42 protein-coding genes, 11 pseudogenes and 1 riboswitch are annotated in these 51,191 nt (G+C 68.6%); of the genes and pseudogenes, 42 read left to right on the top strand and 11 right to left on the bottom strand.

Going from position 1 to position 51,191, the window contains the following annotated elements; all coding sequences use genetic code 11:
- Window positions 1–617: carboxylesterase family protein (locus ACZ4MF_RS41225; protein WP_467498468.1), on the bottom strand; the 617-nt coding region annotated here is incomplete at its 3' end.
- 339 nt (window positions 618–956) lie between these two features.
- Between ACZ4MF_RS41225 and ACZ4MF_RS41220 the strand changes: the two genes are divergently transcribed.
- Window positions 957–2,387, top strand: coding sequence for an FAD-binding oxidoreductase (locus tag ACZ4MF_RS41220; RefSeq protein ID WP_467498466.1), 1,431 nt, complete (start codon window positions 957–959; stop codon window positions 2,385–2,387).
- A gap of 62 nt (window positions 2,388–2,449) precedes the next feature.
- On the opposite strand, the gene ACZ4MF_RS41215 is transcribed toward ACZ4MF_RS41220, so the two are convergent.
- The 3 genes from ACZ4MF_RS41215 to ACZ4MF_RS41205 all read right to left on the bottom strand — a co-directional run bounded on the left by ACZ4MF_RS41215 (window position 2,450) and on the right by ACZ4MF_RS41205 (window position 4,496).
- Entirely contained in the window at window positions 2,450–2,749 is a 300-nt protein-coding gene (locus ACZ4MF_RS41215; protein WP_467498464.1) for a hypothetical protein, read from the bottom strand.
- Window positions 2,746–3,558, bottom strand: coding sequence for a transposase (locus ACZ4MF_RS41210; protein ID WP_467498470.1), 813 nt, complete (start codon window positions 3,556–3,558; stop codon window positions 2,746–2,748). The genes ACZ4MF_RS41215 and ACZ4MF_RS41210 overlap by 4 nt, the downstream gene beginning before the upstream one ends.
- A gap of 428 nt (window positions 3,559–3,986) precedes the next feature.
- Window positions 3,987–4,496, bottom strand: a complete 510-nt coding sequence (locus tag ACZ4MF_RS41205) for a MarR family winged helix-turn-helix transcriptional regulator (protein WP_467498462.1) — start codon at window positions 4,494–4,496, stop codon at window positions 3,987–3,989.
- 117 nt (window positions 4,497–4,613) lie between these two features.
- On the opposite strand from ACZ4MF_RS41205, the gene ACZ4MF_RS41200 reads away from it, so the two are divergent.
- A complete protein-coding gene (locus ACZ4MF_RS41200) occupies window positions 4,614–5,978 on the top strand; it encodes a pyridoxal phosphate-dependent decarboxylase family protein (protein WP_467498460.1) in 1,365 nt (454 codons plus the stop codon).
- A 90-nt stretch (window positions 5,979–6,068) separates the two neighbouring features.
- On the opposite strand, the pseudogene ACZ4MF_RS41195 reads toward ACZ4MF_RS41200, so the two are convergent.
- The 3 genes and pseudogenes from ACZ4MF_RS41195 to ACZ4MF_RS41185 form a co-directional block, all read right to left on the bottom strand.
- Window positions 6,069–6,873: pseudogene (locus tag ACZ4MF_RS41195) on the bottom strand (transposase family protein).
- A 389-nt stretch (window positions 6,874–7,262) separates the two neighbouring features.
- The gene (locus ACZ4MF_RS41190) at window positions 7,263–9,788 is read right to left on the bottom strand and encodes a SpoIIE family protein phosphatase (RefSeq protein WP_467498458.1); all 2,526 of its coding nucleotides are present in this window, start codon (window positions 9,786–9,788) and stop codon (window positions 7,263–7,265) included.
- A gap of 86 nt (window positions 9,789–9,874) precedes the next feature.
- The gene (locus ACZ4MF_RS41185) at window positions 9,875–10,660 is read right to left on the bottom strand and encodes an IclR family transcriptional regulator domain-containing protein (RefSeq protein WP_467498456.1); all 786 of its coding nucleotides are present in this window, start codon (window positions 10,658–10,660) and stop codon (window positions 9,875–9,877) included.
- A gap of 104 nt (window positions 10,661–10,764) precedes the next feature.
- On the opposite strand from ACZ4MF_RS41185, the gene ACZ4MF_RS41180 reads away from it, so the two are divergent.
- The 9 genes and pseudogenes from ACZ4MF_RS41180 to ACZ4MF_RS41140 form a co-directional block, all read left to right on the top strand.
- On the top strand, window positions 10,765–12,159 hold the full coding sequence (locus ACZ4MF_RS41180) for a Rieske 2Fe-2S domain-containing protein (RefSeq protein WP_467498454.1): 1,395 nt from the start codon (window positions 10,765–10,767) through the stop codon (window positions 12,157–12,159).
- Between the two features lie 7 nt (window positions 12,160–12,166).
- Entirely contained in the window at window positions 12,167–13,594 is a 1,428-nt protein-coding gene (locus ACZ4MF_RS41175) for a glutamine synthetase family protein (RefSeq protein WP_467498452.1), read from the top strand.
- 44 nt (window positions 13,595–13,638) lie between these two features.
- Window positions 13,639–14,616 carry a PDR/VanB family oxidoreductase gene (locus ACZ4MF_RS41170; RefSeq protein ID WP_467498450.1) on the top strand — a complete coding sequence of 326 codons (978 nt, stop codon included), beginning with the start codon at window positions 13,639–13,641 and terminating at the stop codon, window positions 14,614–14,616.
- A gap of 837 nt (window positions 14,617–15,453) precedes the next feature.
- Entirely contained in the window at window positions 15,454–16,131 is a 678-nt protein-coding gene (locus ACZ4MF_RS41165) for an ISL3 family transposase (RefSeq protein WP_467498448.1), read from the top strand.
- Window positions 16,132–16,435: 304 nt separating this feature from the next.
- Window positions 16,436–17,486 (top strand): annotated as a pseudogene (locus ACZ4MF_RS41160) (isopenicillin N synthase family dioxygenase).
- Window positions 17,483–17,824: a PLP-dependent transferase gene (locus ACZ4MF_RS41155; RefSeq protein WP_467498446.1), complete on the top strand. Its 342-nt coding sequence runs from the start codon at window positions 17,483–17,485 to the stop codon at window positions 17,822–17,824. Before ACZ4MF_RS41160 ends, ACZ4MF_RS41155 begins: the two are co-directional and overlap by 4 nt.
- A 47-nt stretch (window positions 17,825–17,871) precedes the next feature.
- Complete coding sequence (locus ACZ4MF_RS41150) at window positions 17,872–19,293, top strand: MFS transporter (RefSeq protein WP_467498444.1); 1,422 nt, start codon at window positions 17,872–17,874, stop codon at window positions 19,291–19,293.
- 65 nt (window positions 19,294–19,358) lie between these two features.
- Window positions 19,359–20,600, top strand: coding sequence for a vanadium-dependent haloperoxidase (locus tag ACZ4MF_RS41145; protein ID WP_467498442.1), 1,242 nt, complete (start codon window positions 19,359–19,361; stop codon window positions 20,598–20,600).
- A 339-nt stretch (window positions 20,601–20,939) separates the two neighbouring features.
- A pseudogene (locus ACZ4MF_RS41140) lies at window positions 20,940–21,134 on the top strand (ribonuclease FAU-1 family protein); the annotation flags it as partial.
- A gap of 504 nt (window positions 21,135–21,638) precedes the next feature.
- Here the strand turns inward: ACZ4MF_RS41140 and ACZ4MF_RS41135 are convergent.
- From ACZ4MF_RS41135 to ACZ4MF_RS41125, 3 genes and pseudogenes are all read right to left on the bottom strand, one after another.
- Window positions 21,639–21,782 (bottom strand): annotated as a pseudogene (locus ACZ4MF_RS41135) (MerR family transcriptional regulator); the annotation flags it as partial.
- Between the two features lie 22 nt (window positions 21,783–21,804).
- Window positions 21,805–22,518 carry a zinc-binding dehydrogenase gene (locus tag ACZ4MF_RS41130; RefSeq protein ID WP_467498440.1) on the bottom strand — a complete coding sequence of 238 codons (714 nt, stop codon included), beginning with the start codon at window positions 22,516–22,518 and terminating at the stop codon, window positions 21,805–21,807.
- A gap of 23 nt (window positions 22,519–22,541) precedes the next feature.
- Window positions 22,542–22,832 (bottom strand): annotated as a pseudogene (locus tag ACZ4MF_RS41125) (NADP-dependent oxidoreductase); the annotation flags it as partial.
- A 625-nt stretch (window positions 22,833–23,457) separates the two neighbouring features.
- Here ACZ4MF_RS41125 and ACZ4MF_RS41120 point away from each other — a divergent pair.
- From ACZ4MF_RS41120 to dmpG, 31 genes and pseudogenes are all read left to right on the top strand, one after another.
- Entirely contained in the window at window positions 23,458–24,354 is an 897-nt protein-coding gene (locus ACZ4MF_RS41120; protein ID WP_467498438.1) for a TauD/TfdA dioxygenase family protein, read from the top strand.
- A complete protein-coding gene (locus ACZ4MF_RS41115; protein WP_467498436.1) occupies window positions 24,351–25,247 on the top strand; it encodes an ABC transporter permease in 897 nt (298 codons plus the stop codon). The genes ACZ4MF_RS41120 and ACZ4MF_RS41115 overlap by 4 nt, the downstream gene beginning before the upstream one ends.
- On the top strand, window positions 25,244–25,975 hold the full coding sequence (locus ACZ4MF_RS41110; RefSeq protein WP_467498434.1) for an ABC transporter ATP-binding protein: 732 nt from the start codon (window positions 25,244–25,246) through the stop codon (window positions 25,973–25,975). Before ACZ4MF_RS41115 ends, ACZ4MF_RS41110 begins: the two co-directional genes overlap by 4 nt.
- A gap of 42 nt (window positions 25,976–26,017) precedes the next feature.
- Window positions 26,018–27,076 carry an aliphatic sulfonate ABC transporter substrate-binding protein gene (locus ACZ4MF_RS41105; protein WP_467498432.1) on the top strand — a complete coding sequence of 353 codons (1,059 nt, stop codon included), beginning with the start codon at window positions 26,018–26,020 and terminating at the stop codon, window positions 27,074–27,076.
- Window positions 27,073–28,401 (top strand): LLM class flavin-dependent oxidoreductase, encoded by a 1,329-nt coding sequence (locus ACZ4MF_RS41100; protein ID WP_467498430.1) that lies wholly within the window; start codon window positions 27,073–27,075, stop codon window positions 28,399–28,401. The genes ACZ4MF_RS41105 and ACZ4MF_RS41100 overlap by 4 nt, the downstream gene beginning before the upstream one ends.
- A complete protein-coding gene (locus ACZ4MF_RS41095) occupies window positions 28,394–29,176 on the top strand; it encodes an ABC transporter ATP-binding protein (RefSeq protein WP_467498428.1) in 783 nt (260 codons plus the stop codon). Before ACZ4MF_RS41100 ends, ACZ4MF_RS41095 begins: the two co-directional genes overlap by 8 nt.
- Complete coding sequence (locus tag ACZ4MF_RS41090; RefSeq protein ID WP_467498426.1) at window positions 29,173–29,985, top strand: ABC transporter permease; 813 nt, start codon at window positions 29,173–29,175, stop codon at window positions 29,983–29,985. Before ACZ4MF_RS41095 ends, ACZ4MF_RS41090 begins: the two co-directional genes overlap by 4 nt.
- Window positions 29,986–30,012: 27 nt before the next feature.
- A complete protein-coding gene (locus ACZ4MF_RS41085; RefSeq protein ID WP_467498424.1) occupies window positions 30,013–31,617 on the top strand; it encodes an FAD-dependent oxidoreductase in 1,605 nt (534 codons plus the stop codon).
- A complete protein-coding gene (locus ACZ4MF_RS41080; protein WP_467498422.1) occupies window positions 31,614–31,946 on the top strand; it encodes a 4Fe-4S binding protein in 333 nt (110 codons plus the stop codon). The genes ACZ4MF_RS41085 and ACZ4MF_RS41080 overlap by 4 nt, the downstream gene beginning before the upstream one ends.
- Before the next feature lie 381 nt (window positions 31,947–32,327).
- Window positions 32,328–32,618 (top strand): annotated as a pseudogene (locus tag ACZ4MF_RS41075) (glutathione S-transferase family protein); the annotation flags it as partial.
- A gap of 38 nt (window positions 32,619–32,656) precedes the next feature.
- Window positions 32,657–32,766: riboswitch (SAM riboswitch) on the top strand.
- A gap of 30 nt (window positions 32,767–32,796) precedes the next feature.
- Window positions 32,797–32,946 carry a hypothetical protein gene (locus ACZ4MF_RS41070; protein ID WP_319675008.1) on the top strand — a complete coding sequence of 50 codons (150 nt, stop codon included), beginning with the start codon at window positions 32,797–32,799 and terminating at the stop codon, window positions 32,944–32,946.
- 144 nt (window positions 32,947–33,090) lie between these two features.
- Complete coding sequence (locus tag ACZ4MF_RS41065) at window positions 33,091–34,071, top strand: amino acid ABC transporter permease (RefSeq protein WP_467498419.1); 981 nt, start codon at window positions 33,091–33,093, stop codon at window positions 34,069–34,071.
- Entirely contained in the window at window positions 34,068–34,865 is a 798-nt protein-coding gene (locus ACZ4MF_RS41060) for an amino acid ABC transporter ATP-binding protein (RefSeq protein WP_467498418.1), read from the top strand. The genes ACZ4MF_RS41065 and ACZ4MF_RS41060 overlap by 4 nt, the downstream gene beginning before the upstream one ends.
- 64 nt (window positions 34,866–34,929) lie before the next feature.
- Window positions 34,930–35,955 carry an ABC transporter substrate-binding protein gene (locus ACZ4MF_RS41055; RefSeq protein ID WP_467498416.1) on the top strand — a complete coding sequence of 342 codons (1,026 nt, stop codon included), beginning with the start codon at window positions 34,930–34,932 and terminating at the stop codon, window positions 35,953–35,955.
- 89 nt (window positions 35,956–36,044) lie between these two features.
- Entirely contained in the window at window positions 36,045–36,770 is a 726-nt protein-coding gene (locus ACZ4MF_RS41050) for a GNAT family N-acetyltransferase (RefSeq protein ID WP_467498414.1), read from the top strand.
- Window positions 36,771–36,790: 20 nt separating this feature from the next.
- Window positions 36,791–36,916 carry a putative leader peptide gene (locus ACZ4MF_RS41045; RefSeq protein ID WP_467498412.1) on the top strand — a complete coding sequence of 42 codons (126 nt, stop codon included), beginning with the start codon at window positions 36,791–36,793 and terminating at the stop codon, window positions 36,914–36,916.
- Window positions 36,917–36,992: 76 nt separating this feature from the next.
- Window positions 36,993–38,204: an LLM class flavin-dependent oxidoreductase gene (locus ACZ4MF_RS41040; RefSeq protein WP_467498410.1), complete on the top strand. Its 1,212-nt coding sequence runs from the start codon at window positions 36,993–36,995 to the stop codon at window positions 38,202–38,204.
- Window positions 38,205–38,225: 21 nt separating this feature from the next.
- Window positions 38,226–39,605: an NtaA/DmoA family FMN-dependent monooxygenase gene (locus ACZ4MF_RS41035; protein WP_467498408.1), complete on the top strand. Its 1,380-nt coding sequence runs from the start codon at window positions 38,226–38,228 to the stop codon at window positions 39,603–39,605.
- On the top strand, window positions 39,602–40,693 hold the full coding sequence (locus tag ACZ4MF_RS41030; protein WP_467498406.1) for an LLM class flavin-dependent oxidoreductase: 1,092 nt from the start codon (window positions 39,602–39,604) through the stop codon (window positions 40,691–40,693). Before ACZ4MF_RS41035 ends, ACZ4MF_RS41030 begins: the two co-directional genes overlap by 4 nt.
- Window positions 40,686–41,834, top strand: a complete 1,149-nt coding sequence (locus ACZ4MF_RS41025; protein ID WP_467498404.1) for an LLM class flavin-dependent oxidoreductase — start codon at window positions 40,686–40,688, stop codon at window positions 41,832–41,834. Before ACZ4MF_RS41030 ends, ACZ4MF_RS41025 begins: the two co-directional genes overlap by 8 nt.
- Window positions 41,835–41,866: 32 nt before the next feature.
- Window positions 41,867–42,066: pseudogene (locus ACZ4MF_RS41020) on the top strand (dimethylsulfone monooxygenase SfnG); the annotation flags it as partial.
- Window positions 42,067–42,108: 42 nt separating this feature from the next.
- Window positions 42,109–42,666 (top strand): NADPH-dependent FMN reductase, encoded by a 558-nt coding sequence (gene ssuE / locus ACZ4MF_RS41015; protein ID WP_467498402.1) that lies wholly within the window; start codon window positions 42,109–42,111, stop codon window positions 42,664–42,666.
- 17 nt (window positions 42,667–42,683) lie between these two features.
- Window positions 42,684–42,965 (top strand): annotated as a pseudogene (locus tag ACZ4MF_RS41010) (acyl-CoA dehydrogenase family protein); the annotation flags it as partial.
- 33 nt (window positions 42,966–42,998) lie between these two features.
- Window positions 42,999–43,542 (top strand): annotated as a pseudogene (locus ACZ4MF_RS41005) (LLM class flavin-dependent oxidoreductase); the annotation flags it as partial.
- Window positions 43,543–43,571: 29 nt separating this feature from the next.
- The gene (locus tag ACZ4MF_RS41000) at window positions 43,572–44,462 is read left to right on the top strand and encodes an ImmA/IrrE family metallo-endopeptidase (protein ID WP_467498401.1); all 891 of its coding nucleotides are present in this window, start codon (window positions 43,572–43,574) and stop codon (window positions 44,460–44,462) included.
- Between the two features lie 308 nt (window positions 44,463–44,770).
- Window positions 44,771–44,863: pseudogene (locus ACZ4MF_RS40995) on the top strand (hypothetical protein); the annotation flags it as partial.
- A 51-nt stretch (window positions 44,864–44,914) separates the two neighbouring features.
- Window positions 44,915–45,394, top strand: a complete 480-nt coding sequence (locus ACZ4MF_RS40990; protein ID WP_467498399.1) for an IS3 family transposase — start codon at window positions 44,915–44,917, stop codon at window positions 45,392–45,394.
- A gap of 154 nt (window positions 45,395–45,548) precedes the next feature.
- Entirely contained in the window at window positions 45,549–46,313 is a 765-nt protein-coding gene (locus ACZ4MF_RS40985) for an IclR family transcriptional regulator (protein WP_467498397.1), read from the top strand.
- An 86-nt stretch (window positions 46,314–46,399) separates the two neighbouring features.
- On the top strand, window positions 46,400–47,242 hold the full coding sequence (locus ACZ4MF_RS40980; protein WP_467498395.1) for a 2-keto-4-pentenoate hydratase: 843 nt from the start codon (window positions 46,400–46,402) through the stop codon (window positions 47,240–47,242).
- The gene (locus tag ACZ4MF_RS40975; RefSeq protein ID WP_467498393.1) at window positions 47,239–48,186 is read left to right on the top strand and encodes an acetaldehyde dehydrogenase (acetylating); all 948 of its coding nucleotides are present in this window, start codon (window positions 47,239–47,241) and stop codon (window positions 48,184–48,186) included. Before ACZ4MF_RS40980 ends, ACZ4MF_RS40975 begins: the two co-directional genes overlap by 4 nt.
- The gene (dmpG, locus tag ACZ4MF_RS40970) at window positions 48,183–49,196 is read left to right on the top strand and encodes a 4-hydroxy-2-oxovalerate aldolase (protein WP_467498391.1); all 1,014 of its coding nucleotides are present in this window, start codon (window positions 48,183–48,185) and stop codon (window positions 49,194–49,196) included. Before ACZ4MF_RS40975 ends, dmpG begins: the two co-directional genes overlap by 4 nt.
- Before the next feature lie 195 nt (window positions 49,197–49,391).
- Here dmpG and ACZ4MF_RS40965 read toward each other — a convergent pair.
- Window positions 49,392–50,798 (bottom strand): annotated as a pseudogene (locus tag ACZ4MF_RS40965) (IS701 family transposase).
- Window positions 50,799–51,191 lie beyond the last annotated feature (393 nt).

The raw sequence follows: 51,191 nt of genomic DNA, 5'->3' as shown, positions 1-51,191 counted from the left end.
GCGTGGAGGCGGTAGTTGATTGACACGAAGACGACACCGTGTTCGGCGTAGACCGTCCCGTCATAGTCGCTGCCCGCTCCAGAGACGAACCCGCCACCGTGAATCCATACGATGACGGGGCGGCTGCCTTGCGTGCAGGCCGACCAGACATTGAGGAACAAGCAGTCCTCGCTTTGGTTGGACGGATTCGGCTGCCCAGGAAGGACCAACTGCATCGCGATCGGGCCGAATTCGGTGGCTTCGCGCACGCCCGTCCACGGCAGTGCGGGCCGCGGGGCGGTAAACCGCCAGATCCCCGTCGGCGGTTCGGCGTACCGGATGCCTCGCCAGACGACACTCTGGCCCTGGTCCACTCCACGCAGCGCGCCAGACGGCGTCACAGCGATCAGCGGGTCGGTGGCCCCGGAGGGGCTGTCGGCCAGGCGGTCGGGCGCGCCGACCGCCGAGGCTGCCTCGGCGATACCGCCCGTCAGCGCGGTCGCACCGGCTGCAGCGAGTAAGCCTCGGCGAGTGAGGTTGTTCATCGTGTGCATTCCCTCCGGAAGGTCCGCCGCGTCAAGTCCAGGCGGGCTCAAGGCGTCAGCGTGCAGTGACTCCACGCCCGGCTTGTCCTGCATCGCAATCGCCTTGGTCTGTCGCAGGTCAGCCGGCCGATCACACGCTGTTCTTAGGGGCGTGAGCAACGACACGGTTCGAGGACACCTCGCTCATGCCGCGCGAATCGTCCCACCGACGTGAAAAATCCTCCGTGTGCGCCGCGCTTTCATCGTGAAACCACACAAGATCTCGCCCTTGGTCTCGTCGTGCGCGACATGTTCCGCTACCTCGGCCCCCGTGCAAGCTCATGGGAGAGTGGGCGAGTGCCGGGCGATCGCCACAGGTCTGCACAATCGCCGAGTGAAGCATTGCGTCGAACGATCCCCTGCAATCACCTCTGAGCGTCAGGAGCTCACCAAATGCATCTGCGTGCGGCAGCAGTCCCGCCGGACTCCGCCACGGCCGGGGACCGCCGAGAGCACACCGTGGAGGGCGAGCTGATCGGCCTGCTGCTTGAAGGTCTCCCGGCCGGTGCAGTAGCCATCGACCCCGATATCCTCGCCGCCTACCGGAACGACATGGCAGGGTTCTGCGAAGCAGGCACTGCACGGGCGGTAGTGCACCCAACGACGATCGAGCACGTACAGCACGTGATGCGTGTGGCCACCCGCCTGCGAGTGCCCGTCGTCGCGCAGGGTGCACGCACCGGCCTCGCTGGCGCTGCCAACGCCGTGGATGGCTGCATTGTGTTGTCGCTGACGAAGATGGACCGCATTCTCGAAATCGACCCGGTCAATCGGACGGCCACCGTCGAGCCTGGTGTCGTGAATGCCGCGCTGTCTCGGGCCAGCGCCGAGCACGGGCTTTTCTACCCGCCGGACCCGTCAAGCTGGGAGTCCTGCACCATTGGGGGCAACATCGCGACCGGGGCGGGAGGCCTTTGCTGCGTGAAATACGGCGTCACGGCTGAGTATGTCCTGGGGCTCGACGTGGTCCTCGCGGACGGCCGACTTCTGCACACAGGGCGGCGCACAGCCAAAGGCGTCGCAGGCTACGACCTCACACACCTGTTCGTCGGGTCCGAGGGCACGCTCGGTGTCGTCGTCGGTGCGACGCTCGCCCTCCGTCCGGCGCCTTCCACGCAACTGATACTCGCTGCGGAGTTCCCGTCCGTTGCGGTGGCCTGCGAAGCCGTCTGCGCGGTGGCAGATGGCTGGACACCGTCGCTCATGGAACTCATGGACCGGACATCCGTCCAGGCAGTCAACTCACTTACGCACATGGGCCTGCCGGAGTCGACCGAAGCGCTGCTGCTAATCGGCTTCGACTCCCCAGACCCCGCCGCCGACCTCGCCTCGGTTGGCGCGGTGTGTTACGCGCATGGTGCATCCGAGGTTGTCCCGGCCGCAGATGCGGCCGAATCCGCGCAGTTGCTCGCGGCGCGGCGTATGGCTCTGCCGGCTCTCGAGCGCCTCGGCGCGATCTTGATCGACGACGTGGCGGTACCTAGATCGATGCTTGCCACCATGGTCGAGGGCGTCGCGGCCATCGCTGACCGCTTCGAGGTCACCATCGGCGTGTGCGCACACGCTGGAGACGGCAACACGCATCCTGTGGTTGCGTTCGATGCAGCAGACCCGTTGGCGACCGCCCGCGCGCGCGACGCCTTCGACGCGATCATGACGCTCGGTCTGGCGTTGGGCGGCACCATCACGGGCGAGCACGGCGTCGGCCTACTCAAGAAGGCATGGCTCGCCCGCGAGCTCGGACCCGTAGGCCTTGAGCTGCAACAAAACATCCGCGCGGTGTTCGATCCGCTCGGCATTCTCAACCCCGGCAAGGTCTTGTGAGCTGGTCGGGGACATGACCTACCTGAAGTTCCCCTAGGCCGGGTAGTTAGCGTTCTTGCAGCTCACGCAAAGGGCGTCGTTTCCTGCGTGATGGCCGCGTAGCGTCCCGTGCGGACCCTCTTGATCATTCCTTTCTCGGTCCAGCGGGCGAGTTGTCGGTAGGTGGCGACGAGGGTGACGTCGCCGAGGAACTCGGCGATCTCCCGTGAGCGCCATAGCCGTTCGGGTTCTGCCTGCAGGATGGCCAGGACGCGGGCCGTGCGGCTGCTGGTCTGGCCGGGGCCGACATACCGGGGGACGGTGGTCGCGGGTAGCGCGGGCTCCGGCACCGGCGGCAGGAGCGTGATCGTCGTCGAGGTCACGGCCTTGCTGGTGTCCGGGCGGCCGTCCATCTTCCGTTCCGCGTGACGGGAGGTGGGGACTTCACCTTGCGGGTGCTGACACGGGCCCGCCGTGCGGGCGACAGCGCCGACAGGACGCGTCGGCCGATCTCTCCGATGCCCTGCTCGACGACTCCTTCCGCGCAGACCAGCAGTTCGCGGGCGGTTTGAAGGGCAACGGTGAAGCCGCAGCGGTCGGGATCGGTGCCCGGTCGGGGCTCAGCTGCCTGGACCATGGTGCGGCGCAGGAGCTGGTAGAGGGTGAGCAGGGCCCACATCTCCTGCTCGACGCCGACGGGATCGTGCGAGCGCAGGACGCGTCCACGCAGGATGGTGTGGCGCAGGGCGTAGTAGGCGCTCTCGTGCTCCCGGCGCTCGTGATACAGGTGTACGAGGCGTTCGGCGGGGTAACGGTGGGCGTCCAGGAGTGTGGTCACCAGACGGTAGGAGCCCTCGAATGCGCTGCCGTCGGTGCAGGTGATGCTCACCTGGGCCTCGATGATGCGCACCGGGACGCCGCCGATGGCCGAGAGGCAGGGGGAGTCGGCGAGGGTTTGCAGGGCCGGTGGGCGGCGACGCCGGCGGATGCGGCCCAGGACCTGTGCGCCGGTGGCGTGCACGGCGGTGAGGAAGTCGTTGCTGTCGAAGCCCCGGTCCCACAGCATCGGCATCCCCGGGTTCAGATGGTGCAACATCCGGGTGGCATAGGAGGTTTCGCCCTCTCGGGTTGGGCCGAAGACCGCCGCGATCACGGACCGGGTGCCGGTCTCGACCAGCGTCATCAGCTCGATTGGGGGATACCCGCCGTGCGGGCTGCGCCCCAGCCAGCCTCGGTTGCGCTCGCCGGCGCAGTACGGTCCGGGTCTCCGACAAGACCGTATCGACCAGCTCGAACGGCATGAACGGCATGAACGGCGTCAGCTCTCCCAGATGGCCGGGCGCGAACCGCCCCGCGGCCGCAGTCACCGTATGGGTGACGGTCGCCAGCGACGGTGGCAGGACACAATGACCGGGCAACGGAGCTCCTTCGGGACAAGCTGTCTTGGTCGACTGCCTGTGCCGACGAGTTCCGTTGCTCTGCGTCGTGGTTTCGTCAACTGCCTTGCGTGACCTGCAAAAGCGCTAACTACCCGGCCTTGGGGAAGCTACACCCGAGAAGACCGCCTGGCACCCTGGACGCTACGGCTGCAGACCGAGAGCCTGCGGTCGACTCAACAAGTCAGACACTCCCGCTCTCTCGCCGGGTGCCTTCGCGAAGTGCCTTGTCGATCTCGCTCAGGGCGCCGGTCAGCTGCGCGTAGTCGTCGGCTGCCAGAGGTTTGACGAAGTACTTCTCCACCACCTGGGCGTGGACGACCGCCGCACGCAGGAACGCTGTACGTCCTTCGGGGGTCGGTTCCACCAGGGCCACCCTCCGATCCTCGGTGGACGGTGCGCGGTGGACCAGACCAGCTTCCTCCATGCGGTCGATCAGGCGGGTGGTGCCGCTGCTGGTGAGGGTGAGGTCGTCGGCCAGCTGCCGCTGGGAAACCTCCTCGCCGGGCTCGCGGCAGAGCCGTATCAGCACCTCCAGCATGGTGTGGCTGATCCCGCACTCCTTCCGCAGAGCGCCGTCGATGTGCTGCTCCAGCCGGGTGGCGGACTTGATCAGCAGTCCGAAATCCCGGACGAGCCGACTGTTGGCGGCACGGGCGGCGGCTTGTTCGTTGTGCTGGGGTGAGGCGTTCATTGTCGCCGAGTTTAGTGCCTCCTCACCTACCATCGTCTCAATTGCTGACTACTCAATTGCTGATCAGTCAACGAAACTCTAGAGTGAGAGCACAGCCGCGAGCGAGAGGGAGATGCAGTGGATCTGCAGCACTGGCTCGGCCGAGCCGCCGACGCGATACAGGATTGGGCCGAGACCTTCGGCCCCTACCAACCCCACCCGTCTCTCCAGGTGGACGACGACCGCATCGCGGCAGTCTTTGAAAAGTTCACCGGGAGGCTGAAGGACAACTACCCCTTCTTTCACCCGCACTACGCGGGCCAGATGCTCAAGCCCCCGCACCCCGCCGCCGTGGTCGGCTACCTCACCGCTATGTTGATCAACCCCAACAACCACGCCCTGGACGGCGGCCCCGCCACCGCCGCGATGGAACGCGAGGCCGTCGCGCGGCTTGCTGCCATGTTCGGCTACCACACCCACCTCGGCCACCTCACCACCAGCGGCACAATCGCCAATCTCGAAGCCCTCTTCGTCGCCCGTGAACTCCACCCCGGCCGGGGCATCGCCCACAGTGCCGACGCCCACTACACTCACGGCCGCATGTGCCATGTCCTGGGCATAAGGAGTCACCCGGTCCGCACCGACAGCATGGGCCGCATGGACCTCGACGCGCTGGAGGAGGTATTGCGCACCGGGGAGGTGGGCACCGTCGTCCTCACCGCCGGCACCACCGGACTGGGTGCCGTCGACCCCGTCCACGAGGCCCTGCCCCTCGCCGAGCGCTATGGCGTCCGAATCCACGTCGACGCCGCCTACGGTGGCTTCTTCACCCTCCTCGCGGGCGCCGACGGCCCCGAGGCCCTGCCGCCTGAGCCCTGGCAGGCCATCGCACAGGCAGACTCGATCGTCGTGGACCCGCACAAGCACGGCCTCCAGCCCTACGGCTGCGGAGCCGTCCTCTTCCGCGATCCCGAAGTCGGCCGCTTCTACCTTCACGACTCGCCCTACACCTACTTCACCTCCACCGAACTCCACCTCGGCGAGATCAGCCTGGAATGCTCCCGCGCCGGAGCTTCTGCGGCCGCTCTGTGGTTCACCCTCCAGCTCCTGCCGCCCACCCCCGACGGCCTGGGCGAGGTCTTGGCAGCCGGCCGGCGAGCGGCGCTCAAATGGGCGGACCTGATCGAGGCATCCGACGCCCTGGAGCTCTACCAGCGACCCCAACTGGACATCGTCACCTACTTCCCTGCTGTCGCCCCCTCGACCCTCACAGGCATCGACGCAGCCTCCGCCCGCATCCTCGCCGACGGCATGACCAGCTCCGACCCCATCTACCTCAGCACCTTTAAAGCTGACCACGAGGCTTTTGCCGCCCGCCACCCAAAGATCACAGCAGACGCCGACGGCGCCCGGATTCTCCGCAGCGTCCTGATGAAGCCGGAGTCAGAGTTCCACGTCCAATACGTGCACGACCGGGTCGAGCAGCTGGCCCAAGCCCGCTGAACGGGAAATCAATCTTCGGGAGGGCAGGCGGTCCGGGCGGTCTGTCCAATCAACGACTGATCTTGGTTGTTGAGGGTCAGTGAACCGTTTTCATCCTGAATACGTGCAGGTCATCAGGGTGCGGGCGGCCTTGACCGCGGTTGCGATACGGCGGGTGGAACAGCGGGCTCGCCGCAGTAGCCGCCAGGTCTTCAGCTGCGCGAAGGCGCGTTCGCCGGGGGCGCGGAGTCGGGCGTGGTCGCGGTTGAACTGCTGGTGGTGCTCGGGTTGTTCGCGGTGGTGGTGGTACGGGGTGTGGACGGTGGCGCCGGCCTCCTGGTAGGCGCGGTCCGCGAGGACGAGGATGTGCCGGGTGAGGCAGGCCTGGATGATGCCGTGGGCGCGGGCCGCGGTCAGGTCGTGTGTGCGGCCGGGCATCGCGCGGGAGAACCACAGGGGTGTGGCCGTCCGATCGGGCGATGACCTGCACGTTCATGCCGTGCTGCTTGTGTTTCTGCGAGGAGTACGGCTCGTCCGCGGCGACCCGGTCGATCGGGATGAGCGTGCCGTCGACGATGGCGAAGTCACCCTCGCCCAGGCCGACGAGGGACTCGTGCAGGCCAGGCGGCCAGGAGGCCAGCACCTGGAGGGTCTCGTCGACATACCGCCGCGCGGTCGTGGTTGAGACGCCGAGCCCAGCCGGGAGAGCGGGCAGCGTCTCGCTCTTGCGCAGGTGCACCAGCGCCGGCAGGGCCTGTGGGAAACAGCCCAACTTGCGCCACCACGTGCCGCGTTCACACCTTCGGGCATGGATGAGCCACGAGACGTGCTCGACCAGCTCATACGGGACGTCGACCGTGGCACGATACGGGACCAAGCGAGGCTCCTCGGGCGATGCGTGGTGCGTAGAGAACACCGGCGCAACGACCAGGAGCCTCGCCTTGCCACTCCACCCCGCTGACCTGCCCCGCGTTGATCGCCTCCCTGCACCGCTGCCCCTCATGCCACCGCGAGCCCGACGACCTCACCAGTCTCGACCGAGGACCATGACCAAGGCCTGGTGCGAGGGGATTGACACTCTGGGGGACGCCTCAGTAGCAGGGTGTCGAGCAACAGGACTCGCCGCATCAACAAGCGTCCCTTTTCATTCGTACGTGACTGGCCGCGTTCACGCGTAGGGCGACAATCAGTGTGTGCCGTGCGCTTCGGTGCTTCTGCGGTAGCCGTGACAGGGTCAGCTTCGCGGCCACGCTGTGGTCGGTGGCGGTGTCGGAGCCGGCATTCCTGGGCCGCAGCACGTCGTTGCTACAGGTCGGCTCGGTGGGACCCTCCGACATCAGAGTTTGACCCGAGGAAGTCGCTTTCCAAGAGTGCCGCTCCCGCGGCAGTGTCGGTGCTCTGCTCTGCCCAGATGGTTTTACCGCCCGTCGTGTAGCGCGTGCCCCACCGACGAGAGAGGCGTGCGACGAGGAACAGGCCGCGCCCTCCTTCATCATAGGTACGTGCGTGACGTAGCCGGGGAGAGGTACTGCTGGCGTCTGAGACCTCACAGATCAGGACGTTCTGCCGGATCAATCTCAGGCGGATGGGGCCGGAACCGTAACGGATGGCGTTGGTGACCAGTTCGCTTACGATGAGTTCTGTGGTGAACGCCAGCTCGTCCAGCCCCCACTCGCTGAGCTGATGGGTCACGAGATCGCGGGTGGTGGAGACGAAAGCGGGGACGGTGGGCACGTCCCATGAGGCGACCTGGTCATCGCCCAGGGCTCTTGTCCGGGCGACGATCAGCGCGATGTCGTCGTTCTGCGGTCCATCCAGTAGTCTCCCGATCGCGTCTTCGCAGATGCCCTCCAAAGTCGCGTCGGGCCCGGCCACCACCTCGCCGAGGCAGGTGAGCGCCGCTTCGACATCCTGGTTCCTGTTCTGGATGAGGCCGTCGGTGTAGAGGGCCAGGAGACTGCCTTCGGGGAGTTCCAGCTCAGCGGACTCGAAAGGCAGGGCCCCGAGGCCGAGCGGGGGCCCCGCAGGGAGATCAGGGATGACTGCCGAGTCACCGGGCCGCACGATGACGGGTGGAGGATGGGCGGCGCGGGCCACCGTGCATCGCTGGGTGACCGGATCGTAGACGGCATAAAGGCAGGTGGAGCCCAGGACCGCGGTGGCAGCATCCGACTCCTCTTCGTCTGTTCCCGAATTCTCCTCCTGCTCCACAAGGCTGATCACCAGGTCATCCAGATGAGCCAGCACCTCTTCCGGAGGCAGGTCCAGGTCGGCGAGTGTACGCACAGCCGTGCGGAGGCGTCCCATCGTGGCGGCCGCGGTCGTCCCGTGCCCGACGACGTCCCCCACGACCATGGCGACACGGGCGCCAGAGAGCGGGATCACGTCAAACCAGTCGCCCCCCACCCCGCTCGTGGCGCACGCGGGCAGATAGCGCCACGACACGTCGAGTGCTGTCCCTCCGGCCAATGCGCGTGGCAGAAGGCTGCGCTGCAGAGTCAGGGCCGCCGTCCGCTCGCGCGTGAAGCGGCGGGCGTTGTCCACGCACACGGCTGCCCGGGTGACAAGATCCTCAGCCAGAGTCACATCCTCTTCATCGAACGGTTCCGGGCGCTTAGACCGGGCGAAGTGTGCCACACCTAGCGTAACCCCCCGCGCGCAAACGGGTACGAAGAGTGATGAATGCGGAGTGGAACCTGCGTTGCTTCCTACGGTCGAGTCGTTGGATGTCTCGGGGGCGGAGCGGTTCGCGACGGATTCCGTGGTACTTCGACCATTCATCAGGCAGAGGACGGCGGATGGCGACGGGTCGGCGACGGTTTCCCCAGTCCGCACGGCGGCTGCCTGAACTACGTCAGGGATCGATTGCTCCCCTGTTCGCCGAAGGGCAACGCTGCCGTTGGGCGGTCCGGGGAACAGTTCCTTGCCGAGCAATACCGACTCCAGCAGGTCCACCGCGACCAGATCGGCGAAACGGGGTACGGCGATATCGGCCAGCTCCTGCGTGGTCACAGCAATGTCCAGGGTGCTGCCGATCCGTGCACTGGCCTCGTTGAGCAGGGTCATTCGTTCCCGGGCACGCCATTGTTCGGTGATGTCCATGACCATGTACCACACGCCCAGCACATGGCCTGCCGCGTCCTGCAGCCGGAAGAAGCACATCCACCATGCGTGCCTTCTTTCTGGATCCACGGGGCTTCGGCCGAGGTACTCGAAGTTCAGCACTGGCTCTCCAGTGTCCAGTACCTTGCGCATCGTTCCTTCGAGAACGTCGATCTCCATGTGAGGGAACAACTCTCCGAGCCGCCGGCCCAGCCGCCGTTCGAGCGGGACGGCACCGCCGTACGTCAATGCTTCGTTTGCCCAGATGCAGCGTAGATCCGGCCCCAGCACGGCTACGCCGATTGGTGAGTGGGAGAGAAGCGGAGCGAACATCGGCCCGCCCAGGTCGGAGTACGGCGTCAGCCGCTCGTCCTGAGCCAAAACCACCCAGTGCCTGGTCCCGTCGTCACCGACGACCGGTGAGATGTGCACGGTCAAGTGCAGCTCTCGGCCGTCACTGTGCCGCACCTCCAACACGCCCCGCCAGGCCTTGCCCGCGCAGAACTGCCCGAACACCTCGGCCGCCGACCCATTCCCTTCGGGGGTCGCGAGCAAGTAGGCCGCGGAGCGGTTCAATATTTCCTTGGTTGTATAGCCGAGGAGCCGATGTGCGCCCTCCGTCCAGCCGATGACCGTACCGCTTGCGTCGAGCAACGCCAGCGCCATATGCGCAGCGCCGTCGAGCAGCCTCGCAGTCGCGTTGGCGTCAATGCTTCGGGAGATTGCCATGACGGCGCCACCTCGCCGGGTGTCTACTTGATAGTTCTCATGGTAGGTCGGCCCCCGGTTCCCGCAGACAGCTACGGATTAGCAGGTCAAAGGAGTTGCTGTCGGAGGCCTTCGGCGCTCTGGCGAAGTGTCTCGAGGACCTTTCCGAACATCTCTTCGGGGGGGAGCTGCTCTATGGTTGCACCTACATTCAGTGCGGCTACGACGCGGCCGTCCCAGCGCTTGATCGGTACAGCTATCGAGTGGAACCCTGCCTGGACGTCGTTTGCGACGTAACAGTATCCGGCCTGTCGCGTCTCTTCCAGAGTCTTGTCTTCCAGAGTCTTGGTGTCCGCGACCCCACTCTGTGAGGCGACTGGGAAGGGGGTGAGGTGGGCCAGTAGGACCTTGCCCAACGCCGAGCTGTGCGCGGGCACGCGGTAACCGACTCCGCTTCCGAGGCTAAGCAGCGACTGGCGTACAGCGCGGGCAACCATGACGGCGTCGGCTCCATCGAGGACGGCCACACCGGACGAGGCCTTGAAGTCTTCGCAGATGCGCTCGCAAACTGGCTGGACGATAGTACTGATCATGTTCGATGTCAGATAACCCTCTGCGAGTCGTAGGACCTGCGGTGTCAGCTCGTAGGCGCGTCCGTCGGCCGACAAGTATCCGAGATGTTCCAAGGTGAGCACCGCGCGGCGGACCGTTGCCCGGGATAGGCCGAGTTCGCGTGCCAGGTCCGCCTGTGTCAGGCGTTTCCGTTCCACTCCGAAGGCCGCGACGATGGCGAGGCCGCGCGCGAGAGCTTCGGAGAAGTCCGCCGGGTTGGCAGCGCTCGCCAGTTTCCGTTGGCGCCGCGTGTCGGCGTGTGCGTCATTGAGTCGGGCCATTGCGCAATCCCCTGTCTGGTCGTACTCTCCACTCGGGCAAATTTTGAACTTATGTGCGGTAATCGAACGCTGGAGTTTGGATGCTACCACACGAGAATAAGAAAATGACCGAGACGGGCCCGGGAACGCCGGCCGGTAACTGGATGCGGCTCTACTGGCAGCCGGTCGCGCTGGCGGAAGAGCTGACAGGCCCGCGCCCGGTCGTGTCGGTCAAGCTGCTCGGTGAAGACCTGGTTCTGTTTCGCGCCGAGGACGGTTCCCTGGCCCTGATCGAGCGGCGCTGTCCGCACCGAGGCGCGGACCTCTCGCTCGGCAGGCTGGAGGACGGCGGCCTGCGCTGCTACTTCCATGGATGGCTGTTCGACGGGGCCGGCGGCTGTCTGGAGACGCCCGCGGAGCCAGTGGGGAGCACACTGGCATCGAAGGTGCACATCAAGTCTTACCCCGCGCGCGAGTGCAACGGCATCGTGTGGGGCTACCTCGGCCCCGGTCAGCCTCCGAGCCTTCCAGCACTCGACTGCTTCCTGGCCCCCGCGGAGTACACCTTCGCTTTCAAGGGCTTCCTCGATTGCAACTGGCTGCAGGCACTCGAGGTCGGCATCGACCCAGCCCACGCCTCCTATCTGCACCGATTCGAAGAGGATGACGATTCCGGCGACGCTTATGGCAAGCAATTCCGCAACGTCTCACTCGGAACCAACCTTCCGATGACGAAGATCCTGCGGGAGTACGGCCGACCTGAGATCCTCAACGCCCGCACCGAGTACGGCCAGCGCATCGTGGCCCTCCGTAAGATCGACGGCGAGGACCACGACGGCAGCGCCACCCATGTCCGCATCACGCACCAGGTCTTCCCGCACGGCATCACTATCCCGCTGAGCGCCTCGATGGCTATCACTCAGTGGCACGTTCCGGTCGACGACGTCTCCTGCTACTGGTACGCGATGTTCACGAGCTTGGATGAGCCGGTGGACCGGGAGAAGATGCGCGAGCAGCGACTCGACGGCATCACGTTGCCAGACTACAAGCCCGTGCGGAATCGGGGCAATCGGTACATGTTCGATCCCGAGGAGCAGCGCACTACCACTTACACCGGCCTGGGTCACGACATCAACGTGCACGACCAGATGGCCGTCGAGGGCCAGGGACTCATTCACGACCGCACTCGCGAGCACCTGAGCCGCTCAGACAAAGCCATCGTGACCTACCGCCGGATGCTTCTGGCCTCCATCGACGCGGTCGCCGAGGGCAAGAGTCCGGATGTGCTCCTGCATGACACGGCCGACGTCGAAAGCAGGGGGCCGATCCCGCTCGACGGGATCGGCCCGACGGGGGAGTGGGAGACGTTTTGGACCGAGGCGATCGACAGCCTGCGCCGCGCCAGTCCCTGGGCGCAGGATTCCGACGCAGCCCGAGCCAGTGGTCCAGCAGGAGTTGGGCTCTCGCCGCCAGAGCCTGACGACGAACTCCTGCCCCCCCTCCCGAATCACTCGGAATGAGTACGCCATGGGATTCATCGAACGGTACGGCCTGTACTCCGACGACCAGGCGCGCGCGGCAGCCGAGATCGTCAGGCGCGTCGAGCGGGACAACCTGAACTTCGTCCGCGTCGTCTTCGCGGACCAGCACGGACTGCTGCGCGGGAAGACCATAGCTGCCGCCGAACTGGAATCCGTCCTTCGGAGCGGCCTCACCGTGGTGTCCACCCTTCTGTCCAAGGACACCTCCGGTACCACCGTCTACCAGGCGTTCTCGCCGGATGGTGGCTGCGGCATCGCCGAGATGGCCGGGGCCGGTGACATGGTCATGGTCCCAGATCCCAGCACGTTCCGGGTGCTGGACTGGGCGGGAAACAATGGCTGGCTGCTGTGCGACCTGTACTTCACCAATGGGCAGTCTGTCCCTCTCTGCAGCCGGAGTCTGCTTCGGCGAACCGTCCAGCGGGCGGCCGATCTTGGCTACAACGTGCTGACCGGTGCGGAACTCGAATTTCATCTCTTCCGTGCCGCCGCACCGGACGGGACTGCGCACACCAGCTCGGACGAGCTCGGACTGCTCAACTCCGGCTACCAGTTGCTGTCGGAGGATCGGATCGACTCCATCGCGCCGATCGTCACGATCTTCGGTGATTATTTGCAACGTCTCGGCGTCCCAGTACGGACCTTCGAAGTCGAGTTCGGCCCCAGCCAACTTGAGGTGACGCTCAGCCCCGAGACCGGTGTGCAAGCCGCCGACACGGTGATGCTGCTACGCAGCGCCCTGAAGCAGATCGCGCGCCGCCATGGCTACCGAGTGACCTTCATGTGCCGGCCGAAGATCCCTCGCGTGTTCTCCAGTGGGTGGCATCTCCACCAGTCACTGCTGCACACAGGCGAGCGGGACGGAGAGAACGCGTTCGTACCCGACAAGCCCGGCGCGGTCCTGTCCGACGTCGGGCAGCACTACCTGGCCGGTCAGCTGCGGCATGCCGCCGCGGCCTCAGTCTTCGCCGTGCCGACCATCAACGGATACAAACGGTTCCAGTCGTATTCCATGGCCCCGGATCGCGTGCTCTGGGCGCGCGACAACAGAGCCGCGATGCTTCGCGTTTGCGGCTCAGCCGAAGACAGCTCGAGCCACGTTGAGAACCGGGTCGGCGAACCCACCGCCAACCCCTACCTCTACATCGCCACCCAACTCACCGCCGGCCTCAACGGCATCGAACAGCGCTGGGAACTCGGGCCGGCGGCCGACGAACCATACGAGACAGAGGCACCGCGACTGCCCGCGACGCTGGGAGAGGCCCTTGAAGCCCTCGTCGCCGACACCGAGTTCGCGCAGGCCTTCGGCAAGCAGTTCATCGAGTACTACGTCGGCATTAAAAGCCACGAACTAGCCAGGTTCAACGCCGCAGTCACTGACTGGGAGCACAACGAGTACTTCGACCTCTTCTGAGCGCCCACCGTCGCACAGTGTGCAGCGAAAAGAGTGAAACAACCATGCCTGACATCTCTTCAGAACCCGGCACGAGTAGAACCCTGTTGGTCAAGCAGATCCGTGCCGAGACACCGCTTGTGGTTACGCTGACCTTCGTCGATCCTGCTGGAGGAACCGTTCCGCCATGGGAACCCGGAGCGCACCTCGACCTTGTCCTGCCCTCTGGAAGGGTCCGGCAGTACTCCTTGTGCGGGGACAATCAGGACAAGACGAGCTACACCGTGGCCGTCCTGCACGAACCCGCAGGGCGGGGCAGTTCACACGAGATCCACACCACGGCCCTGGTGGGACGGGAGTTGACCGTCCGCGGCCCACGAAACCACTTCCCCCTGACTGAGGCCGCGCAGCACCTCCTCATCGCCGGAGGCATCGGCATCACGCCGATCCTTGCCATGGCGCGATCGCTCGAACGCTCTGGACAGGACTGGCATGTCCTGTACTGCGGGCATCGCGGAAGCATGCCCTTCGTCGACGAACTCCGGGACCTCAACGCTCAGCGCGTCACGATCGCCCAGACCGACAAGGAGGGCCGACCCGACCTGGCGGCGTTGGTCCGCCGTTTCCCGGAGGGAACGGCGGTCTACTGCTGCGGCCCGCCGTCGCTCATCGCCGACGTGAGAACGGTCTGTACCGAGGCCGACAAGGACCTCGACGTCCGCATCGAACGCTTCTCTGCAGATCCCGACGCACCTCCCCCATGCACCGGCGCGGACAGTCCCATCGAGGTCCAACTCGCCCAGTCCGGTACGACCATCATGGTCCCCGCCGACCGGACGATTCTTGACGCGGTTCGGGAAATCCGGACCGACGTGCCCTTCTCCTGCGAGGAAGGCTACTGCGGAACATGCGAGACCCGGGTCCTCGACGGCACTCCCGACCACCGCGACGAGGTCCTGGGCGCGAATGAACACGGGCGCAACAGCACCATGATGATCTGCGTCAGCCGAGCCATGTCGGAGCGTCTCGTGCTCGACCTCTGACCAGCGCCAACTTTACCGCCTGGAGGAGATCGACCGTCTCCAGGCCACGGTCAAGACGTTCGACGCGCGGATCGCGGCCATGCTCGTCCGCGTACTCCTGAACGTGTCTCTGGCAAGATTCTCGTAGCCGGTGATCACCAGGGGGCTCAGGACACGAACTGCCCGGCCCTGGGCATGCTCCTGTTGTGGGTCGAACTTCTTTATCTTTTACCACACTTGGCAGGTGTGAGCAGTTGTCGCCGTCGACGCGACAGGTCGTTTCGTGATCGCTCGGGCTCGTACCCGTGACGAAGCGCCTGCTCCGCGCACGGGCTGAGGCATCAGCAGCAACTTCACCGGATTGAGTGAGCTGGCACGCTATCGAGAGGCGTAACAACACCGGTTCCTCGCGTACACCTCCCCGTTTCGCTCACCGGGCCCGGTGTCGGCGGCGGCTGAACGCTGGCTCCATCACTTTCAGTGATGGAGCCACGGGGGGTCACCACAACCGCGATCATGAACGGCCGTGGCTGATGTACTCCTCCAGGACCTGTGGTTCCACCAGGTCGAAGGTGTTGTGGTCGAAAGTGTCATATCCAAGGGCGAGTCGGTGGTCGTGCGGCCCGGACGGCTGCGGAGCGGGCTGCGTGTCCGGCGTGTGGAACGGCGTCGGTGCGGGTGGACAGCCGGTATGTACGCCGGCTTGCCGACAGCGCGGTCGGCGGCCGTCCGGCGCTGATCGAGTAACAGGTCCGGCGGTTTCGCTGCTCTCAACAGGGTTACTAGCAGGCGACGTTCGCCGAGCAGGTCGACGGGCTGACGTTCAGGCACGGCAGACGCAGTGCCGGGCTGCAGACAGTGCTGGAACGGGTGACGGTGATGCTGGCCGGCCGGGCCGGTTCCCGCCTGGCCCACGCGCTGGCGGCCAAGGTGAGCCGCTCGACCCTGTTACGACTGATCCGTCGCCTGCAGGACCCCGGGACGTCGACACCACGGGTGCTCGGGGTCGACGACTTCGCGCTGCGCAAGGGGCACAACTACGGCACCATCCTGCTGGACATCGAGACACACCAACCCGTCGACCTGCTGCCGGACCGCACCACTGCGACTGCGGCCCGGTGGATCGCCGAGCATCCCGGTGTCGAGGTGATCTGCAGAGACCGTTCCACCGCTTACGCCGAGGCCGGACGCCTCGGCGCCCCGGACGCGGTGCACGTTGCCGATCGGTGGCACATCTGGTCGAACCTCGCCGAGGCCGTCGACAAGACCGTCGTCCAGCACCGTGCTCTGCTGCGCGAGCCCCAGGACACCACCACTGCCGCGGCTGCCGCGGCGCTGGAAGGGCTGGACCTCGCCCTGGCTCCCGCCGGGCCGCGGGCCACCGGCCGCCTGTCCGACCAGGTTCGCGAACAGCACAAGGCCGTTCACACACCGCGCACCGGTGCACGCACCGCGCGGTGCCGCGCCCAGTACGTGCATCAAGGCCTCTACCTGTCAGGAACTTTCCCGTTCAACGTACGTCGCTCGCCCCTGTGAGTGCCAAGGTCGACCATGACGGAGGGGCATCTCATCCGCTGGGACGCGTGGTGGACGCATCTTTCCCGTTGTGCTTTGATCCGGCCATGAAGACCACTGGCCCGGCGCACACGGTGCTGCTCGACCCGTTCTGGGTGAGCCGCCGCGCCGATCAGTTCGACCAGGTCTGTTGCTGATCGCCGTTCGACGGCTCGCGATCAAGCTCTTCTTCTTTCTGCCTGCAGCTTTCTCTTGCCCTCAGACAGCCGCTCTCCGGGCGCAGTTGTGAGGCGCACGCGTCCGCCCTGACGTGAAGGAAACCCCCATGGCCCAGTCCACAGCCCTGCCTGCCATCGACATCTCTCGCTTCCACGCCCCGGACGCCGACCGCGACGCCTTCCTCGCCGAACTCCGCCTCGCCGCACATGAGGTGGGCTTCTTCTACGTCACCGGGCACGGCGTCCCCGCAGCACTGCGGGAGGAGGTGCTGAGCGCGGCACGCCACTTCTTCGCGCTGCCGGAGGAGCAACGGCTGGAGATCGAGAACCTCAACTCGCCTCAGTTCCGGGGCTATACGCGCACCGGCATCGAATACACCGCGGGCAGCGCCGACTGGCGGGAGCAGATGGACATCGGCCCCGCGCGGACGGCGCTTGAAACCGGCCCGGACGATCCCGACTACCTGCGTCTGATCGGCCCCAATCAATGGCCGTCCGCACTGCCGGAGCTGAAGGACATCGTGTTGTGGTGGCAGGCGGAAGCGCTGCGGGTGAGCCGTGAGGTGCTGCGGGCGCTCGCGGCGGCGCTCGGACAGGACGAGGGCTACTTCGACCAGTGGTTCGACGACGAGGCGGCCGTGCACGTGAAGATCGTGCACCATCCTCCGCCCGCCGCCGAGGACGCCGACCAAGGGGTGGGCGCGCACAAGGACTACGGCTACCTCGCCCTGCTCCAGCAGGACGAGGTCGGCGGGCTCCAGGTGCAGCGCGAGGACGGCGAGTGGATCGACGCGGTACCGGTGCCCGACGCCTTCGTGTTCAACATCGGCGAGATGCTGGAGATCGCCACCCAGGGATACCTGAAGGCCACTCAGCACCGGGTCGTGAGTCCCCGGTCGGGCGTCCGCCGCTACTCGATTCCCTTCTTCCTCGGCCCGCGCCTGGACGCCGTCGTCGAGCCCCTGCACCTCCCTGAGGAACTGGCGGCGCTGAGCCGAGGCCCCGGACAACCCGCTCCTCGCCGCCTTCGGGGAGCACGCGGTCGTCGGCTGGCTCCGTTCGCATCCCCGGGTCGCAGAGCGCTTGTGGTCCGACGTCCTGGCCGTGGGGCCCCGCTCGAGCGAAGCCGAGAGCGGGGGGAGGGAGGCCGGACGATGACCAACTGGGCTGTCGAGACACGCCAGGTCCACTCCGGTGCGGTCCACGACCCCACGACCGGCGCCCGGGCCGTGCCGATCCCCCCAGCCACCAGCTGCGTCTTCCGGGACACCGCGCACGCCGCCGCGGCCTTCGAACTGACCGACCTGACCACCCACGCCTACACGCGGCTGTCGAACCCGACCACCGCCGTGGCCGAGGAGAGGATCGCCTCGGCGTGCGACTTTGCCGAGCTCGTGATCCCCGAGCTGCGCCGACGCGGCCTGTTCCGTGCCCACTACACGGGTCGTACGCTGCGTGACCACCTAGGCCTGCCGCGGCCGTCCCGGCGGGCGTAGTGCTCCCGGGAGAAGATCGCGCCGCACGACGGGTGCTGCTGGTGTGCATGGCCGCGGGCGCCACGACCCTGCTGGACCAGGCCGTCCTGAACATCGCGGTCCCGAGCATGCGCCAGTCCATCGGGGCCACCGGGGCGGACGTCCAGTGGATCGTGGCCGGGTACTCGCTGGCCTTCGGCCTGGCCCTCGTGCCCGGGGGCAGCATCGGTGACCTGCACGGCCGCAAGCGTCTCTTCATGGCCGGGGTGGCGGTCTTCCTCCTGGCCGGGGTGACGGCCGCGACCGGAGGAGGGCCGGGGACTGTGATCGGTGCGCGGCTGGTGCAGGGCGCCGCGGCCGGGATCGTCAACTCGCAGGTGATCGGCACCATTCAGGATGTCTTCCGCGGTGTGGCCCGCGGCCGTGCGCTGGGCCTGTACGCGGTCACCGGCGGCGTTACCACGGCCCTCGGCTCGCCCCTCGGCGGTGCGCTCGTCGCCGGACTCGGCCCCGAGGCGGGCTGGCGGTGCTGCCTGTTGCTGAGCTCACCGTGCGCCGCGCTCACCCTGATCCTCGCGGCCCGCTGGCTGCCCCCGCCGCGGCGCACCGCCCACGACTCCCGGCTGGACGTCCTCGGCCTCGCTCTGCTCTGCGGCTGCACGCTGACACTGATGGTGCCCTTCATCCGCACCCCGGACAGTGGGGGAGAGGCGCTCCAGTGGGGCACTGCGGTGTGCGCGCTGGCAGCCGTGTTCGCCGTGCACCAACGCCTGCGGGTTCGACGGGGCCGTCCGCCGCTGCTGCACCCGGCGCTGACCTCGTCGAAGCCGTACATGCTGGGCACGGCCGTCGCCATGGCCCAGTTCGGCTCCTCACTGACCGCGTTCCTCGTGCTCACCGTCTTCCTGCAGGAAGGGCTCGGCCTGTCCGCTCTGCTCACGGCGGCGGTCACCCTTCCCGGGGCCGTCGGGATGGGCATCTCCTCGGCCCTCGCCTGGCGGCTGGTGCGGCGGATCGGACCACGCACGGTGCCCGTCGGTCTGACCCTGGGCATCTGTGCCGCCCTGGCGGGGGCGGCGGTCGCGCTCTGCGTGTCGACGGCGGTGCTGCCCGTCGCTCTGGCCGCAACGCAGTTGATGGCCGGCGTCGCCGGAGGGCTCACCGTCTCACCCAACCAGGCCCAGGTGTTGCAGCACGCTCCGCCAGAGGCCGCGGGAGTGGGCGGCGGCATCCTGCAGATGGCCCAGCGCATCGCGGCGGCCGTCTGCCTCAGCGCCGTCCCCGCGGTGTATCTGCATGCCGCTTCCGGTCCGTCGGGCGGCAGCCACCCCCGGGCCGGGTACGCACTGGCCTCCTGCGTCTGCGCCGGCCTGCTCGCCGCCGCCCTGCTGCTGTCGCTGCTGCGCCGGGCAGCCACGCCGACCCGCCCGTCGGCACTCGCGTCGGCGAACCACGCCGGCGTGGTCCCCCGCCCCAGGGAGACGACCTGACCCTCCGTGGCGCGGGTGCCGCACCCCGTCGGCTCCCTCACCCCACCGAAACCCAAGGAGTACACGTGAGTTCGTCCAGAACCCGACCCGTCCTCGTTGTCCTCGGCGCGGCAACCCTGTTGACCGCCTCCGTCGCCGTTCCGCAGGCCTCGGCGGCCGGCCGTACGTCCACGGCGCTCACGTGGTACGACGCCACAGCCGAGACCATCGCGACGGCCGGAGCATCCACCCAGATCACCAACAGCCGTACCTGGGCCATTAGTTGGCTCGCGGCGGCCAGGGCCACCCGAAGCGTGCCCGCGGGCGTCCAGCGTGACGCGTATCAGGAGGCGGCGCTCGCCGGGGCTGTGCACCACGCGCTGGTGAAGCTGGCCCCGAGCCGAACGGAGCAGCTCGACGCGACGTTCAAAGAGACCCTCGACGCGATTCCCGACGGCCCGGCCGAGGAGCGGGGCATCGCGGCGGGAGAGCGGCAGGCGGACCTCGTCCTCGCGTCGAGGCAGGGCGACGGTCTCGATCCCGCCTCGGTCAACGCGCCCTATCCGGTGAAGCCCGCGGCGCCGGGTGTGTGGCAGCCGACGCCGCCCGCGTACGCGCCGGCGGCCCAGTACGGCAACCGTCTCGCCAAGCCGTTCCTGCTGAGGACGCAGAGCCAGTTCCGGCTCGCCCCGCCGCCCGCTCTGGACTCCGAGCGCTACGCCGCCGACCTCGCGGAGGTGCGCGCCTACGGCGCCGTCGACAGCGCGGTGCGCAGCGCCCGCCAGACCGAGACAGCCACCTTCTGGCTCGGCTCCTCCCTCACCCTCTACACCGAACCGCTGCGTGTGGCGCTCTCGCGCACGGATGAGGGGATCGCCGGGCAGGCGCGACTGGTCGCGCTGTTCCATGTGGCCCTGGTGGACACGCAGATCGCCACGTCCGACAGCAAGTACGCCTACGAACGCTGGCGTCCCGTCACCGCGATCCGCACCGGCACCATCGACCCCGACCCCGAGTGGACGCCGCTGCACACCACCCCCGCGCACCCGGACTACCCGAGCGGCCACAACACCTACGCGGGCGCCGCGCAGACCGTCCTGTCGGCGCTCACAGGCCCGCGCTCAGCCCCGTTCACACTGACCAGCTCCACCGCGCCGGGCGTGACCCGGACCTACACCACCTGGAAGCAGCTCTCGGACGAGAACGTCGACGCCCGGGTCTTCTCCGGCATCCACACGAGGTCGGCCGACGAGGCGGGGATCACGCTCGGCACGAACGTGGCACGGTACGTCCTGCAGAACGCGGCAGGGCTCCTTGCGCGGCGTTGACCCTCGGTGCATCGGACGGCGAGTCCGTTCCTCCCACTGACACCAGGATCCGCATGCAGATGAAACCCGGACGTGTACTGCACTTGAGCCTGTTCCTCGGCGGTCACCTGAGCACCCGGTGTCCCGTGCGGGTTGTCGATTCCGGCGCGGACGGACTCCTGTTGTGGCTCGCCGTGGGCTCGCCGGTGTGGCGGGCCGCACTGCCGACGGGCGTGCATCTGAGGGACGTGCCACCGGAACAGTGGCCGGCGACCGGGTACCCCCTGGAAACCGGGCACTGGCACCGGGGCAACGCCCTCATCCACCAGCCCAGCGAGGCCTGCCCACGCGGTCTGGTGGCTGTTCTCGTCGGCGGACGGTGACGGTGGCTTCAGCGGCTGGTACGTCAACCTGGAGCATCGCCGACGGAACACGGACGGCATCGACGTGTTCGACCTGGAGCTCGACGTCACCGTACGACCGGACGGGACCTGGCAGTGGAAGGACGAGGAGTCCTTCGCGGACAAGACCGGGCATCCTTCCTACTGGACGTGGCGCGAGGCCGAGGACATCCGTGAGGAGGGGCGTCGGGTGGCCCGGCTGGCGGAAACCGGTGTCTTCCCGTTCGACGGAACCTGCTGCGACTTCACCCCACCGCCCTCCTGGCCACTTCCGGCACTGCCGCCCCGGCCCGCCACCTCCCTGTGTGCCCGGCCTCCCCGTGGTGGCGGGGCCGAACACGAATCGCCGCTCCCGCTCGACGGCAGCGGCGGCGAGGTACGCGGAGCGTGGGCCGACGCCCTTGCTGCCCACGCCTGTCTCGTGCGGAGGATCAGGGACGGCCCGTCCGCTGTGCCAAGAGGGGGGACGCAGGCGGGACAGGCGGTTGATTTCGGCGTGGATGGCCGCGAGCCGATGTGCGATCACGTGGGAGCCGGGGGAGGCCGAGTCGGTGTTCGTGCAGCGCAGTTGTGGGTCCCCGGCCAGGAGCTGGATCCGGTCGGCGATGCCGCGCAGGTCCTCGACGGTGAGGCCGAGGCCGAGCAGTTCGCGGATGACGCGGACGCGGGCCACCTCGTCCGGCCCGTACCGGCGTTGGCCGGTGGCCGTACGCTGCGGCGGGGGCAGCAGGACGCGCTCCTCGTAGAACCGCAGGACCCGTGGGGTGGTCCCGGCCGCTGCCGCCGCGTCTCCGATTCGCATCCCGATCTCGCCTCGGTCCGTGTCACTGGGCCGGCAGCTCCACGACGACCGTGCCGAAATGCCGCCCCTCGAACAGTTCCTGCAACGCCTGAGGGGCTCGTTCGATGCCCGGGATCCGTACATGCGGAAAGGAGATCTCACCGGAGCGCAACCAGCCGCCGAACCGCTTGGCCCACTCCTCCGTCACCTCGGGATGGTCGATGCCGCTGTAACCGCGCAGCGTGATCCCCTGGTTGATGACGCGGAAGGTGTCGATCTCCACCGGAGCGCTGTCACCGTCCCGGTGCGGTGACAACTGGCCGGACAGCGCGCCGACGAGCGCGAAGCGGGCGCCGCGGCGCGCCGCTGTCGCTGCTCGCCGCCCACGGTGTCCACCAGGACGTCGATGCCTTCGGGTGCCGCAGTGCCCAACTGCTCGGCGAATCTGGGAGTGGTCGCCGGACACCACCACCGAGTCGTGACCCAGCTCGGTGCGCAGCCGCTCGGCCTTGGCCGCGGAGCGGGTACTGCCGATGACCTTCCCGGCGCCCAGCAGCCTGGCGATCGGACCGGCCAGGGTCCCCACCGCGCCCGCCGCCCCCGTGACCAGGACCGTGTCGCCGGGACGGACGTCGGCGAGCCGGGTGAGCGCACCGTAGGCGGTCGACCCCGAGGACAGGTGGGTGACCGGGGCCCGCAGCACATCGCCGACCGGGGTGTGCAGTCGCCTGCGGCCACCAGCGCGTGCTCGCGCCACCCGAGCAGGTGCGTGACGGTGTCTCCCGGCTGCAGCGGACTGCCCGGGTCCGCGCCGACGACCTCGCCGACAGCGGGGCCGAAAAGCACGACACCGGCGTTGACCGGCGGCAGCGGTACTCCCTCGGGTGAGCCTCCGAACAGGGTGCGCAGCCCGGGGAACACGAGGAAGTACCGGTTGCGGACGAGGACTTGGCCGGGGCCGGGCGTGGGCAGTGGCTGCGCGACGACGGCGAAATGCTCGGGGCCGGGCAGCTCCTCAGGAGCAGTGACGAGCCGGATCTCGCGGGTGGCGGACGGCAGGGGAGTGGCCATGGGGGCTTCTGATCGGGAGAAGCGAAGCGGGTCGAGCGGGACGACCGGCCGGTGCGGGCGCGCAGACGTTAGCCCCTGACGCGCGCGTCAAAGGCAAGTACGGTTGCCCGCGGCGTCCACGCCGGTCCCGTGTCCGCAATGCGAGACCTGTCCGGAAGGTTATTGACCAACGTGGTGGACCTCTGCTGGACTCCCGTGCCATGAACCCGCGCGTGGAGCTCACTCGGCGGCGCCACATCGATCTGGCGCACGTCTCCAGCGCGTTTTGTTGTCGCTGACCCGGTAAGTGGTCCCCGGCGGCAACCGGTGCGCACCGACGGTGCGCGTCGTGGGGAGGCGGTCCGAAACCGCCCGTAATGCAGCGCCGCCCTGTGGGATCGCCGTGTCCGTCTCCTGAGCGACTGCTCCTCCGGCCTCACCTCTTCCGCGCGCTCCGCACAGGCTGAGGTTCGGGCTCCCCTGCGCCGCCATCGCACCGACTGCCCGATCCCCCGTTGATCGGCTCACGAGTCGGCCGTTCACTCACGCTCTCCGCTCTCCGCTCTCCGCTCTCCGCTCCCGGCTCTCCGCACGGAGCACCCAGCTCTCAGCTGTGCGCCCACTTCCTCCCGACAAGGACTCCCTCATGCCTGTGTCCATCCGTAAGCTCACCGGCCGCGTCGGCGCCGTCGTGGAGGGCGTCGACCTCACGGCGACCCCCGATCTCTCGACGGTCACGGCGCTCCGTGACGCCGTCAACGAGCACAAGGCGATTGTCTTCGATCACGTCAACCTCGACAACGCCGGCCAGGAGCGCGTGGCTCGCTGGTTCGGCGAACTCACCACCGCCCACCCCAACGTGCCGGCCGCCGACGGCACGACGAACGTGCTCGCCGTCGACAGCGAGACGTCCAAGGCCAACGAGTGGCACACGGACGTCACCTTCGTGGTCAACCCGCCGCAGCTCACCACGCTCCGGTCGATCGTGACCCCGCCGTACGGCGGCGAGACGCTCATCGCGAACGCCGCCGCGGCCTACCGCGACCTGCCCGAACCGTTGCGCGCCCTCGCGGACTCGCTGCGCGTCGTGCACACCAACCAGTACGACTACGCCCGCCCTTCGGCCACGACGGCACAACGGCAGGAGTACGACCGCATCTTCGTGTCGACGCCGTACGAGGCGGAGCACCCTCTCGTACGGGTACATCCGCTGACGGGTGAACGCGGTCTGTTCATCGGCGGGTTCGCCAAGCGGATCGTCGGTCTGTCGAGCGGCGAGTCGGCCGATCTGCTGCGCCTCCTCCAATCGTACGTGACACGTCCGGAGAACATCCTGCGCTGGACCTGGTCCCCGAACCAGCTGCTGATCTTCGACAACCGGATCACCCAGCACTACGGGGTGGACAACTACGACGACCACCCGCGCCGCCTGAACCGGGTGACGATCGCGGGTGAGGTGCCGGCCGGTGTCGACGGACGCCGCAGCGAGCAGCTCGTGGGCGACGCCTCGCACTACAGCAGCGTGCCGGCGGTGGCGGCATGACGGAGCTCAGCCTCAAGGGGCCTGCCGTCACCAAAAGCCCCGACGCCGAGACGACGAGCGCGCGGGAACGCGAGGTGTTCCTGCCGCGCGACGCCCGCCGCCGGACGACTCCGCTCACCGCGCTCCGCGACCGCCTGCGTTGGCCGCTGGGCATCTACACGACCCCGGTCGTGATCCTCATCGCCTGGGAGGTACTCGCCCGGGCCGCAGTGGTGCCGAAGACCTACGCTCCGGCGCCGACCTCGATCGTGAAGTCCGCCGCCGATCTGTGGCAGCAGGGCGTCCTCGGCCCGGACCTGGCCATCTCGCTGCAGCGAGCCGGCATCGGTCTCGCGATCGGGCTGACGGTCGGCATCGTCACCGGAGTGCTCGGCGGGCTGCTGCGCAGCGGTGAGTACCTGTTCAACGGCCTCGTGCAGGTGCTCAACACCATCCCGCTCCTCGCGGTGCTGCCGCTGATGATCGTGTGGTTTGGCATCGACGAACTCACCAAGGTGCTGCTGATCTCCTTCGGCGCCGGTGTGCCGATGTATCTCAACCTGTTCGCCGCGATCCGGGGCGTCGACCAGCGGCTGATCGAGATGGCGCGGACGACGGGCGCGGGCACCTGGCGCCTGGTGACGCGGGTGCTGGTGCCCGGGGCCCTGCCGGGGTTCCTGGTCGGCCTGCGGTTCTCCCTGGCGTACAGCGTCCTGGGCCTGGTCGCCGCGGAAACGGTCAACGCCGACAAGGGACTTGGCTTTCTCATTACTCAGGGGCAGACCTATCTGCAGACCAACCAGGTCTTCGTGGGGCTGGTGATCTACTCCCTCCTCGGTCTGCTCGCCGACCAGTTCGTCCGGGTTCTCGAGCGGGTGCTGCTGCGGTGGCGACCCAGTTATGAGGCGTCATGAGCAGCACGATCGCGACGGAGCCCCGTCGGCAGACCGGGGTTGTCGTCGAGCAGGTGGTCCGTCGGTTCGGCGACCGAGTGGTGCTTGACCACCTCGACCTCACCCTCGCCGACGAGGAGTTGGTGATCCTGCTCGGCCCCTCAGGCTGCGGCAAGAGCACCCTGCTGCGTCTGCTCGCCGGACTCGACCGGCCCGACGCAGGGCGCGTGGAGGTCCCGGCGAAGCGTGCGATCGTCTTCCAGGCCGACCGGCTGCTGCCGTGGCAGCGGGTCCTGCGCAACGTCACGCTCGGCCTGCACGGACCCGACGCGGAACAGCGGGCCCGCGACGTGCTCGCCGAGGTCGGACTCGCGGGCCGCGAGAAGGCATGGCCCAAGGAACTGTCGGGTGGCGAGGCCCAGCGGTTGTCGCTCGCGCGGGCCCTGGTCTCGGAGCCCGAACTCGTGCTGCTCGACGAGCCGTTCGCGGCCCTCGACGCCATCACACGGCTGCGCATGCACGACCTCGTACGCGCACTGCGGACCAAGCACCACGCCGCCATGCTGCTCGTCACCCATGACGTCGACGAGGCGATCGCCCTCGCGGACCGCATCGTCGTCATGAGCAACGGCTGCATCGGCACCTCGCACGACGTCCACCTATCCGCCGGTGACCGCGAAGCGAGCGTCGCCCGCGAGGAACTCCGCGCGCGACTGCTGGAAGACCTCGGCCTCGCCGGCCAGCACTGACCTCCCCGAACACCCTCACCCAGCACAGAAAGCACGACAACCATGCGAAAGAGAACCACCAGACTCATCGGCGCCGTCGCCTCGCTCGCCCTGGCGAGCACCCTCGTCGCCTGCGGATCGTCGTCGTCGGACACGGCCGCGCCGCTGAGCAACGCCGCCGATACGAGCGACGCCAAGCACCCCGAGTGGAGCAAGTACACCTTCACGATCGGCGACAACGGCGGTGACGGCAGCCAGGAGCTGGCGAAGCTGACCGGCGTGTTCGACAACGCGCCGTACAAGGTGAAGTTCGCCCGGTTCACCTACGGCCCGCCGCTCGTGCAGGCCGAAGCCTCGGGCGACATCGACCTCGGGAGCGTCGGCGACGTGCCGCCGATCACCGGGGCGGCGAAGGAATACGGCTTCAAGGTCGTCGCCGTCAACCGCTCGCTCACGCCCGACCAGGCGGTGGAGAACATCATCGTGCCGAAGGGCTCGAAGCTGACGACGGCCGCCGACCTCAAGGGCAAGAAGATCGCTGTTCCGCAGGGCAGTTCGGCCCACGGCCTGGCCCTGAACGCGCTGAAGAGCGTCGGCCTCACCCCCAAGGACGTGAAGCTGACGTTCCTCGACCCGGCGGCGGGCGCGACGGCGTTCAACACCGGCAAGGTGGACGCCTGGTCGATCTGGAACCCCCAGTCGGCGATCGCGGTCAAGAACGGCGCGCGGATCCTGGTGAAGGGTCTCCCGCCGATCGACCAGACGAGCAGCTACTACGTCGCCAGTGACACGTCGCTGAAGGACAAGACCAAACGCGCGGCTCTCACGGACGTGCTGAAGAGGCTCTCGCGGGAGTTCGCCTGGGCCGTCAAGAACCCCGACAAGTACGCGCAGGCTCTCTCGAAGGAGCAGGGCATCCCGCCGGCCGACGCCAAGGCATCCCTGGCCGCCTACTCGAACCGGGTGACCCCGGTGGAGCAGTCGGACATCGAACTGGAGCAGAAGCTCGCCGACGCCTTCCTGGAGGCGGGCCAGATCACCAAGAACGTCGACGTCAAGTCGATCAGCGACAACCTCCTCCCGGCCGGTTACGACAGCTCCAAGCTGAAGGTCACCTCATGAGCGGGGGACGGCGGCGGCTCCACCTCAACGCCTTCCTCATGGAAGCGGGCCACCACGAGGCGGCGTGGCGGCTCCCGCACAGCCACCCCCGGGCGGACTTCGACCTCCAGCACTGGATCGAGCTGGCTCAGCTCGCCGAGAGCGCCAAGTTCGACTCGCTGTTCCTCGCGGACGGCCCGGCCCTCATCGGAACCGGCGAGTTCCGGCCGCCGGGCCAGCTGGAACCACTGACCCTGCTGACCGCGCTGTCCCAGGCGACCAGCAGGATCGGCCTCATCGCGACCGTGTCCTCGACGTACAACGAGCCGTACAACCTCGCCCGACGGCTCGCCTCCGTCGACCATGTCAGTGGCGGCCGCGCCGGCTGGAACATCGTCACCTCGGCAGGGGCGGACGAGGCGGCCAACTTCGGCCTCGACGACCGCCCCGGTCACGCCGAACGCTACGCCCGTGCCGACGAGTTCCTGAAGGTCGCCAAGGCGCTGTGGGACAGCTGGGAGTCCGAGGCCGTCCTCGCGGACAGGGCCACCGGACGCTACGCCGACCCCGCGCGTCTGCACCGCCTCGACCACCGGGGCCGGTACTTCCAGGTGGCCGGCCCGCTCAACGTCGAGCGCCCGCCACAGGGTTACCCGCTGCTCGTCCAGGCCGGCTCCTCCGAGGACGGCAAGGACTTCGCGGCCCGCCACGCCGAGGCGATCTTCACCGCGCACACGACGTACGAGCGCGCGGCCGCCTTCTACGCCGACATCAAGGCACGGACCAGGGCCACGGGCCGTGACCCGGACGGCGTGATCGTCCTGCCTGGGATCGTCCCGTACATCGGGTCGACCGAGGCGGAGGTTCGGGCGCTTGCGCGGCAGTTCGACGAGCTGCGCGTCCCGGAGTACGGGCTTCGTCAGCTGGCCGCAGTGTTCGAGACCGAGCCGTCCGTCTTCGAACTCGACGGGCCCCTGCCCGACTCCGTCCTCGCCAGGCCGAAGCTGGAAGGCTCGCAGAGCCGTTCCGACCTGATCATCGATCTCGCGGTGCGCGAGCGGCTGACGGTCCGGCAGATCATCTCCCGGCTAGGCGGCGGGCGCGGACACTTCGAGTTCGTCGGGACGCCCGAGCAGGTCGCGGACACGATCATCGCCTGGTTCGAGGGCGGTGCCGCGGACGGGTTCAACATCATGGCGCCCGCCCTGCCGTCGGGTCTCGCGGCCTTCGTGGAGCATGTGCTGCCGATCCTGCGCGGCAAGGGGCTGTTCCGCGAGGAGTACGAGGGCACGACCCTGCGCGAGCACTACGGACTCCCGGTCCCGGCGAACCAGTTCCATGGCTGACACGCTCGCGACTCCCGCCGTTTTCCGGAGCGGCGGGAGTCCGCCCGCGCTGCGGGTCGAGGGGTTCCGCAAGACCTACGAAGACGGCTTCATCGCGGTGGCCGGGCTGGACCTGGAGATACCCGACGGCGCCTTCTTCGGGCTGCTCGGCCCGAACGGCGCCGGGAAGACCACGCTGATCGGCTCGGTGTGCAACATCGTCCGACCCACCGCAGGGACGCTCTCCGTCTTCGGCCACGACCACCGCAGCCGTCAGGCCCGCAGGCTCCTGGGTCTGGCCGCTCAGGAGATCAACGTCGACCGGTTCCTGTCCATCCGGCAGATCCTGATCTACCACGCCGGATACCACGGCATCGGCCGGAAGGCGGCCGCCCGGCGCGCCGACGAACTGCTCGCCCTGTTCCGCCTCGACGACAAGGCCGACGTACGCGCCTACGAACTCTCCGGCGGCATGCAACGGCGCCTCGTCCTCGCGCGGGCCCTCATGCACCGGCCCCGCCTGCTCATCCTCGACGAGCCGACGGCCGGTGTCGACGTCGAACTGCGCTCGGAGATATGGCGGGTGGTCAAGGGCCTCAACGCCGCAGGCACCACTGTGCTGTTGACGACTCACTACCTGGAGGAGGCGGAGACCTTGTGCGACGAGATCGCGCTGCTGCGCGCGGGCCGGATCGTCGACCGCGGCTCCGCCGCCTCGCTACGGGAGCGGTACGCGGCCCGGGACATCTCGGAGGTCTACGACCGGGCGATCACGGCGGAGGAGGTCGCCTCGTGAGCGGCACCGAGGCCCCGGCCCTCCCGGTGTACGACGAGCCCTTCCGGGCGGAGCGGTCGCCGTTCCTGTGGCTTCTGGAGCGGGAGGTCCTGCGCTTCCTCACGATCTGGCGCTACAGCGTCGTCGGCCCGGTGCTGTCGACCGTGCTCTTCGTCGTCGTCTTCGGGTCGGCCCTCGGCCGGCATGTCGACACGATCGACGGCGTCGGGTACGGCAGCTTCATCGTGCCCGGCCTTTTCACCCAGGCGATCGTCAACGTCGGCTTCTTCAACGGGACGACCAGCCTGTTCGAGGCCCGCCGCGACCAGTACATCAACGACGTGCTCGCGAGCCCGCTGAGGTGGTGGGAGATCAACGCGGCACTGGTGGGCGGCGGTATCGCCCGAGGCGTCGTCGTGGGCGCGGGCGTCCTGGCGGTGGCGCTTCCGCTCACCCACGGTGGCGCCCCGGCCCGTCCCCTCGTCCTGCTGCTCGGCACGCTCGGCGTGCTCCTTGTTGCCGCGCAGGTCGGTGTGATCGCGGGCGGCCACGCGAAGTCCCTCGACCACGTCTACTCCATGGAGTCGATCATTCTGCTGCCGCTGGGCTTTCTCGGCGGCGTCTTCTACTCGGTCCATCAACTGCCGCCGTTCTGGGACGCTCTGAGCCGCCTCGACCCCGTCTTCTGGCTGGTCCAGATCGAGCGGATCGGCTTCCTCGGCCAGGGCGACGTCGGCGCGGGCTGGGCCCTTGCCGTGGTCTGGGGCCTCGCGGCGGCGCTCACGGCCTGGTCGGCCGCGATGTTCGGCACCGGCCGCCTCAAGTCCTGAACCCCGCAACGGAAGGAACGCAACGTCATGACGAGTACCGAACCGGAACAGACCCTGTCCACGGACGTGTTGGTGATCGGCGGCGGCCCTGCGGGCACCTGGGCCGCGATCAAGGCCGCTCAGGCAGGTGCCGACGTAGTCCTGGCCGATAAGGGCTACACGGGCGCGAGCGGAGCGACCGCCTCCGTCGGCACCGGCATCTGGTACGTCGACGACCTCCCCGAACTGCGGGAAGCCGCCATGGCGAGCCGAGAGGCGCTCGGCGGATTCCTCGCCGACCGGGACTGGATGGCGCGCGTCCTCGACGAGACCCACGCGCGCATGGACGAACTCGCCCGCATCCAGCGGTACCCGTTCCCTGTCGACGCCCACGGCCGTCAGCTGCGCGGCGACCTCCAGGGGCCCGAGTACATGCGTCGGCAGCGGACCCGGGTACGGCGACTGGGCGTCCGCATCCTCGACCACACCCCTGCGTTGGAACTCCTGACCGATGCCGACGGCGTTGCCTCGGGGGCGCGGGCGCTCGACCGCACGACGGGCGAGACCGTCCGTATCGAGGCGGGGGCGGTCGTGCTCGCCGCAGGCGGATGTGCGTTCCAGTCCAAGACGCTCGGCTGCGACGTCAACACCGGGGACGGCGCGCTGCTGGCCGTGGAGGCGGGGGCGCGGCTGTCGGGGATGGAGTTCTCCAACGCCTACGCCATCGCCCCGAAAGGCACGTCGCTGACCAAGACCGCCTACTACTCCTGGGCGACCTTCTACCGCGCCGACGGCTCGGTGCTGGAAGGCGCGGGCAGCACCCGCGGCCGGTCGGTGATCGCGAGGACGCTGCTCGTGGAGCCGGTCTACGCCCGGCTCGACCGAGCCGGCCCTGACGAACAGATGGCGATGCGCAAGGGTCAGCCGAACACCTTTCTGGTCTTCGACCGGCTGGGCATCGACCCCTTCACCGACCTGTTCGAGGTCACTCTGCTGGCCGAAGGCACGGTACGCGGGACGGGTGGTGTGCGCATCGCCGACCACGACTGCTCGACCGACGTGCCCGGCCTGTACGCGGCCGGCGACACCGCGACCCGCGAGCTGATCTGCGGCGGCTTCACCGGAGGTGGCAGCCACAACGCCGCGTGGGCGGCGTCCTCGGGCAGCTGGGCGGGCCGGGGCGCCGCCGAGTTCGCCAACCGGCGGGGCCGACGCGGCAACCGACTGCGGTCCGTGGGGACGGCCGGCCTTCGCCCGACCGGTGCCGTGAACGTCGGCCATGGCGAGGTCGTCGCCGCCGTACAGCGCGAGGTCCTGCCGTACGACCGCAACTACCTGCGGCACGCCGACCGTCTCGAACCGGCTCTGCGTTCCCTGCACGGGACGTGGTCCGCGATCCGCGAAGGGCTGGGTGCGAGCGGTGAGGAGCTCTTCCGGGTCAGGGAAGCAGCCGCGATGGTGGCCCACGGACGTTGGATGTACCACGCGGCACTGCAGCGCACCGAATCGCGCGGTATGCACAAGCGGGCCGACCGGCCGACGCAGGATTCGGCCCAGCACTATCGGCTGCTCACCGGTGGGCTCGACGAGGTCTGGAGCAGTCCCGAGCCGGCGTCGCGGGCGCTGGTCACGATCGGAGGCCGAGCCGCATGATCGAGATCGTCGAGCCGGACCGCTGCATCGCCTGCGACCGGTGCATCGAGGTGTGCCCGACGCGCGTCTTCGACCGCGGCGCCGACGGCGTTCCGGTGATCGCGCGACAGGACAGCTGCCAGACGTGTTTCCAGTGCGAGGCGTACTGCCCGACCGACGCGCTCTTCGTCGCCCCGCTGGTGACCGCGGTCGCTCCGGGCTCGCGCTTCCGTGATGCGACACAGCTCGAGGAATCCGGTCTGCTCGGCGGATACCGGCGTGAACTCGGCTGGGGCAGGGGAAGGACGCTCGGTGCCCGCACCGCGGTCGGACCGGAGTATCCGGACTGACCGGCCTGAGCCGGCGCAGGTTCAACACCCAGACTCCTTACTCGGCCGAGGACGCTGGACACCGACCTCGAAGGTTGGCTTGTCGCACGCCACTCAGAAGCTCCGCGAAAGGGGGCAAAGGTCGCAGGTTCAAATCCTGTGGTTTCGACGGTGCGAAGGGTCCTCGCGGGCGAGAGCCTGCGGGGACCCTTCGCGTGAGCCTTCAGCAGTGAGCACGCTGCTGATCGGCACGTCACCCACGCCGACTCGTCCGACGCCGGATACACCGCGCACCACGCGATGTCCTCGGGCGCCCCGACCCGGCCGAGAACATCGGTACGAGTTCCATCACAGGAGACCGTCGCCTCCCGACGGTTGCAATGGGAAACCTGTGCCCTGCGCTCCGCCGCCGATGTCGAGTTGTGGGTCGACCTGGTCCAGCTCGACCCCGTGCACCGCGACCACCTGGACGCCGCCGCCGTCCAGCGCGTCGCCGACCATCCCGCGCTGTGGGCCCACGGCCGCTGCCTGGCCGTTCACCCGGCCCTCGGCGGCCACCTCGGCCTCGACGGCATCAAACGCCGCCACCGCGCCCGCTGTCAGGACCTGGAGGACGCCGGAGCGGCCATCCGCATCCTGGACTGGACGGCCTGCGCCGCCCGCTGGTCGTTCCATCTGATGGACCGCCGTTGACATATGTTCGGGCCGTTGTCTTAATTACGACTCAGAACGGTCATGAGTGTCAGCGACAAGCCCTGGCTTGCTGACCGGCAACCCTCGCACCGCGGTGGGGTGCCCCAGGTGACGACCGGACCGGATGACGTTTCGGTAAGCGCGAGGCCCACAGGGCCGGAACAGTGACGGTGACGCCATGTACGCAGCTCCCAGGACGGCGACGCGCCGCCCGCAGGGCTGCGTACGGCCGTACGCGAACCTGCTCGTCGCCGACCGTGCCGTCGATCTGCTCCGCGTGAACAGCGCACTGTGTACCGCACCGGGCCGCGCCCGCTGTCGGGGCTGACCCCTTCCCGCAGCCCCCGCACTTCCTGACGAGCACCGCGCCCGCGGTGTGCCGTTGCCCTCCTCCGCCCCCGGTACCTCGCCGTCGTGTGCGCCGCCGCATGCCGCCGTGCTTCCGGGTGTTCCCACCCAGCCGGAGCCCACCATGAGTGAACCCCCTGGTGCCACCGTCACACTCGCCGAGGCGCCGACCACCGACGAACCGTCAAAGGCCCTCACCGCCCAGCGTGTTCTTCCGCTGCGGCGGCCAGGTCGCTGGATCGTCACCGCGGTCGTGCTGGTCCTGGTTGCGCAGTTCGTGCACGGACTGGTCACCAACCCCTTCTACCAGTGGGACCGCTGGAGCTACTGGTTCCTGCGCCCCACCATCCTCGACGGTCTGCTGATCACCCTCGAAGTCACCGCCTACAGCGCGGTGCTGGGCCTGATCGGCGGCATTCTGCTCGCCCTGGCCCGGCTGTCGAAGAGCCCGGTGTTGCGCGCGGTCAGCTGGACCTACGTCTGGGCGCTGCGCTCCATTCCGCTCATCGTGGTGCTGATCTTCCTCTACAACTTCAGTGCCCTGTACAAGACGGTGAGCGTCGGCATCCCCTTCGGCCCGGCCTTCTTCTCCTTCGACGAGTCGAGACTCGCCACCGACATGGTCGTCGCCGTCATCGGCCTCAGCCTCAACGAGGCCGCCTACGCGGCCGAGGTGGTCCGCGGCGGGATCCTCTCCGTCGACCAGGGGCAGCACGAGGCGGCCGCGGCGCTCGGCCTGCCCAAGGGCTACCAGTTCCGCAGGATCGTCTTCCCGCAGGCGCTGCGCTCGATCATCCCGAACTACGTCAACCAGCTCATCGGCCTGATCAAGGGCACCTCGCTGGTCTTCTACGTCTCCCTGCTCGACCTGTTCGGCTCCGCGCAGACCATGGGCTCCACCTACCCCGGCGACATCGTGCCGCTGCTGCTGGTCGTCACCGTCTGGTACCTGATCCTGACCAGCGTCGTCTCCGTCGCCCAGTTCTACGTCGAGCGGTACTACGCCCGCGGTGCCACCCGCAGCCTGCCGCCGACGCCGCTGCAGAAGCTCCGCACCGGTCTTTCCGACCTGCGGGCCCGTATCCGCCGGGAGGCCGCCGTATGACCGCCGACACGCTCGAAGCCCTGGCGGACGTCGAGGCCGCCACCGTCGAGGTGCACGACGTGCACAAGTGGTACGGCACCCACCGGGTGCTGGACGGCGTCGACCTGACCGTCCGCCCCGGCGAGGTCACCGTCATCCTGGGTCCCTCCGGCTCCGGCAAGTCCACCCTGCTGCGGGTCATCAACCACCTGGAGAAGCCCGAGATCGGCTACGTCAGTATCAACGGCGAGCTGATCGGCGTGAAGCGGCAGGGCGAGCGGCTGAAGGAGCTCAGCGAGCGGGCCATCCTCACCCAGCGCGGCCGGATCGGCTTCGTCTTCCAGAACTTCAACCTCTTCCCGCACCTGACCGTGCTGGACAACGTGGCCGCGGCCCCGGTCGCGACCGGGAAGCTCACCAAGCCCGAAGCTCAGGAACTGGCCCGAGAGTTGCTCGTCCGGGTCGGCCTCGCCGACAAGACCGGCGCCTACCCGCGCCAGCTCTCCGGCGGCCAGCAGCAGCGCGTCGCCATCGCCCGAGCCCTCGCCCTGCGCCCCGGAGTCATCCTCTTCGACGAGCCCACCTCCGCCCTCGACCCTGAACTGGTCGGCGAAGTCCTCGCCGTCATCAGGGACCTGGCGACCAGCGGCACCACCCTCGTCATCGTCACCCACGAGATCGGCTTCGCCCGCGAGATAGCCGACCGGGTCGTCTTCATCGACGGCGGCAAGATCGTCGAGCAGGGCCCGCCCTCCGAAGTCCTCGACAAGCCGCGGCACGAGCGGACCAGGGACTTCCTCAGCAAGGTCCTCTGACCTGCCGCATCCCCAAGACCTCCCCCCACGCCACCCTCATCACCTTCAGCGACAAGGAACGGCCATGCCCACCCAGTTCACCCGACGCAGCCTGATACGCGGCATCACCGCGGCGACCGCCGTCGCCTCCCTGGCCACCGGGCTCGCCGCCTGCGGTGGCAACAGCGACGCGGCCACCACCACCGACAGCGCCAAGTCCGGCGAGGTCGTCATCGGGCGTGTCTCCAACGGCGCCGCCACCCAGACCACCATCAAGGTCTCCGAGGTCAAGTCCATCAGCGCCGAACTGCCCGCCGCCGTCAAGAAGAGCGGCAAGCTGGAGATCGGCATCGGTGCCCTGCCCGCCGGGTTCCCGCCGCTGGCGTACGTCGGCGACGACCAGAAGACCCTCACCGGCTCCGAGCCCGACCTCGGCCGCCTGGTCGCCGCGGTGTTCGGGCTCAAGGCCGAGGTCAAGAACTCCACCTGGGAGAACCTCTTTGTCGGCATCGACAGCGGCAAGGTCGACGTGGCCTTCTCCAACGTCACCGACACCGAGGAGCGCAAGAAGAAGTACGAGTTCGCCTCCTACCGGCAGGACAACCTCGCCTTCATCGTGCCGAAGAAGAGCACCTGGAACTTCGACGGCAACTACGAGAACCTCGCCGGCAAGAGGATCGCCGTGGGCTCCGGCACCAACCAGGAGAAGATCCTCCTGGAGTGGAAGGACAAGCTGGCCAAGGAGGGCAAGAAGCTCACCGTCAAGTACTTCCAGGACAGCCCCAGCACCTACCTCGCCCTGAACAGCGGAAAGATCGACGCCTCCTTCGGTCCCAACCCCGGCTTCGCCTACCACAACCGTCAGGTGGCCAACACGCCCAACGCCACCCGCACCGCGGGCACCTTCTCCGGCGCGGGCGCGAGCCTGCAGGGCCTGATCGCTGCAACGGCGAAGAAGGACAGCGGACTCGCCAAGCCGCTGGCCGACGCCATCAACTACCTGATCAAGAACGGTCAGTACGCCGAGTGGCTCAAGGCCTACAACCTCTCCGACGAGGCCGTCGCCAAGTCCGAGGTCAACCCGCCCGGACTGCCGCTCGACAACTCCTGACCACCGTGTGCCGGGGACTCCGCCACCGCCCCACGGTGGAGTCCCCGCGCGCCGGACACCCCGAGCCGCACCCCGGAGACCGCCACACCATGTCCGTCACCACCCTCGACGCCAGCTCCTCGCACATCCTGGACAACCCCGCCTGGGCCGCGCTCACCGGCCCGCACATCCACTTCGCCGAACGAATCGGACGCGCCGTCCGATACCACCCCGACGTAGCCCCCTTCCACGCCGTCTCCGACGAGGACGACCCGCGCGCCTGGGCCGACCTCGCCGCCCTCGTCGGCCCCGGCCGCACCGCCTCGGTGCGGGGCGTCACCGAGGCGCCGGTCGGCTGGGAGGTCGTCGGCACCGGACACGGCGTCCAGCTCGTGGACACCGGCCTGCGCGCGCAGCCCGACCCCGAGGCCGTACGGCTCGGGACCGACGACGTGCCCGAGATCCTGGACCTGGTCGCCCGCACCGAGCCGGGCCCCTATCTGCCCCGCACCGTCGAACTGGGCACCTACCTCGGCATCCGCCACCAGGGTCGGCTGATCGCCCTGGCCGGCGAGCGGCTGCACCCGCCCGGCTGGACGGAGATCAGTGCCGTGTGCACCGACCCCGCCCACCGTGGCCGGGGCCTGGCCACCCGGCTGGTCCGCGCTGTCGCCGCCGGGATCAAGGAGCGCGGCGAACGCCCCTTCCTGCACGCCGCCGCCACCAACGCGAACGCGATCCGGCTGTACGAGTCGATCGGGTTCACACTGCGCCGCCGTACGGTCTTCTCGCTCGTCCGGCACATCGGGGCCGCCGCGCTGGAAGAAACGGCATAGCCGTGCCGTTGTCCTTGTCGATGGCGATTGTTCGGACCACTCGGACGGAGGTGCGACACGTGACACGTGTACTCCGCGCCGTCCGCCTCCACTCCCGGCCCCACATCGACCTCCAGCGCGTGGCCGGCTCCCTCTGTAGCTCCTGACCCCGTTTCCCCAGCCGCCGTGGGCCCCGGTTCCCGCGGGCCGACGATCTCGAACGGACCTCCAGGAAGGCACCTCGTGTCCTCTACTCCCGCTTTTCCACTGCACCTTGCCGTCGCCCTTGAGGGCACCGGCTGGCACCCCGCCTCCTGGCGCGAGCAGGTCGCCCGTTCCCGGGAGCTGTTCACCGCCGGCTACTGGGCCGACCTGGTCGCCGAGGCCGAACGCGGCCTGCTCGACTTCGTCACCTTCGAGGACGGCCTGGGCCTGCAGTCCTCGCTCGGCGAGTTGGACGGCCGCACCGACCAGGTCCGCGGCCGACTCGACGCCGTCCTGACCGCCTCCCGCGTCGCGCCGCTCACCCGGCACATCGGCCTGGTGCCGACCGTGATCGCCACCCACACGGAGCCGTTCCACATCTCCAAGGCGATCGCCACCCTCGACTACGTCAGCAACGGCCGAGCCGGCCTGCGCGTCCAGATCAGCGCCCGCCCGCACGAGGCCGACCACTTCGGCCGCCGTACCTTCCCGCCGATCAACCTGGACGAACTGCGGACCCCGGCCGGACAGGAGCGTCTCACCGATCTGTTCGACGAGGCCGCCGACTACGTCGAGGTCGTGCGGCGGCTGTGGGACAGCTGGGAGGACGACGCCGAGATCCGGGACGTGGCCACCGGCCGCTTCGTCGACCGGGACAAGCTGCACTACATCGACTTCGAGGGCCGGTTCTTCAGCGTCAAGGGCCCGTCCATCACCCCGCGCCCGCCGCAGGGCCAGCCGCTGGTCACCGCCCTCGCCCACCAGACCGTCCCGTACCGGCTCGTGGCCCGCCAGGCGGACGTCGGCTACGTCACCCCGCACGACGCCGAGCAGGCCCGCGCGATCGTCGCCGAGATCCGTGCCGAGCAGGAGACGGCCGGACGTACAGGCGAACTCCCGTATGTCTTCGGCGACTTGGTGGTCTTCCTGGACGACGACCAGGCCGCTGCGGAGGACCGGCGCGCACGCCTCGATGCGCTCGCGCAAGAGCCGTACACCAGCGACGCCCGGATCTTCACCGGAACGCCCGCGCAACTCGCCGATGTGCTTCAGGAGTTGGCGGCGGAGGGGCTGAGCGGCTTCCGGCTGCGGCCCGCCGTCGCCGGACACGACCTGCCGGCCATCACCCGGGGCCTCGTCCCCGAACTCCAGCGCCGGGGTGCCTTCCGCACCGCCTACGAAGCCGACACCCTCCGCGGCCTGCTGGGCCTGCCCCGCCCCGCCAACCGCTACGCCGCAGCGACCGCCTGAGCCGGAAGGACCCGCATCGACATGACCAGCAAGCCGCTGAAGCAGATCCATCTGGCCGCGCACTTCCCGGGTGTCAACAACACCACCGTGTGGAGCGATCCGAAGGCCGGCAGCCACATCGAGTTCAGCTCCTTCGTCCACTTCGCGCGCACCGCCGAACGCGCCAGGTTCGACTTCCTGTTCCTCGCCGAGGGCCTCAGGCTGCGCGAACAGGGCGGCAAGATCTACGACTTGGACGTGGTCGGCCGCCCCGACACCTTCACCGTCCTCGCCGCGCTTGCCGCCGTCACCGAACACCTCGGCCTGACCGGCACCATCAACTCCACCTTCAACGAGCCCTACGAGGTGGCCCGCCAGTTCGCCAGCCTTGACCATCTCTCCGGCGGCCGCTCCGCCTGGAACGTGGTCACCTCCTGGGACGCCTTCACCGGCGAGAACTTCCGCCGCGGCGGCTTCCTGCCCCAGGAGGAGCGCTACTCCCGCGCCAAGGAGTTCCTGGCCACCGCGAACGAGCTCTTCGACTCCTGGCACGGAGACGAGATCCTCGCCGACCCGGCCACGGGTGTCTTCCTGAGGGACGCGAAGGCCGGATCCTTCGTCCACAGCGGGCAGCACTTCGACATCCACGGTCAGTTCAACGTCCCGCGCTCACCGCAGGGCCGCCCGGTCATCTTCCAGGCCGGTGACTCCGAGGACGGCCGCGAGTTCGCCGCCTCCTCCGCCGACGCCATCTTCAGCCGCCACGCAACCCTGGAGGGCGGCCAGGCGTTCTACACGGACGTCAAGAACCGCCTCGCCAAGTACGGCCGCCGCCACGACGAACTGCTCATCCTGCCCGCCGCGAGCTTCGTCCTCGCCGACACCGACGAAGAGGCCGGGGAACTGGCCAAGGAGGTGCGCCGCCAGCAGGTCAGCGGGGCCACCGCGCTCAAGCACCTGGAGTTCGTCTGGAACCGGGACCTGTCCTCCTACGACCCCGAGGGCCCGCTGCCCGACATCGACCCGGACGTCAGCGCCGACCACATCTCCAAGGGCCGGGCCCAGGTCCGCATGTACCGCGACCCGCTGGCCACCGCCCGCGAGTGGCGTGAGCTGGCCGCGGCCAACAACTGGTCGATCCGCGACCTGGTCATCGAGACGGGCAACCGCCAGAACTTCATCGGCTCCCCGGCGACCGTCGCCGGCACCATCAACGAGTACGTCCAGGCGGACGCGAGTGACGGCTTCATCCTCGTCCCGCACATCACCCCGACCGGCCTCGACGCCTTCGCCGACAAGGTCGTACCGCTCCTCCAGGAACAGGGCGTCTTCCGCACCGACTACGAGGGCCCGACCCTCCGCCACCACCTGGGCCTCGCCCACCCGGACGATCTGCGGGGCGAGGAGCGGGCGGCGTCGTGAAATTCCTCGCCATCACACTCATCGTGCACCGTCCGGATCCCATCACCGGGGTACAGAAGCCGACCCACGACCGCTTCCGCGAGGTCCTCGACAACGCGCTGCTCGCCGAGGAGCTGGGCTTCGACGGCTTCGGCGTGGGGGAGCGTCACGAACGGCCGTTCATCTCCTCCTCACCGACCGTGGTACTCAGCCATGTGGCCGCCCTGACGAAGCGGATCCGCCTGTTCACGGCCGTCACGACGCTCAGCCTGCTGGACCCGGTCCGCGCATACGAGGACTACGCCACCCTCGACCACCTGTCCAACGGGCGCCTCGACCTGATCATCGGCAAGGGCAATGGCGCCGCTCAGCGCGACCTGTTCCACGTCACGCCCGAGGACCAGTGGGACCGCAACGCCGAGAGTTACGAGGTATTCCGGAGGATCTGGCGCCAGGACAAGGTCACCGCCGACACCCGATTCCGTCCCCCGCTGGCGGACGCCGAGGTGTGGCCGCGGCCGTATCAGCGGCCGGTCCGGGTCTGGCACGGCAGCGCGACCAGCAAGGAGTCGGTCGACCTGGCCGCCCGCTACGGCGACCCGCTCTTCTCGGCGAACGTCACCAACCCCATAGAGCCCTACGCCGAGTTGATCCGCCACTACCGCGAGCGCTGGGAGCACTACGGCCACGACCCGGCGAAGATCGCCATCGGCGCGGGCACGGCGGGCGTCCACGTCGCGCCCACCTCCCAGGAGGCGCTGGCCTCGTATCGGCCGGTCTTCGAGTCCAATCTGGCGTTCTTCAAGAAAGCCGGCCTGCCGGTCGTCTTCGAGACCCTGGAGGACTTCGTCGAGCGCAGCTCCGCTCTGATCGGCAGTCCGCAACAGGTCATCGACAAGGTGCACCGCTACCACGAGCAGTTCGGCCACACGGTGGTGCACCTGCACGCGGACGCGAGCGGGCTGACGGAGTCCCAGCACCGTGCCTCCCTGGAGCTGTTCCAGTCCAAGGTCGCCCCCGTGCTGCGCCGCGAGATCCCGGACCCGCCGTTCGTGTGGGGACCCGTGCTTCCGGCGCCACCGTTCACCCAGGAGTCCGTCCATGTCTGATATTGCCCTCGGTGTTCTCGACCTGGTCCCGATCCCCTCCGGCTCGACGGCAGCCGATGCCCTGCGCAACTCCATCGACCTCGCACAGCAGGCCGAGCGCTTCGGATATGCCCGCTACTGGTTCGCCGAGCACCACCTCAATCCGGGCGTGGCCGGCACGTCCCCCGCGGTCGTCCTGGCCCTGACCGCATCCGCCACCTCCACCATCCGGCTCGGTTCCGGGGCCGTGCAGCTCGGGCACCGCACCGCGCTGTCCACGGTGGAGGAGTTCGGCCTGCTCGACGCGCTGCACCCGGGCCGCTTCGATCTGGGCCTGGGCCGCTCGGGCGGCCGCCCGCCGGAACAGCCGGCCGTACCGTTGCCGACGGCGACCCCGGTCGTCGACCGCCGCACTCCGAACGGCCTGTTGATCCCGCCCCGCTTCTCCTTCGAGCATCTGCTCGGGTCACCCCGCGTCGCGCTGCAGCGGAGACTGCTTCTCCTGCCGGGCGCCGAGTCACAGGACTACGCGGCACAGATCGACGACATCCTCGCCCTGCTCGCCGGCACCTACCGTTCCCCGGAGGGCGTCGAGGCGCACGTCGTGCCGGGGGAGGGCGCCGATGTGGAGGTGTGGATCCTGGGCAGCAGCGGTGGTCAGAGCGCCGCTGTCGCGGGCCGCAACGGTCTGCGGTTCGCGGCGAACTACCACGTCAGCCCGGCCACGGTCCTGGAGGCGGTGGACGGTTACCGGTCCTTCTTCCAGCCTTCCGAGTTCCTCGACAAGCCGTACGTCAGCGTCTCGGCGGACGTCGTCGTCGCCGAGAACGACGACACCGCCCGCGCACTCGCCACCGGCTACGGCCTATGGGTTCGTAGCATCCGCACCGCCGAGGGCGCCATCGAGTACCCGACGCCGGAGGAAGCGCGTGCCCACCCATGGACCGACGAGGACCGGGCCCTCGTCCAGGACCGCCTCGACACCCAGTTCGTCGGCTCACCGGGCCGGGTGGCCGACCAGTTGGAACAACTCCAGGAGGCCACGGGCGCCGACGAGTTGCTCATCACGACGATCACCCACGACCACACGGACCGGATCCGTTCGTACGAACTGCTCGCGGAGGAATGGCGCCGACGGGGTCACTCCTTCCAGTCGAGCTGATGTTCGGGAATCCCCGCCGACCCGCTGCACGCGACGGCTTCCGCACGGGTCTGATCGGCACTCCTGAGCAGATCGCCGAGCGGACGTCGCCTACAAGCGGCTCGGCGTCGACCTCTTTCTTCTCGGCTTCCTGCACTACCTGGAGGAGGTCGAGTACTTCGGCAAGTGGGTGCTGCCCCTGGTGCGCGAACGGGAGGCGCAGGAAGCCGCGTCCGAGCCCGCCCCCGCCTGACCGCGGCCCGCACAGGAAACGACGAACCCGAAAGGTCCTCCCATGGCCACTGTCCTGTCCGTCTCCGGAAGCCCCTCCGCCACCTCCCGCACCGCTCGGCTGCTGCGCCACCTGGACGAGCGGCTCATCACGCAGGGGCACGAGGTGACTGCGCTGGACGTTCGTACCCTGCCTGCCGAGGCGCTGCTCGGGGCCGACTTCGCTCACCCGGCGATCGTCCGGGCCACCGCCCTGTTCGAGCAGGCGGACGGCGTGGTGATCGGTACCCCCGTCTACAAGGCCGCCTACTCCGGACTGCTGAAGTCCCTGCTCGACCTGCTCCCGCAGTACGCCCTGGCGGGCAAGACGGTCCTGCCGCTGGCCACCGGGGGCTCCACCGCCCACGTCCTGGCCATCGACTACGCCCTGCGCCCGGTGCTGGCCTCCATGGGCCCCGCGCACATCACGCCGGGCTGGTTCACGCTCGACAAGGACATCACGGTGGGCGAGGACGGCACACTGACCGTCGCGCCGGGATCGGCCGAGGCTCTGGCGCAGGTCACGGACCAGTTCTCGGCCGCGCTGGGCGGGCGGACGCCGCTGCTGGCGGCCGCTGGATGAGCGTCGCGCACGTCATCGCGGATGACGACGCCCGCGCCGACCTGACCGACGACTCGGCGGCCGAGGCCTCGATCGCGGTGGCCACCGCAAAAGTGACGGCGGCCGAGGCCGCCGTGGAGGTCGCCAGCGCCCCTTTCGAGGTCTCCGGCACCCGCTGGGCGCTCGACTCCCTGGGCCTGTACCGTCATTGGCGCCACGCGCGCACCCACACCCCGCACGACCCGGCCCGCTGGAAGGTCCAGCGCATCGACCGTTACCGGCTCAACGGCACCAAGCCACCCCGGCACGGCCTCCGCTGACGAACGCTGACGAACACCGGTCGGAGCACCCACGTGTCCCGCACCTTCCACCGGCTCCTGCCCACCAACGGCGACAGCCGCCACGTCGTCGGCGGCGGCCACGGCACCCCCGCCACGGAGTCCGGGCGTGACCGGCCCGCCGACGGTCGCCTACCTGAGCCAGATCGCCCGAGCCGCCGAGGACCTCGGCTTCGTCGGCGCGCTCACGCCGACCGGCGCGTGGTGCGAGGACGCGTGGCTGACCACCGCCATGGTCAGCCAGAACACCGAACGGCTGAAGTTCCTCGTCGCCTTCCGCCCCGGCTTCGTCTCGCCGACGCTCGCGGCGCAGATGGCCTCCACCTTCCAGCGGCGGACCGGCGAACGGCTCTTGCTCAACGTCGTCACCGGCAGCGAAAGCCACGAGCAGCGGGCCTACGGGGACTTCCTGGACAAGGGCGCGCGGTATCGCCGTACCGGCGAATTCCTGGAAATCGTCCGGGGGTTGTGGGAGAGCAGGACCGTCGACCTGTCCGGCGAGCACCTCCAGGTCGAGGACACCAGGCTCGCCCGGGTGCCCGACCCGGTGCCCGAGGTGCGGTGCCCCTCGGGTTCTTCCACGAGCCAATGACCGAAAGCCACGACGGCTTCTTCCGGTCACTGCGCCGCACGTCGGTAGTCGACCGGCGCCGGGCCCGAGCGATCGCTCACGTCGCCCATGACCTCGCGGTCCGTGCATCAGGCGCACAGCGGTTCTCTCTGAGTGACGTGCCGGTGCTCCCCGTGAGCGGGCTGGACACCCCGATCGCTGAGATTGAGCAGGCTGCAGCCAAGGTTCGCTCCCTGCGGAGTATTCCCTCAGGTCCTGTCCCGAACATCGTCGAACTGCTGGAGACGCACGGAGTCGCCGTGATTCGACTCCCGTTCGGCAGTGCGGACGTTGACGCGTTCTCCCTACCCTTCCCCGACCACCCGGATGTGGTCCTGGGTACCGATAAGAATGACCGTGCCCGTTCCCGGTTCGACGCCGCGCACGAACTCGCGCATCTCGTGCTGCACGGCGAGCAGATCTGGGGTGTCAAGGAGGTCGAGACCCAAGCGCACCAATTCGCGGCGGCCTTCCTCATCCCGGCCGGCGACATCTACAGCCAACTACCGACCACGGCCGACCGGCCGGCCTTGTTCGACCTCAAACGGTACTGGCAAGGGTCCCTCGCCGCTCTTCTCATGCGCGCTCGGGCCTTGGGCCGGATCAGCGAAAGCGCGTATCTGACAGCTATCAAGACGGCGTCTGCCAGAGGGTGGCGCCCTGTTGAACCGGACCCCCTCGGCAGACCGGAGCAGCCGACCAAGCTCCTCAACTGCCTGGCATCCCCCGACAGCGGGCCCGCCCGAACCGTCCTACCCGCGCAGATTGTGGACAGCATCGAGACGGCGTCCGCGGCCTCACCACGGAAGGTTCTCAGTGGCCAAGATCGTGAGACGAACGACTCGTGGCCACTACTGAGACGAGACTGATCAGTGCAGGTAGGCGAGGTGCGATTGGTCAGCGGATTCGAGAACCCACATCTTCAAACGCCGCATGGCCCTGTGGGTGAAGTAGCTGCGGCGGACCCGGCCCAGGTGGCCAGGGTGATCAGCGACTGAAAGGCTGAGCAGGAGATTCCGTACACCCTGACGTGCCGTGCGCTGGGTGTGAGCAGGTCCTGGTTCTACAAGTGGTGCAAGCGGCCCGTCACCGCTCGCGAGATGCGGCGTGGGAAGCTGGCCGACGCGATCCGGTAGATCTTCGATGAGTCGGGCGGCACGATGCTTCCCCGAAGGTCTGGATCAAGCTCGTGCGCCAGGGGTGGAGGGTATCGCTGAACGCTGTCGCCAAGCTCATGGCCGAACTCGGCCTGGCCGGACGCAAGGTTTGAAGGCGCCGGGGGCTGACCAGGCCGGGCAAACGGCCCGCGTTTGCAGACTTCGTGCGCCGCGACATCAGCGCCACCGCTCCCGACCAGGTGTGGGCCGGAGATATGACGGAGATCGTCACCAGCGAGGGCAAGCTGTACCCGGCCACCGTCATCGATCTGTTCTCGTGCCGCCTGCTCGGCTACGCGATGGGCGAGCGCCGACGCGGAGCTGGTCGTCGCCTCCCCGCATATGGCCGCGGCCACCCGTGGCGGCGGCTTCAAGAGCGTGATCTTCGACTCGGATCGCGGCAGCGAATACCAGTCCCGGCGCTTCAGGCGAGCCTGCCGCCGACTCGGCGTGACCCGGTCCATAAGGTCGAGTACGTCCACCGGCGCACCTTCACCACCGACACCGAGGCGCGGCTGAAGATCGCCACCTGGATCACCGGCTTCTACAACACCCGCCGGCTACACAGCGTGGGCGGATACCGGAGCCCGATCGACTACGAACGAGACCATCAGACCGACCCCACCATGGGTTTGGCCGCCTGAAAGATCTCCACGGTTCGAGGGGATTGACACCCCGGGCGCTGGCACCGTCCCGTACAGTCGGAACACCGCACAGGACGTCACACCTGCTTCCCTGACGCAACGACCTTGGTGTCGTGCGCCGGAGCACACCGGACGCCCCCGGAAGGAAGAACTCGTGAGCGATGATGTGCCGAGCGGTGTGCTGGGCAAGGCCCTCACCGTGCTACAGGCCTTCACCGTCGAGGACACGACCCTGGGATTCGCCGAGTTGCAGCGGCGTACGGGCTTCGCGAAGAGCACACTGCATCGGGTCCTCGGCGATCTCGTGGCCACCCGGCTCCTCGACCGCGTCGAGGGGCGCTACCGTCTGTCCGGCCTCGTCTTCGAGTTGGGGATGCGCGCGTCGGTCGAGCGCGGGCTGCTCGAAGTGGCCACGCCCTTCCTTGAGGACCTCTATGTGCGTACTCACGAGCTCGTCCACCTGGGCACGCGCGAGGGCTCGGAGGTCGTCTACGTCGCCAAGATGGGCGGCCACAGACAGGCGGATTCGCCGTCGAGGCTCGGCGGACGAATGCCACTGCATGCGACGGCGCTTGGGAAGGTGCTGCTGGCCCACGCCCCGACCGAGGTGCGCGAGGCCACGCTGCGCGGCCCCTTGGAGCGCAAGGCGCCCCGGACCATCACCAACGTCGACGTCCTGGCACGGCAGCTGTCCGACGTCGTCACGAAGGGCGTCGCCTTCGAGTACGAGGAGTCGGCGGTGGGCATCGTGTGCGTCGCGGCCGGGGTCTTCGGCGCGTCGGACGAGATCGTGGCGGCGGTCAGCGTGACGGGCCCGGTGCACCGCTTCCAGCCTGCCCGGCACGCCACCAGCGTGCGCGCGGCCGCGGCGGAGATCTCCGCGACGCTCGGTCGCCGCGCGGAGCTGCGCAACCACTGACCCTTGAGCGGCCCGGCGTCTGGTGAGTTCCGTCAGACGGAACTCCATGCTGGGCGTGGGGCGACCCCTTTGCCCAAGCTGAGGGCATGAACGAGATTTCCCCGGGCAACGATGCCGTTGCGCAGGCCGGACAGCGGCTCCTGCGCGCCGCCGCCGACCGCGTGCCCTGTCCCCCGGTGCGCGACCTGATCGGCGGCGACGACGTGAAGGCCGCCTACGCCGTCCAGGAACTGCTCACCGCACGCCGTCTCGCTGCGGGTGCCCGCATCGTCGGCCGCAAGATCGGCCTCACCTCACCCGCGGTGCAGCGGCAGCTGGGGGTGGACCAGCCGGACTTCGGCGTTCTGTTCGCCGACATGAGCGTCCAGGACGGGGCGTCCGTGCCGGTCGAGGGCCTACTCCAGCCCAAGGTCGAGGCGGAGATCGCGTTCGTCCTGAGTACGGACCTCGCGTCCGGGCCGCTAGACGACGCCCGGATCCGGGCCGCCGTGGCGTACGCGGTCCCCGCGCTGGAGATCGTGGACAGCCGGATCGCCGACTGGGACATCACCTTCGGTGACACCGTCGCCGACAACGGCTCCTCCGCACTCTACGTCCTCGGGACCCCGACCAAACCGCTCGCCGAGTTCGAGCCAGCCGAGGCCATCATGACCTTGAAGCGGCACGGCGAGACCGTCTCCAGCGGTGACGGCGCTGCTTGCCTGGGCGACCCGCTCGCCGCGCTCGCCTGGCTGGCCCGGACCGCGCTCCGCGTCGGCGACCCCCTGCGGGCGGGCCAGGTCGTGCTGTCCGGCGCCCTCGGCCCGATGGTGCCCGCGGTGGCCGGGGACGCGTTCAGCGCCGACATCACCGGTCTCGGGTCCGTCTCCGTCCGCTTCCACGACGCGTCCCGCGTCTCACACTCCTCCGGCGAAGGAACCTCCGCATGAAGACCAAGGTGGCCGTCATCGGCTCGGGTAATATCGGCACCGACCTGATGATCAAGGTTCTCCGACTGTCGGACACCCTTGAGATGGGGGCGATGGTCGGCATCGATCCCACGTCCGACGGGCTCGCCCGGGCCGAGCGGCTCGACGTTCCGGTGACCGCCGAAGGCGTCCAGGGCCTGATCGCGATGGAGGGCTTCGAGGACATCAGGATCGTCTTCGATGCGACGTCCGCGAAGGCTCACCTCGCCAACGCCGCGGCGCTCGCGCCGTACGGGAAGCAGCTCATCGATCTGACCCCCGCCGCCATCGGCCCGATGGTGATCCCGGCGGTCAATCTGACCGACCACGTCGCGGCAGACAACGTCAACATGGTGACGTGCGGCGGCCAGGCCACCATCCCGATCGTTTCGGCGATCTCCTCGGTGGCGCCCGTCCCGTACGCGGAGATCGTAGCCTCGATCGCGTCGAAGAGCGCGGGTCCCGGCACCCGCGCGAACATCGACGAGTTCACCGAGACGACCAGCCATGCCATTGGGGCGGTCGGCGGTGCAGACCGCGGCAAGGCCGTCATCATCCTGAACCCGGCGGAGCCGCCGCTGATCATGCGTGACACCGTGCTCGCGCTGGTGAACGCGCCCGACGACGCCACGCACGACGCGATCCGCGCGGCCGTCGCGAAGCGGGTCGACGAAGTGTCGGCGTATGTGCCGGGCTACCGCCTCAAGCAGCAGGTGCAGATCACGCCGGTCCCCGCCGACCAGCCCGTCCACACCCTCACCACGGCCCGGGTCACCCATCAGGTCTCCGTCTTCCTCGAGGTCGAGGGAGCCGCGCACTACCTTCCGGCGTACGCCGGAAACCTCGACATCATGACCAGCGCGGCCCTGCGGATGGCCGAGGCCATGGCGGCCCGCGCCACCGAACTCCAGGGAGCCGACGCATGACCGTCGCCAAGCTGTTCCTCCAGGACGTCACTTTGCGCGACGGCATGCACGCCATCCGGCACCGTATCGAGCCCGAGCAGGTCGGCCGGATCGTGTCCGCCCTCGACGCGGCAGGCGTCGATGGGATCGAGGTGTCCCACGGCGACGGACTCTCCGGCGGGTCCCTCAACTACGGCCCCGGCAGCAACACCGACTGGGAATGGATCGAGGCAGCGGCGACCCACATCAAGAACGCCCGCCTCACCACCCTCCTCCTGCCCGGCATCGGCACCATCGAGGAACTCAAGCAGGCGTACGCGCTCGGCGTGCGTTCGGTGCGGGTCGCCACGCACTGCACCGAGGCCGACGTATCAGCTCAACACATCGCCACAGCACGCGAGTGGGGGATGGACGTCTCCGGCTTCCTGATGATGAGCCATATGGCCGACGCCGGTACGCTGGCCCAGCAGGCCAAGCTGATGGAGTCCTACGGCGCCCACTGCGTCTACGTCACGGACTCCGGCGGCCGCCTCATGATGGACGGTGTCCGCGAACGGATGCGCGCCTACCGCGACGTGCTCGACCCCGCCACCGAGATCGGCATCCACGCCCACGAGAACCTCTCCCTCGCCGTCGCCAACTCCATGGTCGCGGTGGAGGAGGGCGTGACCCGCGTGGACGCGTCCCTGGCCGGCCAGGGCGCGGGCGCGGGCAACTGCCCCATCGAACCGTTCGTCGCGGTCGCCGACCTCAACGGCTGGAACCACGGCTGCGACCTCTTTGCCCTGCAGGACGCGGCTGAAGACCTGGTGCGCCCCCTGCAGGACCGTCCCGTCCGCGTGGACCGCGAAACCCTCACGCTCGGCTACGCCGGCGTGTACGGCTCCTTCCTTCGCCACGCGGAAACCGCGGCCGAACGCTACGGCGTCGACGTCCGCACGATCCTGGTGGAGGTCGGCAAGCGCGGCCTCGTCGGCGGCCAGGAGGACATGATCGTGGACGTGGCACTGGGACTCGCGCAGGCGATCTGACGGCACGTACGACACAGGGCCGGGAGGGCAGGAGCTCCCGGCCCTGCTCGGCGTGCGAACGCAACCGCTCCACCCCCGGTTACATGACACCGGCTGGCACTGGACAACGTGATGAAGCCCCCTTGACATTCCTGCCGAGCAAGCGTTCCACCCACTCGTGTCAATACCGGTAGTTCGTTGAATCCGGCGTATAGGTCAATGCCGTGTCCTGTGGTGACCGCGTCGATCAGGGCCTGGAGTTCGGAGGGTGGGTCCGTGTCCGTCCAGGCTCGCCACCATCGGGTGAGGGTGACGGCGGGGGCGAGCCAGGAGCGGATGGCGCGTAAGGCCCTGGGCCAGCAAGGCTGGTGGGGCTGGTGAGGTATGGCTGGGCCTCCTCTCTGGCGCCTCGTCGGGGCAGGGGTCCGGCGCGGTGGCATCGAGAGGTCCGGGTGGGGCGAACCATTGGTCCCAGCAGAAGGAGAAGGCGCAGTTGACCAGGGTCTGGTGGCGGATGGCGCGGTCGGAGCGGACTTGGAAGTCGGCCCAGCCGAGTTCGTCCTCGATGTGTTTGTAGCTCTGCTCGACCCAGGGCCGCAGGCCGTAGAGGTGGATGATCTCGGCGAGGTCGGCCGGCATGTGTGGGCCGGTGGTGGCGTGGGGTGCGTCGGGGTGGGGCAGGTTGGTGGCCAGGTACCAGGTGGCCTTCTCCGGCAGGGAGGCCGGGTCGGGGGTGGCCACGACCAGCCGGCAGGGTGAGTCAGGTCTGTAGCCGCCCAGGCGGGCATCAGCGGCCCACCAGGTCTCGGTGTGCCCGTCGCGGAAGTGACGCTCAACGGGTGTCCAGTCGCCGAGACGCATGGCATCGCGCCAGGCCAGGGCATGGGCGGCTTCGATGGGGGTGTGCGGCTGGTCGGCCCAGGCCCAGGTGCCGCGGTGCGGCTTGAGCGCGACCACGTAGGCCAGGCCGGCTCGCGCAGTGCGAGGTACCAGTCGTCACTGACTTAAGCAGGCGCAGTCGGCGACCACCGCCCGGCAGCCGAAGCCCGCCTCCTTCGCGCGGGCCGCGAGGGCAGCAGCCAGCTGCGATTTGGTGCGGAAGGCCGGATCCGAGCGGCCGCGGGTGAAGTGGTGGGCAGGGGTGTAGGGAGTTGTGTGCAGTGGGCAGTACACGCGGCCGTCGGTCGATACCGTGGTCAGCGTGACGATGCCGTTGTCGGTCTTGCCGTACCGGCCCAGCCACTGCCGGCCTACATGCGTGGTGGCGGTGCCGTCCTTGCGGTCTCCGGAGTCGTCGATCACGATCACCTCGCCGTCGTGCGGAGCCGTGGCCGGCTCCTCGCGCAGCAGCTCGAGCCGCCGGTCGTTGACCTGTTCGGCCTCCCAGGGCGACTCGGACAGGAAGAACTGCAGCCGCTGCACCCCCGGCATCCCCGCACCCGTCACCGGTTCCGCCCCTGCCAGGCAGGTGATGGTCTTGTTCCGCTCCCGCGGCGCCAGCAGCCCGGTCAGGTACTCGAGAAAACCCCGCAGCTGGGCCAGGCTGAAGAAGAGGTCGCCGAACCGGGCCGCGCAGTCCTCCAACGGCCCCGGCGCAGGCGGACACGGGCGGAGAGCGGTCATCTCCAGCCTCCGACGTGGCAGGTGACTCCTCCCACCGGCGTACGACCGACCCGACCGGCCGTCAACCCACACCACCACCGGGTCCAACGAATTACCGGTAACGCCTACTCGCACATGCGCGAGGCTCCTGGCAGAAAAGGTTGTTCATGTTTGACAACCCATCTACCAGGAGCTTTGCCGTTCTGACAGACCAACCCGCCAGCTTCATAAGCAGGTTGAAAATCCTGATTGATTCGGCACTGGGGAGGCGGCTATTCGGTCTGTGAGAAGGGTTGATGGTCGGACGTTCCCAGGGGCGGCGGTCAGCAGGTGAGGTTGGAGCCTGCGGGGACGCCGAGGATGGAGGTGAAGGAGAGGTAGTCGTTGACGCGGTCCTGCATCTCGGCGGTGTTG

Source organism: Streptomyces sp. NPDC025793 (assembly GCF_055558375.1).
The sequence above is the reverse complement of the archived record's forward strand: the minus strand, read 5'-3'. Positions and strand labels throughout refer to the sequence as shown.

Excerpts from the sequence above, each read along its gene's own strand:
- ACZ4MF_RS41220 (WP_467498466.1), top strand. The coding sequence starts at position 957 with ATGCATCTGCGTGCGGCAGCAGTCCCGCCGGACTCCGCCACGGCCGGG.
- ACZ4MF_RS41205 (WP_467498462.1), bottom strand. The coding sequence starts at position 4,496 with ATGAACGCCTCACCCCAGCACAACGAACAAGCCGCCGCCCGTGCCGCC.
- ACZ4MF_RS41190 (WP_467498458.1), bottom strand. The coding sequence starts at position 9,788 with ATGGCAATCTCCCGAAGCATTGACGCCAACGCGACTGCGAGGCTGCTC.
- ACZ4MF_RS41185 (WP_467498456.1), bottom strand. The coding sequence starts at position 10,660 with ATGGCCCGACTCAATGACGCACACGCCGACACGCGGCGCCAACGGAAA.
- ACZ4MF_RS41180 (WP_467498454.1), top strand. The coding sequence starts at position 10,765 with ATGACCGAGACGGGCCCGGGAACGCCGGCCGGTAACTGGATGCGGCTC.
- ACZ4MF_RS41175 (WP_467498452.1), top strand. The coding sequence starts at position 12,167 with ATGGGATTCATCGAACGGTACGGCCTGTACTCCGACGACCAGGCGCGC.
- ACZ4MF_RS41170 (WP_467498450.1), top strand. The coding sequence starts at position 13,639 with ATGCCTGACATCTCTTCAGAACCCGGCACGAGTAGAACCCTGTTGGTC.
- ACZ4MF_RS41155 (WP_467498446.1), top strand. The coding sequence starts at position 17,483 with ATGACCAACTGGGCTGTCGAGACACGCCAGGTCCACTCCGGTGCGGTC.
- ACZ4MF_RS41150 (WP_467498444.1), top strand. The coding sequence starts at position 17,872 with ATGGCCGCGGGCGCCACGACCCTGCTGGACCAGGCCGTCCTGAACATC.
- ACZ4MF_RS41120 (WP_467498438.1), top strand. The coding sequence starts at position 23,458 with ATGCCTGTGTCCATCCGTAAGCTCACCGGCCGCGTCGGCGCCGTCGTG.
- ACZ4MF_RS41115 (WP_467498436.1), top strand. The coding sequence starts at position 24,351 with ATGACGGAGCTCAGCCTCAAGGGGCCTGCCGTCACCAAAAGCCCCGAC.
- ACZ4MF_RS41110 (WP_467498434.1), top strand. The coding sequence starts at position 25,244 with ATGAGCAGCACGATCGCGACGGAGCCCCGTCGGCAGACCGGGGTTGTC.
- ACZ4MF_RS41105 (WP_467498432.1), top strand. The coding sequence starts at position 26,018 with ATGCGAAAGAGAACCACCAGACTCATCGGCGCCGTCGCCTCGCTCGCC.
- ACZ4MF_RS41100 (WP_467498430.1), top strand. The coding sequence starts at position 27,073 with ATGAGCGGGGGACGGCGGCGGCTCCACCTCAACGCCTTCCTCATGGAA.
- ACZ4MF_RS41095 (WP_467498428.1), top strand. The coding sequence starts at position 28,394 with ATGGCTGACACGCTCGCGACTCCCGCCGTTTTCCGGAGCGGCGGGAGT.
- ACZ4MF_RS41085 (WP_467498424.1), top strand. The coding sequence starts at position 30,013 with ATGACGAGTACCGAACCGGAACAGACCCTGTCCACGGACGTGTTGGTG.
- ACZ4MF_RS41080 (WP_467498422.1), top strand. The coding sequence starts at position 31,614 with ATGATCGAGATCGTCGAGCCGGACCGCTGCATCGCCTGCGACCGGTGC.
- ACZ4MF_RS41070 (WP_319675008.1), top strand. The coding sequence starts at position 32,797 with ATGTACGCAGCTCCCAGGACGGCGACGCGCCGCCCGCAGGGCTGCGTA.
- ACZ4MF_RS41065 (WP_467498419.1), top strand. The coding sequence starts at position 33,091 with ATGAGTGAACCCCCTGGTGCCACCGTCACACTCGCCGAGGCGCCGACC.
- ACZ4MF_RS41060 (WP_467498418.1), top strand. The coding sequence starts at position 34,068 with ATGACCGCCGACACGCTCGAAGCCCTGGCGGACGTCGAGGCCGCCACC.
- ACZ4MF_RS41055 (WP_467498416.1), top strand. The coding sequence starts at position 34,930 with ATGCCCACCCAGTTCACCCGACGCAGCCTGATACGCGGCATCACCGCG.
- ACZ4MF_RS41050 (WP_467498414.1), top strand. The coding sequence starts at position 36,045 with ATGTCCGTCACCACCCTCGACGCCAGCTCCTCGCACATCCTGGACAAC.
- ACZ4MF_RS41045 (WP_467498412.1), top strand. The coding sequence starts at position 36,791 with ATGGCGATTGTTCGGACCACTCGGACGGAGGTGCGACACGTGACACGT.
- ACZ4MF_RS41035 (WP_467498408.1), top strand. The coding sequence starts at position 38,226 with ATGACCAGCAAGCCGCTGAAGCAGATCCATCTGGCCGCGCACTTCCCG.
- ACZ4MF_RS41025 (WP_467498404.1), top strand. The coding sequence starts at position 40,686 with ATGTCTGATATTGCCCTCGGTGTTCTCGACCTGGTCCCGATCCCCTCC.
- ssuE (WP_467498402.1), top strand. The coding sequence starts at position 42,109 with ATGGCCACTGTCCTGTCCGTCTCCGGAAGCCCCTCCGCCACCTCCCGC.
- ACZ4MF_RS41000 (WP_467498401.1), top strand. The coding sequence starts at position 43,572 with ATGACCGAAAGCCACGACGGCTTCTTCCGGTCACTGCGCCGCACGTCG.
- ACZ4MF_RS40980 (WP_467498395.1), top strand. The coding sequence starts at position 46,400 with ATGAACGAGATTTCCCCGGGCAACGATGCCGTTGCGCAGGCCGGACAG.
- ACZ4MF_RS40975 (WP_467498393.1), top strand. The coding sequence starts at position 47,239 with ATGAAGACCAAGGTGGCCGTCATCGGCTCGGGTAATATCGGCACCGAC.
- dmpG (WP_467498391.1), top strand. The coding sequence starts at position 48,183 with ATGACCGTCGCCAAGCTGTTCCTCCAGGACGTCACTTTGCGCGACGGC.